The sequence below is a fragment of the Aliivibrio kagoshimensis genome, assembly GCF_050337105.1.
GTDB classification, from domain to species: domain Bacteria; phylum Pseudomonadota; class Gammaproteobacteria; order Enterobacterales; family Vibrionaceae; genus Aliivibrio_A; species Aliivibrio_A kagoshimensis.
In genome coordinates this window covers 1-56460 of the sequence record NZ_JAKJSQ010000021.1, presented here as the reverse complement: position 1 = coordinate 56460, position 56460 = coordinate 1, and the positions used below count along the sequence as shown (strand labels likewise).

Annotated in this window: 56 protein-coding genes; 35 read left to right on the top strand and 21 right to left on the bottom strand. The window is 42.9% G+C overall.

The genetic code is table 11. The features are described 5' to 3' along the window. From L4C32_RS09305 to L4C32_RS09250, 12 genes are all read left to right on the top strand, one after another. Positions 1–538: glycosyltransferase (locus tag L4C32_RS09305; protein ID WP_428196597.1), on the top strand; the 538-nt coding region annotated here is incomplete at its 5' end. 413 nt (positions 539–951) lie between these two features. Continuing rightward, positions 952–2070, top strand: coding sequence for a GDP-mannose 4,6-dehydratase (gene gmd, locus L4C32_RS09300; protein WP_428196596.1), 1119 nt, complete (start codon positions 952–954; stop codon positions 2068–2070). Positions 2071–2139: 69 nt separating this feature from the next. Continuing rightward, positions 2140–3114, top strand: a complete 975-nt coding sequence (gene fcl, locus L4C32_RS09295; protein WP_428196595.1) for a GDP-L-fucose synthase — start codon at positions 2140–2142, stop codon at positions 3112–3114. A 63-nt stretch (positions 3115–3177) separates the two neighbouring features. Continuing rightward, a complete protein-coding gene (locus L4C32_RS09290; RefSeq protein WP_428196594.1) occupies positions 3178–4608 on the top strand; it encodes a mannose-1-phosphate guanylyltransferase/mannose-6-phosphate isomerase in 1431 nt (476 codons plus the stop codon). Further along, complete coding sequence (locus L4C32_RS09285; protein WP_428196593.1) at positions 4608–5351, top strand: glycosyltransferase family 2 protein; 744 nt, start codon at positions 4608–4610, stop codon at positions 5349–5351. The genes L4C32_RS09290 and L4C32_RS09285 overlap by 1 nt, the downstream gene beginning before the upstream one ends. After that, the gene (locus L4C32_RS09280) at positions 5348–6328 is read left to right on the top strand and encodes a UDP-glucose 4-epimerase family protein (RefSeq protein WP_428196592.1); all 981 of its coding nucleotides are present in this window, start codon (positions 5348–5350) and stop codon (positions 6326–6328) included. The genes L4C32_RS09285 and L4C32_RS09280 overlap by 4 nt, the downstream gene beginning before the upstream one ends. Beyond that, complete coding sequence (locus tag L4C32_RS09275; protein ID WP_428196591.1) at positions 6325–6882, top strand: sugar transferase; 558 nt, start codon at positions 6325–6327, stop codon at positions 6880–6882. The genes L4C32_RS09280 and L4C32_RS09275 overlap by 4 nt, the downstream gene beginning before the upstream one ends. A gap of 107 nt (positions 6883–6989) precedes the next feature. Beyond that, positions 6990–8903: a polysaccharide biosynthesis protein gene (locus L4C32_RS09270; RefSeq protein ID WP_428196590.1), complete on the top strand. Its 1914-nt coding sequence runs from the start codon at positions 6990–6992 to the stop codon at positions 8901–8903. 190 nt (positions 8904–9093) lie between these two features. Beyond that, a complete protein-coding gene (locus L4C32_RS09265) occupies positions 9094–10515 on the top strand; it encodes a mannose-1-phosphate guanylyltransferase/mannose-6-phosphate isomerase (RefSeq protein WP_428196589.1) in 1422 nt (473 codons plus the stop codon). Between the two features lie 248 nt (positions 10516–10763). Further along, a complete protein-coding gene (locus L4C32_RS09260; RefSeq protein WP_428196588.1) occupies positions 10764–11180 on the top strand; it encodes an HI0074 family nucleotidyltransferase substrate-binding subunit in 417 nt (138 codons plus the stop codon). Next, positions 11170–11484 (top strand): nucleotidyltransferase domain-containing protein, encoded by a 315-nt coding sequence (locus L4C32_RS09255; RefSeq protein ID WP_428196587.1) that lies wholly within the window; start codon positions 11170–11172, stop codon positions 11482–11484. The genes L4C32_RS09260 and L4C32_RS09255 overlap by 11 nt, the downstream gene beginning before the upstream one ends. Positions 11485–11721: 237 nt before the next feature. Beyond that, positions 11722–11979 carry a hypothetical protein gene (locus L4C32_RS09250; RefSeq protein ID WP_428196586.1) on the top strand — a complete coding sequence of 86 codons (258 nt, stop codon included), beginning with the start codon at positions 11722–11724 and terminating at the stop codon, positions 11977–11979. A gap of 260 nt (positions 11980–12239) precedes the next feature. On the opposite strand, the gene L4C32_RS09245 is transcribed toward L4C32_RS09250, so the two are convergent. Beyond that, positions 12240–13583: an ATP-binding protein gene (locus tag L4C32_RS09245; protein ID WP_428196585.1), complete on the bottom strand. Its 1344-nt coding sequence runs from the start codon at positions 13581–13583 to the stop codon at positions 12240–12242. 563 nt (positions 13584–14146) lie between these two features. Between L4C32_RS09245 and L4C32_RS09240 the strand changes: the two genes are divergently transcribed. The 5 genes from L4C32_RS09240 to tdh all read left to right on the top strand — a co-directional run bounded on the left by L4C32_RS09240 (position 14147) and on the right by tdh (position 18757). Further along, positions 14147–14416, top strand: coding sequence for a type II toxin-antitoxin system Phd/YefM family antitoxin (locus L4C32_RS09240; RefSeq protein ID WP_428196584.1), 270 nt, complete (start codon positions 14147–14149; stop codon positions 14414–14416). After that, positions 14400–14699: a type II toxin-antitoxin system RelE/ParE family toxin gene (locus L4C32_RS09235; protein ID WP_428196583.1), complete on the top strand. Its 300-nt coding sequence runs from the start codon at positions 14400–14402 to the stop codon at positions 14697–14699. Before L4C32_RS09240 ends, L4C32_RS09235 begins: the two co-directional genes overlap by 17 nt. A 143-nt stretch (positions 14700–14842) precedes the next feature. Then, a complete protein-coding gene (locus tag L4C32_RS09230; RefSeq protein ID WP_428196582.1) occupies positions 14843–16009 on the top strand; it encodes a nucleotide sugar dehydrogenase in 1167 nt (388 codons plus the stop codon). Positions 16010–16509: 500 nt separating this feature from the next. Further along, complete coding sequence (locus L4C32_RS09225; protein ID WP_428196581.1) at positions 16510–17706, top strand: glycine C-acetyltransferase; 1197 nt, start codon at positions 16510–16512, stop codon at positions 17704–17706. Between the two features lie 19 nt (positions 17707–17725). Beyond that, positions 17726–18757, top strand: coding sequence for an L-threonine 3-dehydrogenase (gene tdh / locus L4C32_RS09220; RefSeq protein ID WP_428196580.1), 1032 nt, complete (start codon positions 17726–17728; stop codon positions 18755–18757). Between the two features lie 92 nt (positions 18758–18849). On the opposite strand, the gene L4C32_RS09215 is transcribed toward tdh, so the two are convergent. Continuing rightward, on the bottom strand, positions 18850–20025 hold the full coding sequence (locus L4C32_RS09215; RefSeq protein ID WP_428196579.1) for a peptidoglycan DD-metalloendopeptidase family protein: 1176 nt from the start codon (positions 20023–20025) through the stop codon (positions 18850–18852). Between the two features lie 94 nt (positions 20026–20119). Further along, on the bottom strand, positions 20120–21661 hold the full coding sequence (gene gpmM, locus L4C32_RS09210) for a 2,3-bisphosphoglycerate-independent phosphoglycerate mutase (RefSeq protein ID WP_428196578.1): 1542 nt from the start codon (positions 21659–21661) through the stop codon (positions 20120–20122). A 247-nt stretch (positions 21662–21908) separates the two neighbouring features. Between gpmM and L4C32_RS09205 the strand changes: the two genes are divergently transcribed. The 4 genes from L4C32_RS09205 to cysE all read left to right on the top strand — a co-directional run bounded on the left by L4C32_RS09205 (position 21909) and on the right by cysE (position 24881). Beyond that, a complete protein-coding gene (locus L4C32_RS09205) occupies positions 21909–22343 on the top strand; it encodes a rhodanese-like domain-containing protein (RefSeq protein WP_428196577.1) in 435 nt (144 codons plus the stop codon). Positions 22344–22475: 132 nt separating this feature from the next. Continuing rightward, entirely contained in the window at positions 22476–22946 is a 471-nt protein-coding gene (secB, locus tag L4C32_RS09200) for a protein-export chaperone SecB (RefSeq protein ID WP_428196576.1), read from the top strand. A gap of 86 nt (positions 22947–23032) precedes the next feature. Beyond that, positions 23033–24055, top strand: a complete 1023-nt coding sequence (gene gpsA / locus L4C32_RS09195; RefSeq protein WP_428196599.1) for an NAD(P)H-dependent glycerol-3-phosphate dehydrogenase — start codon at positions 23033–23035, stop codon at positions 24053–24055. A 4-nt stretch (positions 24056–24059) separates the two neighbouring features. Beyond that, a complete protein-coding gene (cysE, locus tag L4C32_RS09190) occupies positions 24060–24881 on the top strand; it encodes a serine O-acetyltransferase (RefSeq protein ID WP_428196575.1) in 822 nt (273 codons plus the stop codon). A gap of 70 nt (positions 24882–24951) precedes the next feature. On the opposite strand, the gene L4C32_RS09185 is transcribed toward cysE, so the two are convergent. The 4 genes from L4C32_RS09185 to L4C32_RS09170 form a co-directional block, all read right to left on the bottom strand. Continuing rightward, positions 24952–25446, bottom strand: coding sequence for a tRNA (cytidine(34)-2'-O)-methyltransferase (locus L4C32_RS09185; protein ID WP_428196574.1), 495 nt, complete (start codon positions 25444–25446; stop codon positions 24952–24954). A 68-nt stretch (positions 25447–25514) separates the two neighbouring features. Beyond that, positions 25515–26117 carry a superoxide dismutase gene (locus L4C32_RS09180; protein WP_428196573.1) on the bottom strand — a complete coding sequence of 201 codons (603 nt, stop codon included), beginning with the start codon at positions 26115–26117 and terminating at the stop codon, positions 25515–25517. Between the two features lie 86 nt (positions 26118–26203). Then, on the bottom strand, positions 26204–27586 hold the full coding sequence (gene cpxA / locus L4C32_RS09175) for an envelope stress sensor histidine kinase CpxA (protein WP_428196572.1): 1383 nt from the start codon (positions 27584–27586) through the stop codon (positions 26204–26206). A 12-nt stretch (positions 27587–27598) separates the two neighbouring features. Further along, positions 27599–28279 (bottom strand): response regulator, encoded by a 681-nt coding sequence (locus tag L4C32_RS09170; RefSeq protein WP_428196571.1) that lies wholly within the window; start codon positions 28277–28279, stop codon positions 27599–27601. Between the two features lie 194 nt (positions 28280–28473). Between L4C32_RS09170 and L4C32_RS09165 the strand changes: the two genes are divergently transcribed. The 4 genes from L4C32_RS09165 to L4C32_RS09150 all read left to right on the top strand — a co-directional run bounded on the left by L4C32_RS09165 (position 28474) and on the right by L4C32_RS09150 (position 32563). Beyond that, the gene (locus tag L4C32_RS09165; RefSeq protein ID WP_428196570.1) at positions 28474–28956 is read left to right on the top strand and encodes a Spy/CpxP family protein refolding chaperone; all 483 of its coding nucleotides are present in this window, start codon (positions 28474–28476) and stop codon (positions 28954–28956) included. 56 nt (positions 28957–29012) lie between these two features. Continuing rightward, positions 29013–29924 carry a CDF family cation-efflux transporter FieF gene (gene fieF, locus L4C32_RS09160; protein WP_428196569.1) on the top strand — a complete coding sequence of 304 codons (912 nt, stop codon included), beginning with the start codon at positions 29013–29015 and terminating at the stop codon, positions 29922–29924. Between the two features lie 215 nt (positions 29925–30139). After that, complete coding sequence (gene pfkA, locus L4C32_RS09155) at positions 30140–31102, top strand: 6-phosphofructokinase (RefSeq protein ID WP_428196568.1); 963 nt, start codon at positions 30140–30142, stop codon at positions 31100–31102. Positions 31103–31429: 327 nt separating this feature from the next. Further along, entirely contained in the window at positions 31430–32563 is a 1134-nt protein-coding gene (locus tag L4C32_RS09150; RefSeq protein ID WP_428196567.1) for a flagellin, read from the top strand. Between the two features lie 121 nt (positions 32564–32684). On the opposite strand, the gene tpiA is transcribed toward L4C32_RS09150, so the two are convergent. After that, positions 32685–33455, bottom strand: a complete 771-nt coding sequence (gene tpiA / locus L4C32_RS09145) for a triose-phosphate isomerase (RefSeq protein ID WP_428196566.1) — start codon at positions 33453–33455, stop codon at positions 32685–32687. Positions 33456–33787: 332 nt separating this feature from the next. Here tpiA and L4C32_RS09140 point away from each other — a divergent pair, with 332 nt between their 5' ends. Together L4C32_RS09140 and L4C32_RS09135 are read left to right on the top strand one after the other, a co-directional pair. After that, entirely contained in the window at positions 33788–34135 is a 348-nt protein-coding gene (locus L4C32_RS09140) for a 5-carboxymethyl-2-hydroxymuconate Delta-isomerase (protein ID WP_428196565.1), read from the top strand. A gap of 22 nt (positions 34136–34157) precedes the next feature. After that, complete coding sequence (locus L4C32_RS09135; protein ID WP_428196564.1) at positions 34158–34586, top strand: DUF805 domain-containing protein; 429 nt, start codon at positions 34158–34160, stop codon at positions 34584–34586. On the opposite strand, the gene L4C32_RS09130 is transcribed toward L4C32_RS09135, so the two are convergent. From L4C32_RS09130 to glpX, 3 genes are all read right to left on the bottom strand, one after another. Next, positions 34567–34893, bottom strand: a complete 327-nt coding sequence (locus L4C32_RS09130; RefSeq protein ID WP_428196563.1) for a DUF3135 domain-containing protein — start codon at positions 34891–34893, stop codon at positions 34567–34569. The genes L4C32_RS09135 and L4C32_RS09130 overlap by 20 nt on opposite strands. Positions 34894–35010: 117 nt before the next feature. Further along, positions 35011–35631 (bottom strand): helix-turn-helix transcriptional regulator, encoded by a 621-nt coding sequence (locus L4C32_RS09125; protein WP_428196562.1) that lies wholly within the window; start codon positions 35629–35631, stop codon positions 35011–35013. Positions 35632–35769: 138 nt separating this feature from the next. Then, a complete protein-coding gene (gene glpX / locus L4C32_RS09120; RefSeq protein ID WP_428196561.1) occupies positions 35770–36777 on the bottom strand; it encodes a class II fructose-bisphosphatase in 1008 nt (335 codons plus the stop codon). 372 nt (positions 36778–37149) lie between these two features. On the opposite strand from glpX, the gene zapB reads away from it, so the two are divergent. Further along, a complete protein-coding gene (gene zapB, locus L4C32_RS09115) occupies positions 37150–37392 on the top strand; it encodes a cell division protein ZapB (protein ID WP_428196560.1) in 243 nt (80 codons plus the stop codon). Between the two features lie 57 nt (positions 37393–37449). On the opposite strand, the gene rraA is transcribed toward zapB, so the two are convergent. The 7 genes from rraA to priA all read right to left on the bottom strand — a co-directional run bounded on the left by rraA (position 37450) and on the right by priA (position 45190). Then, the gene (gene rraA, locus L4C32_RS09110; RefSeq protein ID WP_428196559.1) at positions 37450–37947 is read right to left on the bottom strand and encodes a ribonuclease E activity regulator RraA; all 498 of its coding nucleotides are present in this window, start codon (positions 37945–37947) and stop codon (positions 37450–37452) included. 98 nt (positions 37948–38045) lie between these two features. Further along, positions 38046–38951, bottom strand: a complete 906-nt coding sequence (locus L4C32_RS09105) for a 1,4-dihydroxy-2-naphthoate polyprenyltransferase (protein ID WP_428196558.1) — start codon at positions 38949–38951, stop codon at positions 38046–38048. 121 nt (positions 38952–39072) lie between these two features. Continuing rightward, entirely contained in the window at positions 39073–40410 is a 1338-nt protein-coding gene (hslU, locus tag L4C32_RS09100) for an ATP-dependent protease ATPase subunit HslU (protein WP_428196557.1), read from the bottom strand. A 12-nt stretch (positions 40411–40422) separates the two neighbouring features. Then, a complete protein-coding gene (hslV, locus tag L4C32_RS09095; RefSeq protein WP_428196556.1) occupies positions 40423–40956 on the bottom strand; it encodes an ATP-dependent protease subunit HslV in 534 nt (177 codons plus the stop codon). 127 nt (positions 40957–41083) lie between these two features. Further along, positions 41084–41632 (bottom strand): SPOR domain-containing protein, encoded by a 549-nt coding sequence (locus L4C32_RS09090; RefSeq protein WP_428196555.1) that lies wholly within the window; start codon positions 41630–41632, stop codon positions 41084–41086. Between the two features lie 124 nt (positions 41633–41756). Next, positions 41757–42761 carry a DNA-binding transcriptional regulator CytR gene (cytR, locus tag L4C32_RS09085; RefSeq protein WP_428196554.1) on the bottom strand — a complete coding sequence of 335 codons (1005 nt, stop codon included), beginning with the start codon at positions 42759–42761 and terminating at the stop codon, positions 41757–41759. A 203-nt stretch (positions 42762–42964) separates the two neighbouring features. Next, entirely contained in the window at positions 42965–45190 is a 2226-nt protein-coding gene (gene priA / locus L4C32_RS09080; protein WP_428196598.1) for a primosomal protein N', read from the bottom strand. Positions 45191–45427: 237 nt separating this feature from the next. Here priA and rpmE point away from each other — a divergent pair, with 237 nt between their 5' ends. Next, positions 45428–45646 (top strand): 50S ribosomal protein L31, encoded by a 219-nt coding sequence (rpmE, locus tag L4C32_RS09075; RefSeq protein WP_428196553.1) that lies wholly within the window; start codon positions 45428–45430, stop codon positions 45644–45646. A 226-nt stretch (positions 45647–45872) separates the two neighbouring features. Further along, entirely contained in the window at positions 45873–47120 is a 1248-nt protein-coding gene (locus L4C32_RS09070; RefSeq protein WP_428196552.1) for a malic enzyme-like NAD(P)-binding protein, read from the top strand. Positions 47121–47209: 89 nt separating this feature from the next. On the opposite strand, the gene metJ is transcribed toward L4C32_RS09070, so the two are convergent. Continuing rightward, positions 47210–47533 carry a met regulon transcriptional regulator MetJ gene (gene metJ / locus L4C32_RS09065; protein WP_428196551.1) on the bottom strand — a complete coding sequence of 108 codons (324 nt, stop codon included), beginning with the start codon at positions 47531–47533 and terminating at the stop codon, positions 47210–47212. A gap of 206 nt (positions 47534–47739) precedes the next feature. On the opposite strand from metJ, the gene L4C32_RS09060 reads away from it, so the two are divergent. The 3 genes from L4C32_RS09060 (at position 47740) to metF (ending at position 52529) form a co-directional block, all read left to right on the top strand. Next, a complete protein-coding gene (locus L4C32_RS09060) occupies positions 47740–48906 on the top strand; it encodes an O-succinylhomoserine (thiol)-lyase (RefSeq protein ID WP_428196550.1) in 1167 nt (388 codons plus the stop codon). After that, positions 48907–51351 (top strand): bifunctional aspartate kinase/homoserine dehydrogenase II, encoded by a 2445-nt coding sequence (locus tag L4C32_RS09055; protein WP_428196549.1) that lies wholly within the window; start codon positions 48907–48909, stop codon positions 51349–51351. Positions 51352–51638: 287 nt separating this feature from the next. Next, positions 51639–52529, top strand: coding sequence for a methylenetetrahydrofolate reductase (gene metF / locus L4C32_RS09050; protein ID WP_428196548.1), 891 nt, complete (start codon positions 51639–51641; stop codon positions 52527–52529). Positions 52530–52588: 59 nt separating this feature from the next. Here metF and L4C32_RS09045 read toward each other — a convergent pair whose 3' ends face one another. Beyond that, a complete protein-coding gene (locus tag L4C32_RS09045) occupies positions 52589–53050 on the bottom strand; it encodes a chemotaxis protein CheX (protein ID WP_428196547.1) in 462 nt (153 codons plus the stop codon). Positions 53051–53090: 40 nt separating this feature from the next. Then, entirely contained in the window at positions 53091–53525 is a 435-nt protein-coding gene (gene zur, locus L4C32_RS09040) for a zinc uptake transcriptional repressor Zur (RefSeq protein WP_428196546.1), read from the bottom strand. Positions 53526–53835: 310 nt separating this feature from the next. Here zur and L4C32_RS09035 point away from each other — a divergent pair, with 310 nt between their 5' ends. Both L4C32_RS09035 and L4C32_RS09030 read left to right on the top strand, forming a co-directional pair. Continuing rightward, positions 53836–55464, top strand: a complete 1629-nt coding sequence (locus L4C32_RS09035; protein ID WP_428196545.1) for a methyl-accepting chemotaxis protein — start codon at positions 53836–53838, stop codon at positions 55462–55464. Between the two features lie 389 nt (positions 55465–55853). After that, the gene (locus tag L4C32_RS09030; RefSeq protein ID WP_428196544.1) at positions 55854–56420 is read left to right on the top strand and encodes a hypothetical protein; all 567 of its coding nucleotides are present in this window, start codon (positions 55854–55856) and stop codon (positions 56418–56420) included. Positions 56421–56460 lie beyond the last annotated feature (40 nt).

The window sequence follows — 56460 nt, the reverse complement described above, 5'->3', positions numbered from 1 at the left end:
ATCAGAAGAGTATATATTATTACCAAATCAATATTGGCCTCATAAAAACCATGATATAGTTTTTCAGGCTATTAACTGTCTCAAAAAAAATGGTGATAAGTCATTTCAGATTGTATCAACAGGTAATACTGATTCTGAAACATTTAAAAAATGTGAAAACACTATCAAAAATTTTAATATATCATCGGATGAATATAAAGTGCTAGGCTTAATACCAGGGGATGATGTATTAGCTTTGATGTCTGGTAGTTCTTTTGTACTAAACCCATCTTTGTTTGAAGGTTGGAGTACTACTGTAGAAGAAGCTAAGGCTCTTAATAAAAAAATGATTCTTTCTGATATCCCTATCCATAGAGAACAAGAGCCTAGACATGGAGAATTCTTGTTTTTTGAGCCTCAAAATATTGAATCACTTGCCTCTTTAATTTGCTCAAGTAAAAAGATAAAATTGACACCTACACTTCAAGAAAAACATGGCTCCCAGAAACGGTTTTTGGATGAGTTAGAGTATGCAATTAGAACTGTAGCAAAAAAATAAATTTTTGAGTTCTATTAGTATTGACTCCACCAGTTAGTGTTATCGCAAAGCAGTCAATCAGCCAAAGATAGACTTGGAGGTTATTTTGAGTATCTTTAAATATCGCTATAAAACAAATTGAGGCTAAACGTTGAACAGGCGGCACTCACTTATGCATTCGAAGTTAACCCTGACTTCGATAGAATCAAAATCGAACGGAAGCTAACTTTTATCATTTTGTTAACAATTCACGCTGTACTTCTTCTCATGACTATTGAGAGCGGGGAGGAAAGAAGGCTGACATTAATGAAGAGTTCATAATTTTCCATGCTATAGGCCTTAAACCTAATAATAAGTAATTTTTTTAGGTCGCCCCTATCTCTTTTGTTAAATCTAAATTCATTTATAACCAATTTATTGTCGAGATTAAAATTATGAAAACAGCATTAATTACAGGAATAACAGGACAAGATGGCTCGTATCTTGCTGAATTTCTTTTAGAAAAAGGGTATGAGGTTCATGGGATTAAACGTCGTTCTTCCTCTTTTAATACGGAACGTTTAGACCATATCTATCAGGACCGTCATGAAGAGAATGCCAATTTCTTTCTTCACTACGGTGACTTAACGGACAGCTCTAATTTAACTCGAATCTTAAAAGAAGTTCAGCCCGATGAAGTTTATAATCTCGGTGCTCAATCTCATGTCGCGGTCTCTTTTGAGTGCCCAGAGTACACTGCTGATGTTGATGCTATGGGAACATTAAGACTTCTGGAAGCAATTCGTTTCCTAGGCCTAGAAAAAAAGACGCGTTTTTATCAAGCGTCCACTTCAGAGTTATATGGTGAAGTGCAAGAGATCCCTCAAAAAGAGACCACACCATTTCACCCTCGCTCTCCTTACGCCGTTGCAAAAATGTACGCGTATTGGATCACAGTGAACTATCGTGAATCGTATGGGATGTATGCCTGTAATGGCATACTATTTAATCATGAGTCTCCTCGTCGTGGTGAAACCTTTGTTACTCGTAAGATCACTCGTGCCATCGCGAACATTTCACATGGATTAGAGTGTTGTTTATACTTGGGAAATATGGATGCACTGCGTGACTGGGGGCATGCTAAAGATTATGTCCGCATGCAGTGGATGATGCTGCAACAAGATGCACCCGACGACTTCGTTATCGCAACAGGTAAACAGATCTCGGTTAGAGAGTTTGTTCGTATGACAGCTAAAGAGCTGGGTATTGAATTAGAATTCTCTGGTACTGGTCTTGATGAAGTTGGTACTGTTGCCTCTATTTCTGGTGATAAAGCGCAAGGGGTCAAAATTGGCGATGTTATCGTTAAGGTGGATCCTCGCTATTTCCGTCCAGCAGAAGTAGAAACGTTATTAGGTGACCCTTCTAAAGCAAAGCAAAAGCTGGGTTGGGTGCCTGAAATCACAGTTGAAGAGATGTGCGCAGAGATGGTTCAGTACGATTATGAAAAAGCGAAACAGCATGCCCTTTTAAAATTTCATGGTCATGATGTGTCGTTTTCTGTAGAGTCTTGATTAATCGATAACTCTTTCTAATTTTTAATAGGCATTCCAAAGTGAATGTCTTTTTTGTAAGTGCTAATTATGTCTTTATCATTGAATTCTAAAATATATGTGGCTGGTCATCGTGGAATGGTGGGTTCTGCTATCGTACGGCAGTTGAAAGCACAAGGTTACAATAATATTGTTACACGCAGTCGCTCTGATTTAGATCTTGTTAATCAACAAGCGGTATCCACTTTTTTCTTAAACGAGAAGCCCGATGCTGTATTTTTTGCAGCAGCGAAAGTTGGAGGGATTCAAGCTAATAATACGATGCCTGCTGAGTTTATTTACGAAAACCTCCAGATGCAGTCGAATGTAATTCATCAAGCTTATAGTAATGGAGTAACAAAGCTTCTGTTTCTTGGTTCTTCATGTATTTACCCAAAATTAGCAGAGCAACCGATGCGGGAATCCGCGCTGTTAACTGGAATGCTTGAACCAACCAATGAACCTTACGCGATTGCAAAGATTGCTGGGATTAAAATGTGTGAATCATATAATAGGCAGTATGGTGTCGATTACCGCAGTGTCATGCCAACGAATTTATATGGAGAGCATGATAACTTTCATCCAGATAATAGCCATGTAATTCCTGCAATGCTGCGTCGTTTTCACGAAGCAAAATTTGCTGGTTCGGAGAAAGTTGTTGTATGGGGTACAGGAACGCCAATGCGAGAGTTTTTATATGTGGATGATATGGCAGCAGCTTCTATTCATGTTATGAACCTTTCAAATTCGGAATATCAAAAACATACTGAAACTATGCTGTCACACATCAATGTTGGCACTGGGGTTGATTGCACCATCAGAGAACTAGCTGAAACTATTGCCAAAGTAACCCAATTCGAAGGGCAACTAGAGTTTGATAGTTCAAAACCAGATGGCACACCAAGAAAGTTAATGGATGTCTCTCGGTTAAATGATTTAGGTTGGACTGCGACTGTCACGTTAGAGGATGGGTTAACCAAGGCGTATCAATGGTTTTTAGATAATCAAGATACGTTTCGTCGTTAACATCACTCAGTAATTATTGTTTTCGTTATTTACCACTAAAATGGATTTCAAATAGGGTACCTTATGTTATTACCGGTGATTATGGCTGGCGGAACAGGAAGTCGTTTATGGCCACTTTCTCGTGAACTTTATCCAAAGCAATTCCTAACTGTTTCTGGCGAACGGACCATGCTGCAAGAGACACTGTCTCGATTAGATGGAATTGAACATGAAAGTCCACTGCTGATTTGTAATGAAGAGCATCGATTTATCGCTGCTGAGCAACTTCGTATTGGTGGTTTTGAGCATAGTGGTATTATTTTAGAGCCAGTAGGGCGAAACACAGCGCCAGCAATTGCATTAGCGGCGCTGCAAGCTAAGCGAATGGCAAAAGAGGGAGAAGAACCGATATTATTAGTGCTTGCTGCCGACCATTTAATTAATGATCAGAGCGCATTTCAACACTCAATCAACCAAGCTTTGGAGTTTGCTGCAAACGATAAATTAGTGACTTTCGGTATCGTACCGACATCGCCTGAAACTGGTTATGGTTATATCAAAGCGGGTAGTGCTTTGGACCAAGGCTTTGAAGTGTCAAAATTTGTAGAGAAGCCCCAATTAGAAACGGCAGAACAATACTTATCGAGCGGGGAGTACTACTGGAATAGTGGTATGTTCCTGTTCAAGGCCAGTCGATATCTTGAAGCGTTAAGAAAATACCATCCTGACATACTTCTTGCGTGTGAAAAAGCGATGGAGTGTACTGCTGAAGATTTGGACTTTGTCCGTGTAGACAAAAAGGCATTTGAACAGTGTCCTGACGACTCAATCGATTATGCGGTAATGGAACCTCTTTGTAGTTCAAACAGTGCTGAGAGTGCGGTTGTTGTTCCGATGGATGCGGGCTGGAGTGATATTGGTTCATGGTCAGCGTTGTGGGATGTCTCAGCTAAAGATAGCAATAACAACACAATTAAAGGTGATGTGATTGCTGTTGACACTAAAAACTCTTATCTACACTCAGAGAGCAAATTAATAGCCACCGTAGGGCTTGATGACATTGTGGTTGTAGAAACCAAAGACGCGATTCTTGTTGCGGCAAAAGATAAAGTTCAAAATGTGAAATCGATAGTGAATCAATTGAAAGCTATGGATAGAACTGAGCATAAAATTCATCGCGAAGTATACCGGCCATGGGGTAAGTATGATTCGATTGACATCGGAGAGCGCGATCAAGTTAAACGGATTACCGTCAAACCAGGTGAGAAATTATCGATTCAGATGCATCACCATAGATCAGAGCATTGGGTGGTGGTATCTGGAACGGCAAAAGTCACCAATGGCGATAAAACCTTCTTAGTCACTGAAAATGAGTCCACATATATTCCTGTCGGACAAATTCATGCGTTGGAAAACCCAGGTGTGCTACCACTGGAGTTGATAGAGGTGCAAACAGGATCTTATTTAGGTGAAGACGATATTGTACGATTTGAAGATCGTTACGGCCGTAACTAATGAAAGTTAGTATTATTACTGTTTGTTACAACTCAGGAAGAACCATTGCAGACACCATAGCGTCGGTAGCGAGTCAAACTTATGATGATATTGAATATATCGTTATTGATGGTATGTCTTCTGATAATACCAACGCTATTATTGAAATGAATCGAGATGTTATCTCTACCTATGTCAGTGAAAAAGACAGTGGCCTTTATGATGCGATGAATAAAGGGATTAAATTATCCACTGGTGATGTGATTGGCATTTTGAATTCAGACGATGTGTTTTTTGATAAAGATGTTATTAAGAATGTTGTATCAGAACTTCAGAATGTTGACTGTGTCTATGCTGATGTTGGTTTCTATAAAGAGAATGATTTATCTTCAAAAGTACGTCACTTCTCTTCAAAGTCGTTTACAAAAGAGAAGTTTAGTAGAGGTATGATGCCTGCCCACCCCTCGACCTATGTCAGACGGGAGTGCTATGAGAAAGTTCATCCCTACAATGTTAATTATAAGATAGCCTCTGATTTTGACATGCTGCTTCGTCTATTTAATCTGCCTGGTTTCACATATAAATATGTTAACAGAGAAGTTGTTAAAATGAGATTAGGTGGGGTAAGTACAGGAGGGCTTAAATCAAACTATCTATTAAACAAAGAGTTGATAGATTCGTGCCGGAAGAATGGATTGAAAACAGGGTGGCTCAAGGTGTTAAGTAAGTACCCTGAGAAGATTATGGGATTAATCTTTAAATGAAAATAGCAATGACAGGAGCGACGGGCTTTGTTGGGCGAGCGCTCTTAGAGAAACTGTCGAAGTTCAGTCTATTGATCATCGGACGTACAAATCCCATAAGTAGTATTAGTTATGATTTTCACCACTCAACTATTGATTCCAACTCCTCATATGACAATGCATTAAATGGTATTGATGTTGTTATCCACTGCGCTGCTCGTGCCCACATCATGCATGACGAGTCAGATAACCCATTAAAAGAGTACCGCGAAGTAAACACTTTAGGAACATTGAACTTAGCAAAGCAGGCAGCTGAAGCGGGTGTTAAACGCTTCATATTTGTCAGCTCAATTAAGGTAAATGGTGAATCTACCTCTAACTCTGGCCCATTCAAGAGTGATGATAAAAAAAATCCTCAAGATGATTATGGAAAATCAAAGGCTGAAGCTGAAGATCTTCTTTTGGAGTTAGCTCTGAAAACGGGGATGGAAGTGGTGATTATCCGTCCAACGTTAGTGTATGGGCCGGGTGTTAAAGCAAATTTTGCATCGTTGATGAATTTGGTCTCTAAAGGGCTACCATTGCCATTTGGTAGAATTACCAATAATAGGCGTAGTTTAGTATCTGTCCGCAATTTAGTGGACTTAATTATAACTTGCATTGATCATCCTAAAGCGGCAAACCAAGTATTTTTAGTATCAGATGATAACGATGTTTCTACTGCTTCAATGGTAAAAGCCATGTCTACAGCACTAGGTCAGCCTAACCGTATGTTGCCTGTGCCTTTATGGTGCTTTAATTTAATTGGTAAAGTGTTCAGTAAGCAAGATAAAGTTGATCGCCTATTAGGTTCACTGCAGGTTGATATTACGGATACCAAAGAGAGGTTAGGCTGGACCCCACCACAAACACTGGAAGAGGGCTTTAAAGAGACAGCAGAAGCCTTTGTACTAAGTAAAAAGCTAAATAAAGAATTGAATAAAGAGAAAACTAAATGATCCGTATTATCGATTTCCTCGCTGCCTTCTTTGGCTTATTGTTGTTATGGCCACTTCTTTTGGTAGTCGTGCTTATTGGACTGTTTGATACCGGTTCTCCAATCTTTATTCAAACTCGTGTCGGTAAAAATCAAAAGCCTTTCAAGCTGATTAAGCTTCGAACCATGTCAGTTGAGACCAAATCTGTCGCTAGCCACCTCGCTAATAATGCTTCAATTACCAAATTAGGTAGCTTCTTACGTAAAACCAAGATAGATGAACTGCCGCAGCTTATTAATGTGGTTAAAGGGGAAATGAGCTTAGTTGGTCCTCGACCTAATCTCTTTAACCAGCAAGAGCTGATTCAAGAGAGAGAAGCTTTAGGTGTTTATGATGTTTTACCTGGGGTGACGGGCTTAGCACAAGTGAAGAATATCGATATGTCGACACCTCAACTGTTGGCCAAGACTGACAAACAGATGATTGATAGCTTAACCCTTCAAGACTATTTCAAATACATCATTATGACAGCGACGGGTAGTGGCTCTGGCGATGCAGTAAAACCTGAAAAGTAGTTTTAGTAAAAAGCGTGACTAAGCAGGAAATCACCTCTCATTTTTTGATAGACTGCTTATATTCTCTTTAGTTTCTTTTTATTTATATTTTTAGGTGTTTAGCCATCGTGTTTTCTCTTGATTCGATTTGGACCCTTCCTAGGCCAGCAAAGCGTGTAATTAGCTTAGTCATTGACACCTTATTTATCTCCATTGCTTTTTGGGGCGCTTTTGCCACTCGGTTAGGGGATATTAGTCAGTTACTTAATAGCCCACTGCACTGGCAGGTATACTTGGTATTAGTGCTCAGTACTCTTCTACTCTTTGTCCGTTTTGGCTTATACCGTGCAGTTCTTCGTTATTTGAGTCTCTATGCACTCCTGAGTATCACTGTTTCAGCCACCATTTCCGCTGTTATCTTAGTGATGAGCTCATACTTCTCATACGCATTTCTTCCGCGCTCCGTTCCCGTTATTTATGCCACCTACTTAGTGATACTTTGTGGTGGTGCACGTCTCGTCGTTCGAATCTTAGTGAATCAACACCTAACTAAAAGTAAACCAAATATTATCGTTTATGGTGCGGGCTCTGCTGGTCGTCAGTTGGTTAATTTATTGCGCCAAGGTGACGACTACCACCCAATAGCCTTCATTGATGATGATAAGAAGTTATTCAAAAGCTCGATTCAAGGGCTGACCGTCTACCTACCTAAGCACTTAGAAAGTCTGATTGAAAAGAAAAAAGTAAAAAAAGTCCTGCTGGCGCTTCCAAGTGCCAGTCGCTCTCAACGTAAAGCGATTATTGAGTCTTTAGTTCCGCTACCTATAGAAGTTCTCTCTATGCCCAATATGGCGGATATCGTGAATGGTATCGCGACTATTGACCAACTTAGAGATGTTCCGATTGAAGATCTTCTTGGCCGTGATTCAGTGACGCCTAATCCAGAGCTAATGTCTGCCAATATTTCCGATAAGGTGGTGATGGTGACGGGTGCTGGTGGCTCTATTGGCTCTGAGTTGTGTCGCCAGATTGTTAAATTAAAACCCAAATCACTTCTCCTCTTTGAGCTGTCTGAATTTGCACTGTATAGTATTGATAAAGAGTTGAGTGAGCTTGCTCATTCTGAAGGACTAAACGTTGAAATCGTGCCCCTGTTAGGTTCAGTGCAAAGGCTGAATCGATTATCTGCGGTATTGGAGTCGTTTAAGGTTCAAACTCTGTATCACGCAGCCGCATACAAGCATGTCCCTTTGGTTGAGTACAATGTGGTTGAAGGGGTGCGAAACAATGTATTTGGCACTTACTATACAGCTCAAGCAGCCATTGCAGCTAAAGTGGAATCTTTTGTTTTGATCTCAACAGATAAAGCAGTACGGCCTACCAATGTCATGGGTACTACGAAGCGAATGGCGGAGTTGACGCTGCAAGCATTAGCAGCGGAAGAGCTAAAAAAAGAGCAAGGTATCCGTTTTTGTATGGTGCGTTTTGGTAATGTGCTCGGCTCTTCCGGTTCGGTGATTCCACTGTTCAAGCGTCAAATTGAAGCTGGTGGTCCTATAACCATTACCCATCCAGAGATTATTCGTTACTTTATGACCATCCCAGAAGCGGCTCAGCTGGTGATTCAAGCTGGAGCAATGGGTAGAGGCGGTGATGTTTATGTTTTGGACATGGGTGAACCGGTAAAAATTGTCGATCTGGCCCAAAACTTAGTGAGACTCTCTGGTTTAGAGGTGAAAACAGACGATAATCCATTAGGGGATATTGAGCTGAAGTTCACCGGGTTACGCCCAGGAGAGAAGCTGTTTGAAGAGTTGCTGATTGGCGATAATGTGGGTAAAACGACGCATGAGCGAATCATGGCAGCCAATGAGTCATTTTTACCTTTTTCTGAGTATGAACAGATATTAGAGAAGTTGGATATTGCTTGTCATGAATTTGATCATCAAACAATTCGTCAGATACTGTTGGATACGCCGACTGGGTTTAATCCTACTGATGGAATTGGGGATCTGGTTTGGAAAGCTGAAACTAGAGACTAGAGACTAGAGACTATAAGAGCGAGAGCAGGTGCTTTTGACTTTATAGTTTCTAGAGCGCAGCGTTCTAGTCAGCGCAGCGTATAGTGTCCTGCTTTTGACTTTATAGTCTCTAGAGCGTAGCGTTCTAGTTAGCGTAGCGTATAGTTTCCTGAACTCTTACATTTCAAATTAACCTTTAAAGGAATAAAGTATGTTGTTGCCTGTAATTATGGCTGGTGGTTCTGGCAGCCGCTTATGGCCGCTTTCTCGCGAGCAGTATCCTAAACAGTTTTTGTCAGTGTCTAATGAGCAGTCAATGCTGCAACAAACGCTCTCTCGCCTTGATGGGTTGCAGCACAGTGCGCCATTGTTAATCTGTAATGAAGAGCACCGCTTTGTGACTGCTGAACAGTTGCGAATTGCCGATCAGAAACACAGTGGTATTATTCTTGAGCCAGTCGGTCGAAATACTGCCCCAGCGATTGCATTAGCAGCATTACAAGCTCTCTCAAACGATGACGATCCGTTATTACTGGTTCTCGCTGCCGATCATGTAATCCAAGACTCTGATGCTTTTCACGCTTCTGTTCTAAAGGCGCAATCTTTTGCCGAGCAGGGTAAGTTTGTCACTTTCGGTATTGTGCCGACCGAGCCTGAAACTGGTTATGGATATATTAAAGCGGGTGCAGCAACAGGAAGCTGCTTTACTGTGTCTCAATTTGTTGAAAAGCCAGATTTAGCAACGGCGCAACGTTATTTAGACAGCGGTGAATATTACTGGAACAGTGGTATGTTTCTGTTTAAAGCGAGCCGTTATCTTGAAGCGCTTGAAGCTTACTCCCCTGATATGCTTTTAGCGTGTAAAAAAGCGATGGACAATAAATCTGAAGATATGGAGTTCATTCGTATCGATAAAATAGATTTTGAAAACTGTCCGTCAGACTCAATTGATTATGCGGTAATGGAGCCTCTCTCTCAATCTGGTGATGATAGTCAGATTATTGTCGCGCCAATGGATGCTGGCTGGAGTGATGTTGGCTCTTGGTCTGCTTTGTGGGATGTATCAGATAAGGATGACAATCAAAATACCCTCAGTGGTGATGTGATTGCCGTGAATTCTCACGACTGTTTTATTAAAGCGGAGAGTAAATTGGTTGCTACCGTTGGTCTTGATAACGTTGTTGTAGTCGAAACTAAAGATGCCGTTTTAGTGGCCAACAAAGATCAAGTACAAGATGTTAAAAAAATAGTTGAGCAGCTTAAAGCGGACGGCAGAACCGAACATCGAATTCATCGTGAGGTTTATCGACCTTGGGGTAAATATGACTCTATCGATACCGGTCATCGAGATTTGGTGAAACGAATTACTGTTAAACCTTCAGAAAAGCTCTCAATTCAGATGCATCATCACCGCGCAGAGCATTGGATCATTGTGTCTGGAACTGCCAAAGTGACTATTGGCGAGAAAACGTTCTTATTGTCAGAAAATGAGTCGACGTATATCCCTATTGGTACCGTTCATGCGCTTGAGAACCCAGGCAAGATCCCTCTAGAGATGATTGAGGTACAGACGGGGTCTTATTTAGGTGAAGATGATATCGTGCGATTTGAAGATAGGTATGGGAGAGCGTAGATCTTAAAGGCTATGCGCTGAGCTGACTAGATGCTAGAAACTAGAGACTATAAGAGCAGGGTAAAGGTAGAGTTCAGATCGCTTCGCTTGCAGGGTTCAGGGCTCAGGAAGTGCAATGGCTAGAAACTAGATACTATAAGAGCAAGAGCAGGGCTTTTGACTTTATAGTCTCTAGAGCGCAGCGTTCTAGTCAGCGCAGCGTATAGTTTCCTGAATCCGCATTATTAAGTTAAAAATTGAGAGATGATATGAGTGTTAACCCGCATCGCTGGAAACAGCGTTTAGAAAACTTAAAAAGGGCACATTTGCGTTTAACAAAGGCGTGCGCTCAAGAGTCGTATAACGAACTGGAACTTGCTGGACTTATCCAAACGTTTGAATTTACTTTCGAGCTAGTATGGAAAACATTAAAAGATTTAGTGGAGTTTGAAGGGTATGATGCCGCTTCTCCTCGAGGTTCTATCCGAACCGCGCTTGAAGCGAATCATATTACGCCCGAGCAGTGTGAAACCTTATTAGAAGCATTAAGCAAGCGTAATTTACTGACTCATACTTATGACGATAAAAATGCTTTAGAGGCCCAAGCTCTTATTGTGGAAAATTTTGAGCCAGTATTAACGTCGATAGTGAGTTACTTGGATATTAAGAGTCAAGATGAAGAGTGATACTCGCAGTTGTGACGGCTTAAAAGAATCCCATAAAACCTTGGTAATAGAGATCTTGCTTAAGCGGAAAGCAGTGAAAGCGGCTTGGTTATTTGGCTCGCGTGCGATGGGTACGTATAGGTCAAATTCAGATATCGACTTGGTTCTTGGGGGGGATAATATCACACTGTCGGATGTCGCCGCTGTTTTGAGTGAAATTGAACTAACGACGATCCCTTATAAGGTTGATATTGTCATCAAGCATAAAATCACGAGTGAGAAGTTATTGGAACACATTGATCTGTATGGGGTTCGGTGGGTTTAGAGACTAGAGACTAGAGACTAGAGACTATAAGAGCGAGAGCAGAGTTCAGAACGCTTCGCTTGCAGGGTTCAGGAAGTGCAATGACTAGAAACTATAAGAGCAAGAGAAGGGCTTTTGACTTTATAGTCTCTAGAGCGCAGCGTTCTAGTTAGCTTCGCGTATAGTTTCTTGAACCCTCCCATCCAATCAGATTTTTTGATATAGTCTATTTATTAACCGTTACTTTGGAGTCTACCTATGGGTGATACAGTGAATAAAACAGGGCTGTTTGATTCGCACTCTTTTGTCAAAGGGTTAATGGCGAGAGGCATGGATGAGAAACAGGCTGAGTTTCTTGCTGAGCAACAACGAGTTATTCTTGATACTCAAATAGCAACGAGAGCCGATATTTATCAAGTTGAAAAAAATCTGGAAAAAAGAATAGAGTCCAGTTCAAACAAGATTTTAGCGGTAATTGCGATAGGTATTGCTTTTTTGGCTCTGTTTTTGAGTTAGCTGTTTTAAGAGAAAAGTGTCTAGAGACTAGAGACTAGAGACTATAAGAGCGAGAGCAGAGTTCAGATCGCTTCGCTTGCAGGGTTCAGGAAGTGCAATGACTAGAAACTAGAAACTATAAGAGCAAGAGCAGGGCTTTTGACTTTATAGTCTCTAGAGCGCAGCGTTCTAGCTAGCGCAGCGTATAGTGCCCTGCTTTTGACTTTATAGTCTCTAGAGTGCAGCGTTCTAGTCAGCGCAGCGTATAGTCCCGCTGAACTCTACAAATACTCATCCATCACATCCGTTAAATTATCTAATGAAAACCCTCTGTATACAATGTTGTACCCTTTTAGATTTAATTTTTCCAATAGGCGATGTGATTTTGCAATCAACGCTGCTTCGCTATATCGTTTCTGTCTTCGTTTGACTTCTGCAATCAGTACCTCTTTGTCGAGATCATTAATCGCGACAATGTCTATTTCATTATGACCTCTCGCATCCCAATACCCTCCTATACGCCCAAACTGTTTTGACTCGATCAGAATGGCTTTGAAGAGTGATTCCAACTCTATGCCAGAGTGAACCTCAAAATCACGTTCGATGTTTCGTCTAATATAGCCATAATTTTCCATCTCCACCGCGCTTTTATTTGAGTGGATAAATCGAAACCAAAAGTTGAGGAATGGGTCAGAAATTGCGTATCGCACATCCCTTGAGGTCTCTTTTGAGCTTATAGGGCGCATCTTCGTAATCACATCAAAGATTTCATCTAACTTTTCAAGATGAACGCCAACACTGGTATTCAGAAAGTTCTCTATTCGAGTTCGGCTAGTATTACCTTTTGATATCGCACCTAAAATATCAAAATAGACCCTATGTTCAGAGCCAAAGTCTTCGACAAGACGATGTGTCCCCTCTTTAATCAGAGGGGAAAACTCTGAAATGACCGATTCAAAGATATTTTCATTTTCTGATGAGAACCGAGTCAACCACTCTAGGTACTTAGGGATCCCGCCTGACAAGCACCACCAATTGAGCAGGTTTTCTGAACTAAATTGATGGTTATCATGCATTATTTCGGTAATGTAGGATGGCTGAAGGGGCTGAACACTAAAAAACAGATCATCACGATTAAAGAGTGGCTCATCTTTCCCTTTGAATATTTTTGTCATCATACTGTACAGAGAACCACAGCAAACAAGGTGAATCATGCCTTCTCGTTTGTTGGCATCCCATAGGTTCTGTATATCAGAAAATAAGCTGGAATTAACGATGTCAATATCTTGAAACTCATCAATGATGACGGTTAACGGGTTAGTTTTTGAGTAATCCAGAAGGAAGTCGATAATATTTCTAAGAGATTGTGGTTGGAAAAATTTAACGCCTAGCTCACGACTTATGATCTCGGCAAATTCCGCAACGAGTGAACTCTCATTCTTCCGGCTGATAAACAAATAGAGAAATTTAATACCACTTTCGTTAAATGCTTCATTGAGAAGTCGAGTTTTACCAACGCGTCTTCGACCAACCATAACACTCAATTGGCCTTTTGTTTTAGCCACTTGTGTTGAAATGGCTCTCAAAGTAGTGAGCTCTTTTTCTCGGTTGTAGAACTTCTGCATTTGTTTTATCTCTTATTATCTGATCTTTTTTAATTAGTATAAGGCGATGGGATCTACTGTCAAGAAAGTGACTGTAATTTTTATTACAGTAACTTTGGGGTTCAGATCACTTCGCTTGCAGGGTTCAGGAAGTGCAGTGACTAGAAACTAGAAACTATAAGAGCAGGGGCAGAGCTTTTGACTTTATAGTCTCTAGAGCGAAGCGTTCTAGTCAGCGAAGCGTATAGTCTCCTGCTTTTGACTTTATAGTTTCTAGAGCGCAGCGTTCTAGTCAGCGTAGCGTATAGTATCCTGCTTTTGACTTTATAGTCTCTAGAGCGAAGCGTTCTAGTTAGCGCTGCGTATCGTTTCCTGAGCCCTGAACTTTATACCCAAAAATCACAAATTAACCGCAATGTATAGATTGCGGTTCAATTTCGAGAATTGTTACTTCCTGTTGTTTTGTTTTTCCGGCCTACTCCTCATTTTTAATTATCCCTTTGATTTTATTGCACATGGTTTCATATCTGCTTCTAATCTGTAGAAGTCAGTTAAAGGAACTCAATAATAATAAGGATATAAAAATGGAAACAATCCCGGCTTATAAAGCACAAACTCAACTACAAAAAATATTAAAAAAGGCAGAGTGGTTGCCCGTGATCATTACTCGAAAAGGGAGGCCGGCCTCTGTGGTCATCTCTATTGATGAGTTTGATTACAGTGAGAGGGTCAAGTTGAAGGTGATTAAGGATAATGCTGAGAAAGGGACATTGAGTCAGCTTAATAACAGCTATGTGGATGGTGAACAATTTTTTGATGACATCAGCCGAGGTGTGTATGATGCCAAATGCTAGTTATCACTTTACCAATAATGCGCAAAACGATCTCATCGATATCCTGCGTCACAAGCGGAATAAATGGGGGAATCAACGAGCTCTGCGATATTTGTCTGGGCTTCGTAAAACCTGTCAGTACTTAGCAACTGCTCCCAAGTTGGGTACAGTGCACAAGAGTATTAATGATGGAGTGCACAGCTTTTCCCATATCAGTCATGAGATTTACTATTTTATTAAAGGCCCACAGCTGATCATTTTTGGTATTGCCCATAAAAATACTGTCCCTATTGGATTGAGGTAGCGGTTACTTTTTTATTGAAATGCCAGTAATAAGTAGTACTGGCATTGTCGTAATTCATGCTTTATTCAATAGTTCTTTCATAAACTCTTCATCTATTGTTTGCTACAATCTGCGAATACTATTTAAAGGGATAATTGTTGAGTATGAAAATTGCTATTGCGGGAACAGGTTATGTTGGCCTATCAAATGCGGTATTGCTATCACAGCACAACGAAGTGGTTGCCGTTGATCTGATCGAAGAGAAAGTGGCAATGATCAATAACAAGCAGTCGCCTATTTCTGATGTTGAGATAGAAGAGTACCTAGCAAACAAGAGCTTAAATTTAATCGCGACTCTGGATAAAGAGTTGGCGTATAAAGACGCTAAGTTTGTGGTGATTGCCACTCCTACTGATTACGATCCTCAAACCAACTACTTTAATACCGGCTCTGTAGAAGCGGTGATTAAAGATGTGATGACTATCAACCCTGATGCAGTCATGGTGATCAAATCAACGGTTCCGGTAGGATATACAGAAAGAATCAAACAAGATCTTAACTGTGACAACCTGATTTTCTCTCCAGAGTTCTTACGTGAAGGGCGTGCTCTGTTTGATAATTTGCACCCATCTCGCATTATTGTCGGTGAGCAGTCCGAGCGGGCACAAGAGTTTGCAGGCCTGCTTCAGCAAGGGGCGATTAAAGAGAATATCGACGTTCTTTTTACTGATTCGACGGAAGCTGAAGCGGTTAAACTCTTTTCAAATACTTACTTGGCACTGCGCGTCTCCTATTTCAATGAGCTTGACTCTTACGCTGAGGCGCATGGATTGGATGCTCGTCAGATTATTGAAGGGGTAGGGCTCGACCCTCGCATCGGTAATCATTACAACAACCCCTCTTTTGGTTACGGTGGTTATTGTTTGCCGAAAGATACCAAGCAGCTGCTAGCTAACTATCAAGAGGTGCCAAATAACATTATTGGCGCCATTGTTGATGCTAATCGCACCCGAAAAGATTTTGTCGCAGACTCGATTTTAAAGCGCAATCCAAAAGTGGTTGGGATATACCGTTTGATCATGAAAGCGGGATCGGACAACTTTAGAGCGTCATCGATTCAGGGCATTATGAAGCGCCTTAAAGCCAAAGGGGTTGAAGTGGTGGTGTTTGAACCTGTGCTTGAAGAAGATCAGTTCTTCCATTCCACTGTATACAGAGATCTCGATGCGTTCAAACAAGTTGCGGATGTGATTGTTTCGAATCGTATGATGGAAGAGTTAAGTGATGTGGCGGATAAAGTTTACACCAGAGATTTGTTTGGTAGTGACTAGCTAGAGACTAGAGACTAGAGACTAGAGACTAGAGACTAGAGACTAGAGACTAGAGACTATAAGAACAGGGTTCAGAATTCAGAGTTCAGGAAGTGCAATGACTAGAAACTATAAGAGCAATAGCAAGCTTTTGACTTTATAGTCTCTAGAGCGCAGCGTTCTAGTTAGCGCAGCGTATAGTATCTTGACTTCTACTCTCCCTGAAACCTGAAACCTGAATTCTGCAAGCGAAGCGATCTGAGCCCTGCACTCGCTCATATAGTTTCTAGTCTCTAGTTAGGCTTCAAAAGATCCCTTGCGTGACTCGTATCGCGTTCTTTGATCTGTTTACAGATATATCACCTATTCCGCTCGACAAGCCTTGTGGTTACCTCTTAAAATTCCCTAGAAGATAAAATGAATCTCTAACCTTTTGTGATTTTCTAGATAAAAAGGCTGGAGGATTTGCTCATCACGTTATGTCTATACTATTAGGTCATAGCACTTTTTCGGAGACCATTATGTCTACCACTTTTTACGATCAAATAAATCAACAAATTGAAGATGTTAAATCAGAAGGTTTATATAAGTCTGAGCGTATTATCACGTCGGCACAAAAGGCGGCAGTGAGTATCTCAACGGGTGAAGAGGTACTCAATTTTTGTGCAAACAATTATCTTGGGTTAGCAAACCACCCTGAGCTGATTAAAGCAGCTAAATCTGGCATGGATGAGCACGGATTTGGTATGGCGTCAGTACGTTTTATCTGCGGTACGCAAGATTCACATAAAGTGTTAGAAGAGAAACTCTCAACCTTCCTTGGTAAAGAAGATACCATTCTTTATACCTCGTGCTTTGATGCAAATGCCGGGCTGTTTGAAACCATATTAAGCAAAGAAGATGCGATCATTTCAGATGCGTTAAATCACGCATCAATTATTGATGGTGTGCGTCTTTGTAAAGCGATGCGATTCCGTTATGCCAATAACAACATGGCGGAGTTAGAAGAGCAATTGATCGCGGCAAAAGAAGCGGGTGCTCGTCATACGCTTATTGTTACTGATGGCGTGTTCTCTATGGACGGTGTGGTCGCTAACTTACCGGCAATCTGTGATTTAGCGGACAAATATAACGCGCTTGTCATGGTGGATGACTCTCATGCGGTCGGCTTTATGGGAGACAACGGCGCGGGTACTCATGAACACCATGATGTGATTGATCGTATCGATATTATTACCGGCACATTAGGTAAAGCCATGGGTGGCGCGTCAGGCGGTTACACTGCTGGAAAAAAAGAGGTGATCGACTGGTTACGTCAACGTTCACGTCCATACCTATTCTCGAACTCTGTGGCACCTGCAATCGTTTCAGCCTCTATTCGTGTGCTTGATTTGCTTGCGGAATCGGGCGATCTACGCAGCCAATTATGGGAAAACTCTGCGCATTTCCGTACTCGTATGGAAGCAGCTGGTTTCACCATGGGCGGTGCTGACCACGCGATTATCCCAATTATGTTGGGTGATGCTAAATTGGCGGCTGAGTTTGCTGAGCGTGCATTAGCAAAAGGCATTTATGTGGTGGCTTTCTCGTTCCCTGTTGTGCCTAAAGGCCAAGCTCGTATCCGTACTCAAATGTCCGCCGCTCACAGTCGTGAACAACTCGATTGTGCCATAGACGCCTTTATCCAAGTGGGTAAAGAGATGGAGATCATCGCTTAATCAGGCGAGAGGAATAATTATGAAAATTAAAGCACTATCAAAATTGAAGCCTGAAGAAGGTATCTGGATGACTGAGGTTGAGAAACCTGAAATGGGTCATAATGATCTTCTGATCCGAATTAAGAAAACAGCGATCTGTGGTACTGACGTGCATATCTACAACTGGGACGAATGGTCACAAAATACCATCCCTGTGCCAATGGTAGTGGGTCATGAATACGTTGGCGAAGTGGTCGGTATTGGCCAAGAAGTTCGTGGTTTTGAGATTGGTGATCGCGTATCTGGTGAAGGTCATATTACGTGTGGTCACTGCCGTAACTGCCGTGGTGGGCGTACGCACCTTTGTCGTAATACGTCAGGAGTTGGTGTTAACCGTACCGGCTCTTTCTCTGAGTTTCTGGCGATTCCAGCATTTAATGCATTTAAGATCCCAGATGAGATCTCTGATGATATGGCGTCTATCTTTGACCCGTTTGGCAATGCTGTACATACGGCGCTGTCATTTGATCTGGTTGGTGAAGATGTCCTTATTACGGGAGCTGGTCCTATTGGCATAATGGCAGCAGCCGTGGCGAAACACGCAGGTGCCCGTCATGTTGTGATCACTGATGTGAATGAGTACCGCTTAGATCTTGCTAACAAGATGGGCGTGACTCGCGCTGTGAACGTCATGAGCGAGAAACTGGAAGATGTGATGGCTGATTTAGGCATGACAGAAGGTTTTGATGTCGGTATGGAGATGTCAGGTAACCCATCTGCTTTTAATAGCATGCTGACTAACACGAACCATGGTGGCAAGATTGCATTGTTGGGGATTCCACCATCAGACATGGGTATCGATTGGAACCAGGTGATCTTTAAAGGCTTGGTGATCAAAGGTATCTATGGTCGTGAGATGTTTGAAACTTGGTACAAAATGGCCAGTTTGATTCAGTCAGGCTTAGATCTAACGCCAATCATCACCCACCACTTCAAGATTGATGACTTCCAAGCGGGCTTCGACGCCATGCGCAGTGGTTTGTCTGGTAAAGTTATTCTCGACTGGGAATAAGTAAACTATTTAGGCAGAGGCGCACGCTTCTGCCTTTTACTTACTTTCTACTTTCTACTTTCTACTTTCTTACTTTCTTACTTGCTACTTTCTCACTTACGCAACCAGCTTCTTGGGTTTTGAGCTTTGCTGTTTCGGCGGATTTCAAAGTAAAGTGAAGCGACATCTTGCCCACCACTGTTGCCTACGAGTGCAATGGTCTCCCCTTTTTGTACGGTATCGCCGACCTTTTTCATTAGGGTTTGATTGTAACCATACAGCGTCATATCGCCTTTGCCATGATCAACCAAGATCATTAAGCCATATCCTCGAAGCCAGTCCGCAAACACCACTTTTCCAGAGTAGACAGATTTAACGGGGTTGCCGTAACTGCTAGCGATCACCATACCTTTCCAGGTTAACTGGCCCGTTTGCGCTGTGCCAAAATTATGCAGTGTTTTGGCGCCAGTGAGAGAGATAGGCCATGGCAGTCGACCCTTTTGGCTGGCTAATCCGTCCATACGTGCGCTTGATTTCGCAATGGCTTTCGCTCGGGCTTTGGCTTTAATGATCTCAGAGGTCAAGCGTTTCTCGTTCTGATGCAGTTCATCCAGATAGGAGCTGTCACTTGAGATAGCCTTTTTAATGCTAGAGACCGTATGTTTACGTTTGGTTTGCGCCTCTTGAAGCTTAGCTTTCTGCTGTTTGAATTGAGCCAGTAACTTGTTCTGCTCTGAGAGTTCATGTTTTAACTGTTGTTCTTTTTCGGAGAGCTCAATGGCCGTTTGTTCAAGTTGACTGATGGCATCGGCTCTTGAGAGAGAGATAGATTGGGCATAAATATTTAAGCGATCCAAGTTGGTCGAATCTTCCCCACTTAATATTCCTGATAACTGCCGATTTCGGCTGATCATGTAGGACTCTTTCAAGAGAGCTTTTAGCGTCTCTTTTTGACCAATTTGTTGCTGTTTAAGGTGGCTCTGTTGTTGATTGAGCTCTTTAATCAGAGCTTCAACTCGGTTTAGTGCTTGTTGAGCTTGGCGAACTTTTTGCGCCGATGAGGAGATGGCCACTTCGTGAGTTTTTAACGAGGTCTGCAGCTGATTGAGTTGTTTCTTTTGCTTAACCACAATGGACTGTTGACGGTTAATCTCTTGCTTCACACCACTGAGCTCTTCGTTACTCGCGATTGCAGAGTGGCTGAAAGAGAGAAACAGGCATAATAAAACGCCAGTACACAAGGTACTGGCGCGAAGAGTTTTTGCTAGAGCTAATCTAAAATATCGCATTCAGACATAATACCAACTTTATATGGAGTAAAACAATCGATTACTGCACAGAAGGTAAGCTCACCACTACTCACTATTATCTAAGTGTAAACAGTTATTTAAGCGTGAATAGCACGTCACCTGACATCTCTGCTGGGATCTCTGTTTGAGTCAACTCAAGCATAGTCGGTGCAAGATCTGACAGTTTACCGCCAGATTTAAGCTCGAGTTCTTGGTTGCCGACATAAATCAGTGGAACCGGAAGGTTAGTGTGAGCGGTGTGAATGCCCCCAGTTTCCGGATTAATCATCATCTCAGCATTACCGTGATCGGCAGTGATCAGCATTTGACCATCCGCTTCATTGATGGCAGCAACCACTTTACCCAAGCACTCATCCAGTGCTTCACACGCTTTAACCGCCGCATCGTATACGCCAGTATGACCCACCATGTCGCCATTTGGATAGTTACAGATAATGGTGTCGTACTTGCCTGATTTAATCGCCGCAACCAATTTTTCGGTTAACTCAGGTGCACTCATTTCAGGTTGTAGATCGTAGGTCGCGACCTTTGGAGAAGCCACTAAAGAGCGCTCTTCACCTTCAAATTCATCTTCAATGCCGCCATTAAAGAAGAAGGTAACGTGCGCATATTTCTCAGTTTCTGAAATGCGAAGTTGAGTTTTTCCTTTTTTCGATAACCACTCACCGTAGGTATTTTCTAATGACGCTGGTGGAAAGGCGATGCTGGCTTTAATATCTGCAGCATATTGGGTCAACATCACAAAGTCACTAAATGCTGGCGTCTTTTCACGAACAAAACCTTCAAAGCCAGGCATAAAGGCACGAGTGATTTCACGGGCACGGTCAGCACGGTAGTTCATGAAGATAATAGCATCGCCATCTTCAATCGCTGCGGCTTCTTCGCCTTCTGCACGGATCTCAGTGGCAGCAACAAACTCATCGTTCTCTTCACGGGAGTAAGCGGCTTCAAGGCCAGCGACTGCAGAGTCAAAAGTAAATTCACCTTTGGCTTGAGTCAGTAACTCATACGATTTTTGAACGCGTTCCCAGTTATTGTCACGATCCATCGCATAGTAGCGGCCAATCAGTGAGGCAACACGTCCTTTTCCTAACGTGTTGAATAGATCTTGAAAGCGTTGTAATGAACTTTCAGCACTGCGCGGCGGCGTATCTCGGCCATCTAAAAAGGCGTGCAGATAGATCTTGTCAGCACCACGTTTTGCTGCCATTTCAACAGCAGCGGCAATGTGATCTTCATGACTATGAACACCACCTGGAGACATTAAGCCCATTAGGTGAACCGCTTTACCGTTAGCGATCGCTGTGTCCATTGCGCCAGAAATAGCATCATTTTCAAAGAAGTCACCATCAGCGATGGATTTAGTAATGCGTGTTAGATCTTGATAAACCACACGGCCAGCACCAATGTTGGTATGACCTACTTCAGAGTTACCCATTTGACCATCAGGTAGACCCACATCAAAACCTGATGCAGAGATCAGCGTATTAGGTTGATTGGCGAGTAGCGAATCCATCACCGGTGTTTTCGCATTGGCGATCGCGTTGTTTTGTGAATCTTCGCGATATCCCCAACCATCCAGAATAACGAGAGCCATAGGCTTCTTGGCAGACATAGTGTTACCTCTTATCAATTTTAAATCGTAATTAWAAATCTAAACTAGCGTAATTTTACTACAAAAATTAACTAAGGGCATTGGATTTTAGGATCTTGATCGGGTTCTGATCATTTGTGCCGAGGATAGCCCTGAATTACTATTCACCTTATGAAGCGGGGTAAGGTATACTCACTCAACTTAATTTACAGCTATAGCACCACGCTGAGCTTACGCTTAGATGGGCACAACGTTTAGAGTAGAAAATATGCAAGAGTATTTAGATTTTTTGACCGCCAACCCCATTCTTTCTTTAGCTTGGGTGGGGATCTTCGTGATTCTGATTCAGACTACGATTAAACAGAAAACAGCGGGATACGTAGAAGTAAACCCGGCTGAGCTGACAATGCTGATGAATCGTGAAGAAGCGACGGTATTGGATATTCGCTCTAAAGATGAGTTTAAAAGCGGACATATCACGGGCTCACGTCACATTTTGCCAAGTGAAATCAAAGAAGGAAAGTTGGGTGATCTTGAAAACAAAAAATCCACCCCAATTGTAGTGGTATGTAAGACGGGCCAAACCGCTCAAGCAAGTGCTACTCTACTGCATAAAGCGGGCTTTGAGAGTGTTAAGCTGCTTAAGAGTGGTTTAATCTCTTGGAATGAAGCGAATCTGCCATTAGTTCGTGGTAAAAAATAGCTTCAAGGTAAGAAATAACTAATTTTACGGTGTGACATATAGAGCGAAATCAATACGTCATGCTGAGGGTTACGCTAGTTTAAGCTAACCTGTAGCAAACCAAATTTACTTTTGTATAAGGATTTTAATATCATGGCTGAAGCAGCAACCCAAGAAAACCAACAGAACTTTGCAATTCAACGTATCTTCCTAAAAGATGTATCTTTTGAAGCGCCTAACTCACCTGACATGTTCCAGAAAGATTGGAATCCAGATGTGAATTTGGATCTTGATACTCAAAGCCGTCAACTTGGTGAAGACATTTTCGAAGTGGTTCTGCGTTTAACGGTTACGGTTAAGAATGAAGAAGAGACTGCATTCTTATGTGAAGTGCAGCAGGGCGGTATCTTTACTGCTGGTGATATGGAAGCGCCGCAACTTGCGCATTGCCTAGGTGCATTTTGCCCAAATATTCTTTTCCCATACGCACGTGAAACAATCTCTGGTCTTGTGACTAAAGGGACGTTCCCACAGCTTAACCTTGCTCCTGTGAACTTTGATGGTCTGTTCATGAACTACCTTCAGAACCAATCACAAGAGAGTGAAGCGGAAGCAGAAGCGTAAGCTCCTCACAGCGATAGAGATTGAGTAAAACCAGATAAAAGGGGAGTCTAGCGCTCCCTTTTTTTATTTCATTTTTGAGGTCAATGATGACAACAACTACAGATTATTCAGACATCGCGATGACGGTATTAGGGGCGGGTTCTTACGGAACGTCACTGGCCATATCGTTAGCGCGTAATGGTGCAAAGATCATTCTTTGGGGTCATGAGCCAGCGCATATGGCTAAACTGCAATCTGATCGCTCTAATGAAGAGTTCCTACCCGGCGTCGATTTTCCAGAGACCTTGATCATGGAGTCTGACCTGCCAACGGCCATTCAAGCCAGCCGAGATCTCTTAGTGGTAGTACCAAGTCACGTATTTGGCGAAGTGTTAACCAATGTAAAACCGCACCTTCGCAGTGATTCACGTATCTGCTGGGCCACCAAAGGCCTTGAACCTGAAACGGGGCGACTGTTGAAAGATGTCGCTGCGGATATCATAGGTGATGGTCATTCACTGGCCGTGTTATCAGGACCAACGTTCGCTAAAGAGCTAGCAGCGGGAATGCCAACCGCTATTGCAGTGGCCTCTCCAGACAGTGAGTTTGTTCAAGATTTGCAAGAGACGATTCACTGTTCAAAAACCTTAAGAGTGTATGCTAACAGTGATTTCACTGGTATGCAGTTAGGTGGCGCAGTGAAGAATGTTATCGCTATTGGTGCGGGTATTTCTGATGGTATTGGCTTTGGCGCGAATGCTCGTACTGCGCTGATCACCAGAGGGCTCGCTGAGATGTGTCGTCTAGGCGCTGCCATTGGAGCACAAAAAGAGACGTTCATGGGAATGGCCGGATTGGGCGATTTAGTCCTTACTTGTACTGATAATCAATCACGTAACCGCCGTTTTGGTTTGGCCTTAGGGCAGGGCAAAGATGTCGATACGGCGCAGATTGAAATCGGTCAGGTGGTTGAAGGCTATCGCAACACCAAAGAAGTGTGGTTATTGGCGGAACGTATGGGTGTTGAGATGCCAATTGTAGAACAAATTTATCAAGTGCTGTATAAAGATAAGGATGCTCTAGAAGCTGCCAAAGACCTACTCGCAAGAGATAAAAAATCGGAAGGATAATTCAGTGGAAAACTGCCGCAAACATAAAGTATGGGAAACCATCGTTAAAGAGGCTAAGGAACAGTCTGAACAAGAACCTATGTTAGGCAGTTTTTATCATGCCACCATCATTAAACATGATACGTTGGCCGCTGCGCTCAGTTATATTCTTGCTAATAAACTGTCGACGGCTTCAATGCCAGCCATGGCCGTACGAGAAGTGGTTGAAGAGGCCTTCCAATCTGACTGCTCGATTACCGACGCTGCCGCTTGTGATATTTGTGCGATAGTTTCACGAGATCCTGCGGTTCAGATGTACTCGATTCCACTACTTTATCTTAAAGGCTATCATGCACTGCAGGGGTACCGTGTAGCTAACTGGCTTTGGAAACAGGGGCGTGTAGCATTAGCGACTTATCTACAAAATCAGATCTCTGTTGCTTGCCAAGTGGATGTTCATCCTGCGGCGAAAATCGGCAAAGGGATCATGTTTGATCATGCGACAGGTATTGTTATTGGTGAAACTGCCGTTGTTGAGAACGATGTCTCGATACTGCAAGATGTGACCTTAGGCGGTACAGGGAAAGAGTGTGGTGATCGTCATCCTAAAATTCGTGAAGGGGTAATGATAGGCGCAGGCGCTAAAATTCTCGGCAATATTGAAGTGGGTGAAGGAGCCAAGATTGGTTCTTGTTCTGTGGTACTTCAAGCTGTCCCAGCACATACCACGGTGGCAGGGGTACCTGCAAAAATCGTCGGCAAACCATCAACGGATAAACCGTCATTAGACATGGATCAAGGGTTTAATGGCATGACCAAAACCTACAATAATGGCGATGGTATCTAACGATTGATGCCACTTAATGGTGATAACAAGCAGTAACGTATCGATGATGGGTTACTGCTTTTTTATTTGATTACACTGCGCCAGAAAAATCCATCTGTCTCCACGCTTCAAACGCAATGATCGCCACTGCATTAGACAGATTCAAACTGCGGCTGTCTGGCATCATTGGAATGCGAATACGCTGCTCCATCGGCAAACTTTCAATCAACTCTGCCGGTAACCCACGGGTTTCAGGACCAAAAAGAAGCACATCCCCTTGACGAAATGAAGCGTCGGTATGACGTCCAGTCGTCTTAGTGGTACAAGCAAAAATGCGGCGCTGGTTAGGATCATCAAGCTTATCGCCATCTGCCCCAACAAATTCAAGAAAGGCGTTAAGATCTTTATGGATTTTGACTCGCGCAAGATCATGATAATCCAGCCCCGCTCTACGCACTTTTTTCTCATCAAGATCAAAACCGAGAGGCTCAATGAGATGCAAATTGGCACCACAGTTGGCCGATAAGCGGATTATGTTGCCAGTATTTGGGGCAATTTCGGGTTCAAAAAGGGCGATATCAAACATTGTATCAACTTCATGCTCATGAGTAATATCGCCATTATACGCTTCTATGGAGGATAAACTAATATTGTTTATTCGTTGCCATAGTGCTGAGCGATGTTATCCCAATCAACCACGTTCCACCACGCTGATATATATTCAGGTCGACGATTTTGGTAACTAATATAATAGGCATGCTCCCACAGGTCTAAAGCGAGAATGGGTTGTCCTTGTTTTTCAGATGTATTCATTAAGGGATTATCTTGGTTACTGGTAGAGACAATATCTAATCCAGATTCGTTTTTGATTAACCAAGTAAACCCTGAGCCAAATGTATTAATGGCAATATCAGAAAACTGTTTCTGGAATGTTTCAAAATCCCCAAACTGAAGATTAATTTGTTCAGCTAGGTTTCCTGTTGGCGAACCGCCTCCGTTTGGAGACATACAGTTCCAGAATAGCGTATGGTTGAAGTAGCCCCCACCATGATTTCTAATTGCTGTTGAGTGCGAAGCCATTGAAGAAAAAATGGATGTTAAGGTTTGATTTTCTAGTGCGGTATTACGAATGGCATCCGTAAATTTATTGAAATAGGTACGGTGGTGTTTATTATGATGGATTTCCATAGTTTGAGCGTCTATATATGGTTCCAATGCATCGTATTCATATGGTAATTCTTGAAAGGTATGAATCATAGTATCTTCCTAATAAGTATTGTCCCCTTTGACATTAATGATAATAATTATCAATATCATTAATGTCAAAGAATTAGACCAATTCCTTATTGTAATGGCAGATTGAGGGTCATTTTTAATCCACCCATCTTGCTGGAAGAGGCGGTAATAGTACCATTGTGTTGTCGGATCGCATTTTCAGTGATGGCAAGCCCCAATCCGGTCCCCCCACTGACTCGATCTCTGGCGGTAGATACACGATAAAAAGGGCGGAAAATATCGTTAAGCTCATCGTCAGGAACGCCGCTACCATCATCTTCGACGATAAGGGTGAGTCGTCCCGCTTGTTTATTAATGGAGATTCGAATTTGCTTTTCACCATAACGAATGGCATTGCGTACCACATTCTCAAGAGCACTCATGAGTAAGTTAGGGTTGCCAGAAATTGGCCAAGCCTCTATTGCGTCGTAGTGAAGGTTTTTTCCTGACTGCTCGGCTTCAAACTTGGCATCCTCTAAAATATCAAACCACAACGTCTTGGTATCCGTTTCTACACGGTCTTCGTGGCTATTGATCTGCATTCTAGATAATTCTAGCAGTTCGGCAATCATCTTCTCTAACCGTTCTGCCTCCATCTCAATGCGATCCAGTTCAGCACTCTCTCCTTGCTTTCTTGATGCTAAAGCGGTGGCCATTCTTAGTCGCGTGAGTGGTGAGCGAAGCTCATGGGAAATATCAGAAAGCAGGCGCTGTTGCCCAGATACCATGGTATTAATAGCACCCACCATTTGGTTAAAACTGGCACCGGTTTTTCGAAACTCTTTGGTTCCTTTCTCTAAGCTTGGATCGTGAACAAATTGCCCTCGAGCGACTCTTTCAGCAGCGTGCTGCAGTCGTCTTGCTGGCTGACTGAGTGCCCAAGCAAGCCACAGAAGAAAGGGAGTGCTTACTAACATAGCGGCTACTAACAGTTGGGCTGGTCTGTCTAATATCTGCAAAATAAATGGGGGAGGGTTACGGTAAAAACGAGAGACATAAAGCAGTACCTTTTGATTGGCGATAGTGACCTTAAATGGGCCAGCAAGCATTTTTCTGCCATACAGTTTCTGCTTAGGATTGTTTAGATCGTCAGACAAGGTAATAAAGTTACGTAGGGATTTACTCTGCCCTCGATGGTGCTCATTGACTATTTCGCCAGAGTAGTTGGTAAAAAAGAGAGAGAAGGAGCCCGGTTGTTTATTGCTGTATTGGTCGATCATGCTCAAGCTGCGGTTAAAGTCAGCGTTATGTTGGTACTTATGAGTGATGCTCTCCGCCACTTTTTGAATCTTGACTAAGGGAGCTTGCCCAATTTCATGCTGTGAGCGTGGGTCAAAGTGAGGGGCGATCACCACTGCAAGCAACACTAGAAATAGTGTTAGCCAAAAAATGGCAAAAATACGACCATAAAGGCTAGAGAATGGGGAGAATCGCACTCTATTATTCAACACGTTGACCTCAATTTATTGGGTGACAAATAGGTAACCACGACCGCGTAAGGTTTTAATACGTGGTTTATCCTCTTCACTATTGGGCAGTTTCTTACGTAAATTGGACACATGCATATCGATAGAGCGATCAAATGCGGCCAGTCTTTTGCCTAACACTTCTATACTGAGCTCCTCTTTAGAGATGATTTTCCCTGGATGTTGTACAAACTGACTGAGCAGACCCAGTTCGGTACCAGTAAGATCCAACAGCTGCTGATTGCAATACGCTTCTTGTTTACCTAAGAATATCTCAATATCTTGATACTTAATCGATGCCGTCTGTTCGGTAGATTTGGCTTGAGTCCGTCTAAGGATAGCGCGAATTCGGGCAAGCAGCTCCCTATCGCTAAAAGGTTTAGGCAAGTAGTCATCAGCCCCAAGCTCAAGTCCAATCACTCTGTCTATCTCTTCCCCTTTGGCGGTTAACATCAATACTGGGGTCTCATATGACTCACGGAGTTTACGCAGCATCTCCATGCCGTTCATTTTGGGCATCATAATATCCAACAAAACGAGATCTATTTGATCGGAGATCAGCGCTAACCCTTCTTCGCCGTTGTTTGCTTCAATAACATCAAAGCCCTCCAAAGAAAGAATGTCTTTTAACAGAGAGGTTAACTCTATGTCGTCATCAACGAGTAGTATGTTGGCCATATTGGTATCCAAAATTGGTCTCTAGAGGAGTAATCAGTGTAAATTAGCGCGAAGCCTATTGCTATTCTACTGCGATTTTAGTGCAGAGGGACGCTCTTTACGTACCTTTACGATGCCTATACACCCATTTACGCTGGTTGTTTTATTCTACTCTCACTGTAACAAACAACCTTAATCTATTTGGAGTAAAGAGTATGAAAACATTAACAAAGAAAATAATGATTGGCGCCATTGCATTTCCACTGATGCTAGGCTCAACGGCAGCTCTCGCTTTTGGTGGTGGTAATGGCGGTGGACATCATGGTGGAGGCATGAAGGGCGGTAAGTGCGAAATGATGTCAGGAAAGAGAGCGCTAAAACAGGTCGATCTAACGGATGCACAACAGACAGAGTTTAAAACGTTGATGGAGACTCACCGTAGTGCAATGAAAGAACGTCAGCCAAACAGCGAACTGCAGCAGCTAAAACAGCAGATGAATACTTTGTTGCTAGCGGCAGACTTTAATGAAGTCGAAGTACGAGATCTGGCGACACAAATGTCATCACTGCAAGTGGATCGTAAGGTGGAAATGGCACAAAAACGTCACCAAATGCTCAACATCTTAACCGAAGAGCAGAAGGTACAATACCAAGAGGCGCAACAACAGATGATGGACAAATGCCAAGCTAAGAAATAGAACTGTCACACATTTGCCGATATACTAAAGTGAATATACTTTTTTTGTGTTGATAAATGTCAGATAAATATGCCCGTTTAGTTAACATGGCGGCTTGGTTAGCCACTATAGTCGCCACCATTTTAATGCTGGTTAAACTTGCCACCTGGTGGGTTACCGGCTCCGTTAGTCTACTTGCCTCTCTGATTGATTCGATGCTCGATATTGCTGCATCTGTCACTAACCTTTTGGTTATACGTTATGCTCTGCAACCTGCCGATGAAGAACATACCTTTGGTCATGGAAAAGCTGAGTCTTTGGCTGCTTTGGCTCAAGCGATGTTTATTTCTGGCTCCGCCTGCTTTTTATTGCTTAATGGCTTTGAGCGTCTATTTAGGCCTCATGAAGTGAATAGCCCTGAGCTTGGCGTTGCTGTCAGCTTGTTTGCTATCGTGCTCACCTCTGGTTTGATTACGGTACAGAAGTGGGTTGTGAAAAGAACAGGTAGCCAAGCGATTGCCGCAGATTCCCTTCATTATCAATCTGATCTCTTAATGAATGCCGCCATTATGATTGCGTTGCTATTGAGTTGGTTTGGTTGGTCTCATGCAGATGCTGTCTTTGCTCTTCTTATTGGCATCTATATTTTATACAGCGCTTTTCGGATGGCATTTGAAGCGATTCAATCTCTATTGGATAGGCAGCTACCTGAAGAGGAATTGTTACAGATTCGAGAAATCACCTTGAGTATCGAACATGTTCATGGGGTACATCAGCTGAGAACTCGCCTAGCAGGACCTGTGCGTTTTATTCAACTACACTTAGAGCTTGATGATGAATTGAAGCTTATTGATGCGCATCAAATTGCAGATAATGTGGAAGATGCGTTGATGGAGGCCTTTCCATATTCCGATATTATGATTCACCAAGACCCTAAGTCAGTGGTGCTAAAATCTGACCGAGAACAAAGTCAGATGAGATTATCGTAATCCTGTGTGGCACTTATGCAGGAGTGACTATATTATTAGTGCAAAATAAGTACGGGTGTCGACAATGAGCTCCGCTTAGACAACATCGAGTAAAGTGCAGCATGGGCAGTCTGTTTACGTTGTATTTTGGTTTCAGCACTGTGCTGAACGCTAGGAGGGGGAGCCTGGCCTCATTATTGATTTGAAATTTACAGATCTAAAACTAGAGGGTAACCATGATTAAGAAGATTGGTGTTTTAACGAGTGGTGGTGATGCGCCTGGTATGAACGCAGCGATTCGCGGAGTTGTTCGTACTGCATTATCTGAAGGTATTGAAATTTACGGTATTCATGATGGCTATTTAGGCCTAGTGGAAGACAGAATTGAGCCTCTGGACCGTTCAAGCGTGTCAGATATGATTAATCGAGGCGGGACATTTTTGGGTTCAGCTCGTTTTCCTGAGTTTAAAGAGATCGAAGTTCGTCAAAAAGGGATTGAAAACCTTAAAAAGCACGGTATTGAAGCGTTAGTTGTTATTGGTGGTGATGGTTCATACATGGGAGCCAAAAAACTGACTGAAATGGGTTACCCATGTATCGGTCTACCTGGCACCATAGATAATGACGTTGCTGGAACGGATTACACCATTGGTTATCAGACGGCTCTGAATACCGTTATTGATGCGATTGACCGCTTACGTGATACCTCTTCGTCACACCAACGTATCTCTATTGTTGAGGTCATGGGGCGACACTGTGGTGATTTAACCCTAATGTCTGCGATTGCAGGTGGCTGTGAATACATTATTACGCCAGAGAAAGGGCTAAATAAAGAGAAGTTACTTGTGAGTATTCAAGAGGGAATGGATAAAGGTAAGAAACACGCCATTATCGCCATTACCGAATTAATGACAGACACCAGTGAGCTCGCGAAGTTTATTGAAGCGGAAACAGGCAGAGAGACCCGCGCTACCGTACTGGGTCATATTCAACGTGGTGGGCAGCCTAACGCGTTTGATCGAATTCTAGCCTCGCGTATGGGTAACTATGCGGTACAGCTTCTTATAAATGGAGAAGGTGGGCGTTGTGTCGGGATTCAAAATGAGAACATGGTTCACCATGACATCATTGATGCCATAGAGAATATGCGTAGACCGGATCGAGAAGACCTATATAAAATGGCGATTCAACTATTTTAATGCTATTTCAATATTTCGAGCATTATTAAGCGGTATTGCACTCTTTTTTAAGAGCCTAACAGCGATTGTTAGGCTCTTTTTTTGTCTGTTTTATTTGTGTTCAAGAGAGTTATATCGGACTCTTTTTTTAGAACTTTAGCCCTTTATTTAACTATTACTGTTTATTGCTGTTGGGATCATGTTTTTAGCCCGATTTGAAAAAAAAATGAAAAAATAAATAAAGGTTTCCCTCTTCGCGTCGTTACCCTTAGTAACAGAGAGAGTAAGTAGTTTTTATTTTAAAAACGAAAAGTAATCAACAACTAAGAGAGATAAAGAGAGTAAATTATGGCTATTAATGTAAATACTAATGTGTCAGCAATGACAGCACAGCGTTACTTGAATCAAGCATCTGATGGTGTGGGTAAATCAATGGAACGTTTATCTTCAGGTTACAAAATCAACAGCGCAAAAGATGATGCGGCAGGACTTCAAATCTCCAACCGTCTATCTTCTCAGATTCGTGGTCTAGATGTCGCCGTACGAAATGCAAATGACGGTATCTCTATTGCACAAACAGCAGAAGGTGCAATGACTGAAAGTACCAGTATCTTACAACGTATGCGTGATCTGTCTCTACAGTCATCAAACGGTTCAAACTCAGATTCTGACCGTGTCGCTATTCAAGAAGAAGTTACAGCACTTGATGATGAGTTAAATCGTATTGCTGAAACAACCTCTTTTGGTGGTAGCCGACTGCTTAATGGTACGTTTGGTACAAAATCATTCCAAATCGGTTCTGATTCAGGTGAAGCGGTAATGCTTAGCATGAGCAACCTGCGTTCAGACAACGCTGCAATGGGTGGCACTAGCTACACCGCAGCTAACGGTAAAGGTAAAGATTGGGCTGTAACCCCTGAAAATGCACAGCTAACTATCGGTTTTACTGATAAAGCTGGCGTCGAGCAAGCACTAACAATTGATGCTAAGCAAGGCGATGATATTGAGCAGGTAGCAACCTATATCAATGGTCAAACTGACAAAGTTAATGCGTCAGTGAACGAAGACGGTCAACTTCAAGTTGTTGCTTCTTCAGCGGATGTGAAATCACCAGTCTCTTTCGGTGGGTCACTCGGTGGTGAACTAGGCTTCGGTGCTGGTAAAGCTGAGACAGTGAAAGATGTTGATGTTACAACTGTTGGTGGTTCACAGAAAGCGGTCGCGGTTCTTGATGCTGCTCTACAGTTTGTAGATAGCAATCGTGCACAACTAGGTGCATTCCAGAACCGATTCAGCCACGCTATCTCTAACTTAGATAATGTTAGCGAGAACGTTTCTGCTTCAAACAGCCGAATCAGAGATACAGATTTTGCGAAAGAGACGACGTCAATGACCAAGTCACAAATTCTGCAGCAAGCGAGTTCTTCTATCCTTGCTCAAGCTAAACAGACTCCAAATGCAGCACTCGGGCTGCTTGGATAAGTCGACAAGGCACCAACTCTCTCTTAGTTAAACTCAAATCCGGACTTAGGTCCGGATTTTTTTGTTCAAAAAAAGAGCCGTTCATTAACTGAACGGCTCTTTTAGATTGAAGCAGTAGCGCTTATGCTTTTGCGATAGCAGCCGCTTTTGCGATAGCAGCAAAGCTTTTCGCGTCTAGTGCCGCTCCGCCAACAAGCGCACCATCGATGTCTGGTTGCGCAAAGTAAGCAGCGGCGTTTTCTGGTTTAACAGAACCGCCGTATTGAATCACTACATTTTTAGCAACGTCAGCACTTGATTCTGCAATGTGCGCACGAATTTGTGCGTGAATGCGCTGTGCATCTTCAGCCGTTGCTGCTTTACCTGTGCCGATTGCCCAGATTGGTTCATAAGCGATGATCGCGCCTTCAAGTGCTTCTACACCTTGAGTGTTAATTACTGCATCAAGTTGACGAGCACAAACAGCAACCGTTTCGCCTGCTTCGTTTTGAGCTTCTGATTCACCAATACAAAGTACAGGGGTTAAGGCATTCTCTTTTAAGAAGGCAAACTTCTTAGCAACAAACTCATCAGATTCTGCGTGATATTCACGACGCTCAGAGTGACCGATAATGATGTGAGATGCGCCTAGCTCTTTCAGCATAGCGGGAGACATATCACCAGTGAATGCACCACTGTTATTTAGATCAGAGTTTTGAGCTCCAAGAATGATAGGGCTGCCCATTTCGGTCAGGGTGCGCTCTGCGAGATCAACAAACAGCGCTGGTGGAGCAACGGCAACGTCAACACCGCTAACGCCTTCAAGTTCTGCATTTAGACCAGTAAGAAGGTTAACCACCATCTCTTTGCTGCCGTTCAGTTTCCAGTTACCCATAACTACAGGATGACGCATAGGAATATCTCCAAATATAAATTAACGAAAATGATAAAAAAAGCTGTGTAAAAATATAACAGATTTTTTGACTTAATTCGTGTTTGAAATCATCATTGATTCCATCTGGTTAAAAAACACACAGATTTAAAGGGCTGGTTGAATGTTTCAAAATAAATGTGAAATATTCTTTCATATTACGGCTCAATAAATCGAGTGCTGTGGTTTAAAGCCATATTATAGACAAGATTGAAAAGAAAGTAGCCTGTGATCGCAACCAGATAAATGACTCACTACGGTTCAACTTCTTAACGCTCTTAAGTACTGTGTGGGACGAACCTAAAGGAGTAGATATGCCAAATTTAGTTGTAGAGTATTCAAGCTCGGTTGATGAAAGAGTAAACACTCAAGGGTTGTTGGAAGATCTGCATCAAGTGCTGATTGATTCAGGGCTTTTTGAAATAGAGTCGATCAAATCGAGAGCACAACGCTATCACTCATGGTTAATTGGTGAAAAAGAGGACAGTGAGGACTTTATCCACCTGAATTTTGAAATGCTATCCGGTAGGAATGAAGAACAAAAAAGAGAATTAAGCAGAAAATTGATGTCAGTTCTCGCAGAGCAAGCCAATACCGTTTACAGTCTCACCATTAATATTCGAGATATGGATAAAAATTGCTTCATTAAAGTGATCAATTAATCCAAAACGTTAAAGGTGTAGTATGACCGTAACTCAATGGCTCTTTTCATTTAAAGGGCGAATTTCACGTTCACGTTTTTGGACTTGGACAGCCATCTATTACGCCTCCTTTTTAGCTGCAATTGCACTGCTGCCCCAATCTGGCGGGTTTGGAAACCTAATATTACTGGTGGTGGGTTTTGTGCTGCTGATCCCTGATCTGGCGGTACAAGCGAAACGCTGGCATGATCGAGATAAATCCCTATGGTGGCTACTGCTGAATGTGCCCATTATTGCCGATCGATTAATGCGCACCGCTCTTGATAGCAGTGCAGCCCAAGAGAGCTTACAAACTGCGGTATCAATCATTGCGATTGTGAGTGGCTGTTGGCTGTTTATTCAGTGTGGCTTTTTGAAGGGTACCGAAGGCCCTAACCGCTATGGGTTAGCGGTTAACGATGTGGTGAAGTAAAGGGAAGAATCTCTGCACTGTCTGTTTTTTTAATGGGCTCACTCACCGCCGTTGAAAACTTCGAAAACTGTTTATTTAACTCTTTCATCAGCAGCACATTGGTATGATTTGGGTTTTTACCTAAACCAATGACACGCTCTATATGGCTCATTTGAGCCTGCAGCCTAGGTTGCAACTCTCCAGGGGCATTATCAATAATGGTCTGACTCATCTCTCTTCGAAGGGTTTCTAGCGACTCTGGAGACTCTTCAACCATCACCAGTAATGTATCAAAAGAGGGGAGTTCCGAGGTTTGTTGAACACGCATTATCCGATCCTTTCTTATCACCATCTTAATTGAGCTTAGGTGAAAAAAGGGGATGTTGCATAATGGTGAGCGGGATGAGGGGTTTAACCGTCTTAAAATTGAGACGGAAAGAAAGGGTTAACGAGCCTCCGTGATTTGGTATACACAGCGACGTTGACCTTGAATAATATGCTCTTGTCGTTCGATTAGATATTGATGACCAAGCAGTTTATTGAAGATATTAATTTCAGACTGGCAGAGTGAAGGGCAGCGTTTCGCGGCATGACAGATTGGACAGTGATTTTCCAGCAATCGATAGCCTTGTTCCGTTTTCTCAAGTTCAGCCATATAGCCCTCTTGCTCTCGTAATCGAGTGAGCGTAAGGAGTTTCTGCTCTAAAGTTGTACACTCATTAAGGTGGCTCTGGTAGTGATTAAGGGTTTTGTCTTCTCTACGATCAATGACTTTTTGCAGCCCCTCTTCACCGAAAAGATCGTGTACGGAATCGATAAAATTGATGGTCAATTCACCATGACTGTTAGTAAACTTGTTGTGACCGATTGAAGTGAGAGTCCAGTGGCGAGTGGGGCGGCCGACTTTGACTTTAACATCATGGAAAGCAATCAAACCTTCTTCCTCAAGGCTTTGAAGATGTTGACGAACCCCCATCGTGGTCATTTTTAGATCCGTCGAGAGCTTTTTGGCGGTGACCGATCCTTCACGCTTTAACGTATTAAGAATAATATCGACTGATTTCATAGTAGAGACTCCGTTCATCTCTCTTATTATGGGATGAGTTCAGTATATAAAGCAAACTCTTTACATAAAGAGTTTTATTAAATGGCAATAAAAAAACGCAGCTACTGCCACGCTTATTGTCGGTGATGAGCTAAAAAATTAGAGAATACGCTCTCTCACTTCAGCATCTTTACGATCTAAGTAGTGAGTCGATTTAATGCGTCGAATAGTACGACAACGACCACGGATTAGTAGCGTCTCTGTCGTAGCAATGTTTCCGTTACGAGTAATCCCTTCTAACAGATCGCCTTTGGTGATCCCTGTTGCGGCAAAAACCACATCATCACTGCGAGCCATATCAGACATCGTAAGTACTTTACGCGCTTCAACCCCCATCTCTAGGCAACGTTTCAGCTCTAATTCACCGTGTTGGCGGTTCTCTTCCGTATCCCCTTTTACTTCATGACGGGGCAACAGGCGACCCTGCATATCACCATCAAGGGCTCGAATAACAGCAGCGGAGACAACCCCCTCAGGCGCACCGCCGATGCAGTACATGACATCCACTTCACTGTCTGGCATACAGGTTAAAATAGAAGCAGCAACATCGCCATCTGGGAAGGCAAAGACACGAACGCCTAAGGCTTGCATTTTCGCAATAGTTTCATCGTGGCGAGGTTTTGCAAGTGTAGTAACCACTAGGGTGTCTAATGTTTTTCCAAGCGCTTTCGCTATCTTGTTTAAGTTCTCTTCTAACGAGAGGTTCAGATCAATGGCACCTTTTGCATCTGGGCCAACAACGAGTTTTTCCATGTACATATCCGGCGCTTTTAAAAAGCTACCTTTTTCACCTGCGGCCAGAACAGCAAGGGCATTAGACTGACCCATTGCGGTCATACGAGTGCCTTCAATAGGATCAACGGCGATATCAACCGCGTCGCCACCCACACCCACTTTTTCGCCAATATAAAGCATAGGCGCATCATCAATTTCACCTTCACCAATGACTATCTCGCCATCGATTTCAGTCTTATTTAGCAAAATACGCATCACTTCAACGGCATTGCCATCGGCTGCGTTTTTATCACCTCGGCCTAACCATTTGTAACCGGCTAACGCAGCCCCTTCTGTAACTCGAGAAAATGCCATTGCTAAATCGCGTTTCATGCTTGCTCCAAACCAGTTAAAAATCTATACAAATAACGATTTTTTGAAGTGAGTGCCTCAAAATTTGGCGCAAATACTATCACATCATCGAAGCAATCACAGCAGAATAGAAAACGATTGCTATTTTTCAGACGCTATTTAATTGTGTATTGTTGGAACGGTAACCATGAGGTTAACGGCGTGCGACAAGCTTGTTAATCGGCTTCAAAATGAGACCGGAGAAATAAAAAGTGCAGAATCGTATGAAAAACATTCGATTGACTCAAAAATTAACACAAGTAAGTGGCAGTCTACATTTGTAGAGGTAAAATAAGCGGCAGTTAGGTGCATTCGGTGCCCGATATCTCAAACATAACGAATAGGTGGCATAAGATGTCTTTGGAAATTTTAGAACAGCTTGAAGCTAAAGTACAAATGGCCGTAGATACCATTTCTCTTTTACAAATGGAAATTGAAGACTTAAAAGAGCAGAATGAAAACTTAGCAACTGAAGCCAATCAGTTAAAATCAAGTCGTGCGGAACTAGAGCAGAAAAACGAAGAGGTGCTCAAAGAGCAGCAAGCTTGGCAAGAGCGTATTCGCGGTCTGCTAGGAAAAATGGAAGACGTAGAATAAAAAAGAGCCATCAAGCTCTTTTTATTACGTACAGACTATTGAGTGAAGAGGGGGGAGTTACTCCTCTTCATATTCCAGCTCTAAGGCCTCTTGAGAGAGGATGATGCCTGTCGTGTCGGCGTAGATATAATCTTCAGGAATAAACGTTACCCCACCGAAGTTAACCGCAACATCAATTTCGCCCACTTCAGACTGAGTGGCACCAACAGGAATAGAAGCCAGTGCTTGTATACCAATATCAATTTGATCCAGCTCGTCTACTTCACGCACGCTACCGTAAACCACTAAGCCTTCCCAACCGTTATCTGCAGCAAGGGTAGCAATACTCGCATCGATAAGTGCACGACGCAGTGAGCCCCCACCATCAATCAAGAGAACACGACCTTCACCATCTTGTTCTAATACTGAGTTGATGACGCCATTATCTTCAAAACATTTGATGGAACTGACAACCCCTGCAAACGAAGAGCGGCCTCCGAAGCTGGTAAACATCGGTTCAACGACATCAACTTGATCCAAATAGATATCACACAGTTCTGAAGTATTGTATTCCATAGTCTCGCTTCTTTCATTGTCAGCAAATGAGTATAAAAAGTATTATAGCCACCACGTTAATGCAATGACCAAGCACAAAGAATTGATCTTTAAAACCGTTACGAGATCACAATGCCTACAGAGAAGAGTAAGTTAGTGATCAACGCGCATTTAACAATGGTGCCCATCATAGGTTTGATCGATTCGCCGTCAGGGGCTCGGTAGGTATCGATACCGTGTTTAATGAGTAATGGTAGCGCCAGTAAAAAGAGCCAACTGAAGAGAGTTTGTACTTCAAGGGCTGCAAACAGTGAAAATCCAACCACCGCGGTTATTAACAGTACCAAATGATACTGTCGGCCCCACTTAGGCCCCATTTTAACCACGAGAGTTAACTTGCCACACGCGGCATCATTATCAATATCACGTAGATTATTAATATTTAAGACGGCAGCTGCCAGTAACCCGCAAGAGAGGGCGGGGAGGATTATTGTCGGATTTAGGGTTCCAGTGTGCAGATAGTAGCTCCCTGCCACGCCGAGTAAACCGAAAAATATCAATACGGAAACATCCCCCATACCACGGTAACCGTATGGTTTGTTGCCGACCGTGTAGGTGATGGCGGCGACTATCGCTAAAATACCCAGAGCGATGAAACCAAGGATATCTTGCAAGTTATTGAACGCTAACATAACGAGGACGACACCACTCACAAGTGTCAGGATGATATTAACGATTAACGCTTTTTTCATGGTTGCCGCTGAGATCAACCCCGACTGCATGGCACGTTGTGGGCCTAAGCGCTCATCATTATCGGTCCCTTTTACTGCGTCACCGTAATCATTAGCCAGATTAGATAAGATCTGTAACAGGGTTGCAGTCAGTAGTGCTAATAGAGCAATCGAGAGGGAGAAGTGATGCTGCCAATAGGCGAGCGCACTGCCACTGGTGATTGACGCTAAAGCCAGAGGAAGCGTTTTAAGGCGGATTGCCCCGAGCCAGACTGATAGTGAAGTTGCTTTCATGAAGGTAATTAGTTAGCGAAATCGTACGTTATTATTCATGTTTTGTTACAGCAAGGCAAGTGCAGGGAGAGGAGAGCAAGTTGTTATTCACGTTGTAGTTAACAACTTGCTCAATATGGTGTTATAGAATGAAACGACTGAGATCTTCGTTTTCAACTAATTCACCGAGACAATCGGTTACGAAGGTTCTGTCTATCGTCACTTTTTGTCCGGACTTTTCAGAGGCGTTATAAGAGATCTCCTCCATCAAACGCTCCATTACCGTGTGTAAGCGTCGAGCACCAATATTTTCAGTGGTCTCATTCACTTTCCAAGCGGCTTCGGCAATTTGATCAATGCCATCTTCGGTGAAATCGATCTCCACCTGTTCGGTGGCCATTAATGCAATGTGCTGCTCAGTGAGCGAGGCATTAGGTTCCGTTAAAATACGTTTAAAGTCATGACTGCTTAATGCTTCTAACTCTACACGGATCGGTAAGCGCCCTTGTAACTCAGGGATAAGGTCAGACGGTTTCGCCACTTGGAAAGCACCTGAAGTAATAAACAGAATATGGTCCGTTTTTACCATGCCATGCTTAGTGGAGACAGTGCTGCCTTCAATAAGAGGAAGCAGATCTCTCTGCACACCTTCACGTGAGACATCTGGGCCTGATGAGTCACCACGTTTACAGATTTTATCAATCTCATCGATGAAAACGATGCCGTTATTTTCAACATTGAAGATCGCTTGCTCTTTCAGCTCTTCTTGGTTCACCAGTTTCGCCGCTTCCTCTTCAGAAAGGGCCTTTAACGCATCTTTGATTTTCATTTTGCGTTTTTTAGTCGTGTTGTTCCCAGATAGGTTCTGGAACATGCCTTGAAGTTGGTTGGTCATCTCCTCCATACCTGGAGGCGCCATGATCTCAACACCGACTTGCGGGGCTGCGACATCCACTTCGATCTCTTTATCGTCTAATTTCCCTTCACGCAGCTTCTTGCGGAACGTTTGACGAGTGTTCGATGCTGGAGCGGCTTCAGACTCATCTTGTCCCCAAGAGTCACGAGCTGGCGGTAGCAAAACATCCAGTACACGCTCTTCGGCATTCTCTTCAGCCAGACGAGTAAATTGTTTCATCGCTTGCTGATGAGTTAACTTCATTGAAACGTCCATCAGATCGCGGATGATGGTTTCTACCTCTTTACCGACGTAGCCTACTTCGGTAAATTTAGTGGCTTCAACTTTAATAAAGGGAGCATTGGCAAGACGTGCCAGTCTGCGGGCAATTTCGGTTTTACCCACACCCGTCGGACCAATCATTAGAATATTCTTTGGGGTCACTTCTGCACGTAAGTTGTCGTTAAGTTGCATACGGCGCCAGCGGTTACGCAGAGCAATAGCCACCGCACGTTTTGCTTTATCTTGGCCGATGATGTGGCTGTCTAGCTCGTGTACAATCTCACGGGGAGTCATATCAGACATAGTTAAACCCTATTACTTTTCAGAACCGTCGAGCTCTTCGACAGTATGATGATGGTTAGTGAAGACGCAGATATCACCCGCAATGTTGAGTGACTTTTCCGCAATGGTTCTTGCGTCTAAATCGGTATTTTCAAGAAGTGCCGTTGCGGCGGCTTGAGCAAAGTTGCCCCCAGAGCCAATCGCAATAAGATCATTTTCAGGCTGAACCACATCGCCATTACCTGTAATGATCAATGAGGCCGTTTCATCCGCGACTGCTAGCAGTGCTTCTAGTTTTCTTAAAGCGCGATCACTTCGCCAGTCTTTGGCTAATTCAACCGCAGCTTTGGTAAGGTGGCCTTGATGCATTTCGAGTTTACGCTCAAAGCGTTCGAACAGGGTGAAGGCATCAGCAGTACCACCGGCAAAACCCGCCAGTACTTTATTGTTGTAGAGACGGCGAACTTTTTTAGCATTGCCTTTCATTACGGTGTTGCCTAATGATACTTGGCCATCACCTGCGATAACGACTTTGTCGCCACGGCGTACAGATACGATTGTAGTCACGGATAAAACCTCTTAATTGGCTCTGCTCTGTCTAGATAGAGTCATAGACTTGTTATTCTTTATTATTTGGGGATAGAGAGAGGCGATTTCAAGAGCCAGCAGGCGCTGACTCTCGATTTGATGTCGATTATTGATCTTTCCAGATGGCACAAGGCTCAATTTTTGCGCGCTGTAAGGTGTGGCGATCTTTTTCAGCCTGTCGTTTGTACTCATAAGGGCCTAATACCACACGATACCAAGAGCTTCCTTCTTTACGTCGAACATCACTGGTTAAGCCTTGAAAGGCGATACTCACTTTACGGCTCTCTGCTTGCGCTTTGGTTTTGTATGCGCCGCACTGCATGATGTAAGGAACGGCTGATTTCTCAAGTTCGTTCTGCTTCACTTCGACCACTCGTTCAGGAAGATCTTTTTTGTAATCCCACTTCTCTTCAGGAGGAGGCGGAAGATCTTTTTTAGGGGCTACAGGTTTGGGTTTAACGGCTGGAGTGGTCACCATCGGTGCGCTAATATCTGGTTCAGGGTCGTTACTTAATAGATATAAACCATAGCCAAATACACCAATGAGAAGAGCCGCAATAATGGCAGTTTTCAACGGGAAAGCGGGTGCTTTATTACTTTTCTTTTTGGTCGTTTTTTTGCTTCGACCGCGTTTTACATAATCTCTATTGGCCACGACATTTACTTATGTTAGATAAAAGAGGGTGAATCTGTATGGTAATCAGTTGCACTAAGTCTGGCTAGCCTTAGTGCAAAATTGTGGACAATAAATCAAATTACACAACAGAGTTTGCTCAATATTAACACTTAGGAGGCGCAGTGCTCTCTCTGATGGTTAATGTCGCATCTAACAGACGAGAACCAATTTGCACTTCTCTGCCTTTTAGGCGCTCAAGCAGCATCAGCATCGATTGACGACCAATCTCATATCGAGGTTGAGAAACGGTTGTTAGTGGAGGATCGTAATATTGTGAGAATTGAATATCATCAAAACCGATAATAGAGAGATCTTGAGGAATACGAAGTCCCATCTTTTTCGCTTGATGTATTGCACCAATCGCCATTACGTCATTATGACAAAAAATGGCCGTTGGGGTCTCTGGCAGGGCCATTAATCGAGTTAATGCTGTTGAGCCAGATTCAAAACTAAAGTCACCGAAAGCCGTATAGGTTGGGTTCATCGTAACACCACCGCGACGCAGTGCTTGTTGGTACCCTTGATGGCGGAAGTGACAGAGGGTTGCTTGCTCCGGGCCCGATATTTGAGCAATCTGCTTATGGCCAATCTGGGTTAAATAGTTAACCGCTTCAAAGGCGGCGGTTAAGTTATCGATATGAACCGTGGGCAGCTCTAGTTCTGGAGAGTATTCACAAGCCATCACCATAGGAGGTAAGTTTTTCTGTTCCTGTTTACTGACATCAAAAGGTAAATCGGTGCCGAGTAACAGCATACCATCGACTTGCTTTGTGAAGAGTAAGTTAACAAAAGAGTCTTCACGCTTCTTCTGTTGGCGACTGTCCCCTAGTAGAACGATATAGCCGTTCTCCATAGCGGCTTCTTCTATGCCTTTGATGATTTCAGTAAAGTAGGGGTCACAAATATCAGGGACAATAGCCACAACAGTTTTAGACTCATTGCGACGTAAATTACGCGCAAATGAGTTTGGGGAATATCCGGATTCAATGACCGCCTCTTCCACTCGTTTTCTGGTGGTAATGGATACTTTTTCTGGATTCATCAACGCTCTAGAAACCGTCGCGGTTGATACTTCAGCCAGTAAAGCAACATCCTTCATTGTCGCCATGCTATATACTCCCTAATATTTTGGTTTGCATTATGTTCTATCTTCCTGGTAGTCACAAATTCAATGCAAATAATGAGGTCAAAATTACCAATTCAATCTTATTYTCTAATGTAACGATTAAATACAGTGGTCATAACAGAACTCGCACTGTAAATGAGATATATGTCACGTAAATGTGAATTACATGCATGTTGATACATTGTTTAACTTAAATCCTGCGGCTCAATATCGATAGACCAACGCACACTTTTTGCTAATGGTAACAGTTGAATAGCGGGTTTTGCACTTCTTAAGAGTGTCTGCATCACTTTGCGATTAGGGGCTTGTAACAGCAGCTGCCATCGGTATTTTCCGGCGCGTTTGGCCAGTGGTGCTGGGGTTGGCCCTAACACAGGGGTAAATTGGTCATACACAGGGTTACTTTCTAAAATGCCTCTAATTTGACGAAGAAACTCTTCAACCATTTGATTATTATTAGCTTCTGCCCTAAATAACGTTAAAAATGTGTAGGGGGGCAGCATCGCCTGTTGCCGCTCTAGTAGAGCCGTCTTAGCAAATGCGCCGTACCCTTTGTGCAGCAGTGATTGCAGCAGCTGATGCTCTGGATGGTGAGTTTGCAGTAAAACCTCACCGGGTTTACTGGCTCGCCCGGCTCGCCCTGCCACTTGAATAAAGAGCTGGGCTAGGCGCTCTGGTGCTCGAAAGTCACTGCTAAATAGAGAACTGTCCACATCAATCAAGCCCACTAGGGTGACATTCGGGAAGTGATGCCCTTTAGCTAACATTTGTGTACCGATAAGGATCTGGTACTCCCCCCGCTTTATCGACTCTAAGTAGTTTTCTAGGCTCCCTTTCTTTCGAGTGCTATCACGATCAATACGGATGGTTTTGAACTCAGGGAACAGTTGATTGAGTTGAGTTTCTAGTTGCTCAGTCCCGACACCGACAGAGATCAACTGAGTGGAACCACACCCATGACACTGATGCATGATGGGCTGTTGTGATCCGCAGTGATGGCAACGTATTTCACTGCTGTGCTGGTGGAAGGTGTAGAAGGCATCACAACGTTTGCACTCGGCCATCCAGCCACATTCATGACACATCAATGCTGGTGAGTAACCTCGGCGATTAAGAAACAGAATGACTTGATTGCCTTCGGTGAGATGCTTCCTCATTTGAGCGATCATCGGTGCAGATAGGCCACTTTCAAGGTAGAGACCTTTGACATCTAATACACCATGTTTCGCGGGGTTAGCGTGCCCCGCCCTGCGTGTCAGAGTTAAGTGGTGGTACTTTCCGGTCTTGGCATTATGTAGAGTCTCTAATGCCGGGGTCGCTGAACCTAAGACAATGGGAATGTTGTCTAGATTGGCTCGCATTACCGCTAAGTCTCTGGCGTGGTAACGCATGCTATCTTGCTGTTTATAAGAAGCGTCATGCTCTTCATCAACAATAATAATGCCTAGATCGTTAAATGGGGTGAAGAGTGCAGAGCGAGTACCGATAATAATGCCAGCGTGTTTATCTTTTGCACTGAGCCATGCATTCAGCCTCTCGGTATCATTAAGGCCGGAGTGAATGCTCTCTACTGGAACATTAAAACGGCGTTTAAAGCGATTGATGGTTTGAGGGGTTAATCCAATTTCAGGAACCAATACCAAGGCTTGTTTCCCTTTCCGAAGTACCGGTTCAATTAAATTGAGGTAGACTTCCGTTTTGCCTGAACCTGTCACGCCTTCTAATAGGTAGCAACCAAACTCTGGATTGGCATTCACAGAGGCGACAGCAATGGCTTGTTCCTCATTTAGCTGAGGTTTCTCTTCAGTCACACTGAATGATGAGTGCCAGCATTGTTGCTGTTTTTGCACTTGTCGCTCTTCAATCCACTGTTTCTTTTGTAACGCTTTTAACGTAGCGGAACTGATCTCCTGTGACAGAAGCTGCTCATGAGGCTGAGAGCAGAGATGTAACAGTGAGAGGACTTTGGCCTGTTTTGGTGCGCGAGTGAGCGAACTGATATTCTGGTTTTTGCCCAGTTCGGTAAGGTGCCATTCGCGCAGAGTATCGAAACTGGCCGCTTTACCTTTACGGAGCCAAGCAGGCATCGCATTGGCGAGCGTATCACCAAGAGGGTATTGGTAATATTCACTGCTCCAAGTTAACAGGCTATAGAGTGAACTCGGCCATAATGGCGTGTTATCTAAAACTTGGGTGAGCGGTTTTAGCTTCTCAAAACTGAAATCAGAGAAGTTGGATAGGCGCACTACAATACCAACCAGCTGTTGTCGGCCAAAACCTACTTTCACTCTTCCTCCAACCACTGGAAATTGGTCTGGCTTTATTTTGTAGTCAAAACAGCGATCTAATGGCACGGGTAAGGCGACATGAGCAACCGTATTTTTCTCAGAAGTGTTTTTATCAGATGCGATGACCAAGCTTCACCAGATGTTTTTAGCGGTAATAAAGAGAGGGTAGCTTATCATAAATCCTCGACTTGAAAATTTAACTTATCGAAGAGGTTGATCCTTGCGCAATGTTTCATTATGATACGCCGCCTTACTTAGTGTAATTAATCTACACTCGGTGATGACATAACTATTTTATTTATTACGTGTGGTGTTCGGCTTAGAATCGAATGGCGACACGGCCTAATTGAGGTTTTCCCCATGAAAACAGGTATCCACCCAGAATACACTTCAGTAGCAGCAAAATGCTCTTGTGGTAATGAGTTTGAATTCAACTCAACACTAGCTAAAGACACCATCAACCTAGACGTATGTGACAAATGTCACCCGTTCTACACTGGTAAGCAACGTATCGTTGATACTGGCGGCCGTGTTGATCGTTTCAACAAGCGTTTTGGTGCAATCGGTTCTAAAAAATAATTTAGTTCTTATGCCCAATAAAAAAGAGGTGCACAATGTGCGCCTTTTTTGTGCCTGTAAAACAATTTTTGACTCTTTCTGTAAACAATATAAACTAAAATTGTAAACAATGTGTATAAAGTGGTTTAAAAAATAAATACAAATATTAAACCTGTGGCTAGGAACTTAGCCGTATATCAATTACTATTTTATTCAAATCACAATAACTCGACCTATGGGTAACAAAATGTCTGAAGATTTTCGTCAACAAGCTCTTGATTATCATGCTCTTCCTGTACCAGGGAAAATTGCTGTTGGTTTAACAAAACCTGCAGATACTGCTGAAGATTTGGCTCTAGCATACAGTCCAGGTGTCGCGGAACCTGTACGTGAAATTGCTCAAAATGCTGATAATGTTTACAAATACACGGCGAAAGGCAACATGGTCGCAGTTATTTCAAATGGTACCGCTATTCTAGGGTTAGGGAATCTAGGGCCTCTAGCATCTAAACCTGTCATGGAAGGTAAGTCTTTACTGTTTAAGCGTTTCGCAGGTCTAGATTCAATCGATATTGAAGTAAAACACCGCACGATTGATGAGTTTGTTGATACCGTAGCTAATATTGCAGATACGTTTGGTGGCATTAATTTAGAAGATATCAAAGCACCAGATTGTTTTGAAATTGAACGTCGTCTGATTGAACGTTGTGATGTGCCTGTCTTTCACGATGATCAACATGGCACCGCGATTGTTACCGCTGCAGGCATGTTAAATGCGCTGGATCTACAAGGCAAAGAGTTAAGTGAGTCAACGATTGTCTGTTTAGGCGCGGGCGCGGCTGCAACAGCATGTATGGAGATGTTGATCATGTGTGGTGCTCAACGTGAAAAAATCTACATGTTAGATCGTAAAGGGGTGATTCACACTCGCCGTGAAGAGCTGAATGAATATAAGCAAAAATTTGCTAACAATACCGATAAACGTACTCTTGAAGATGTTATCGAAGGCGCAGATATCTTCTTAGGGGTATCTGGTCCAGATCTTCTTCCTGCAGAAGCGCTTAAGTTGATGGCAGAGAAACCGGTAGTCTTTGCATGTTCAAATCCAGATCCTGAGATCAAACCTGAATTGGCTCATGAAGTACGTAACGACATCATCATGGGAACGGGTCGCTCTGATTACCCTAACCAAGTGAATAACGTACTTTGTTTCCCATTCATCTTCCGTGGTGCACTTGATGTACGTGCCAGTGTGATTAATGATGAGATGAAGCTAGCAGCGGTTCACGCGATTCGTGAATTGGCAAAAGAGCCTGTTCCACAGTCGGTACTAATCGCATCGGGTGACAGTTCACTCGAGTTTGGTCCTGAGTATATTATTCCAAAACCTATGGACCCTCGTTTACTGCCAAGAGTCGCAAAAGCGGTCGCACAAGCGGCGGTTGATTCAGGCGTTGCACGTATTGATATGCCTGAGAACTATCTAGAGAGCTAAAACATCTCGTATTAAAAAAGCCCCAACTTCTATAAGAGAAGTTGGGGCTTTTTGTTTGGTATTTAAAACCGTGTGATTATACGGAGATATTACTCTTCGTCGTTGAAGTCTTCGATTTCGATCCCCATCGCGGTCATCATCGCTTTGGCTTCAGTAGGGATGTCATCCGGACGATCTTTTCTTAAGTCGTCATCTGTTGGTAAAGGCTGACCAGTATAAGCGTGCAAGAAAGCTTCGCATAAAAGTTCGCTATTAGTGGCATGACGGATATTGTTCACTTGGCGACGAGTGCGCTCATCAGTCAGTATTTTTAATACCTTCATAGGAATTGAAACTGTAATTTTTTTTACTTGCTCACTTTTTTTACCGTGTTCGGCGTAAGGGCTTAAGTATTCGCCATTCCAATCTGCCATTTTTTACCTTTACCTGGTGTTAATTGTGGAGGATAGATAACCGTTTATTAGCCTAAAGGGTTATGCAACAAAATTAAAGCGATTTTAGCGGGATTTACCGCCACATGCAAAGACATATAGACGTCCAGAAGTGTTGACGTCTTGTTTCGCTGGGTTTAGAATGTCTTTAGGTTTGGTATTTTAGCATTAAAAGGGAAAGGAAAGTTATGCGAAACAAGAAAACCGCAACGATTTCAGTTCGAACTGGTATTGAGTCCGACTCGCAGCATAATGCTGTGGTTCCACCGATATATCTTTCAACCAATTATAGCTTTCCTGAATTTGGTGATGTTCCTGAATATGATTACGCTCGTAGTGGTAATCCGACTCGAACACAACTCGAAACCGCCTTAGCGAAGCTAGAATCTGGCGCAGGCGCTGTAGTCACCAACTGCGGCATGGCGGCACTGAACCTACTGGTTTCGGCAAAGTTGGGCCCAGATGATCTTATTGTCGCACCACATGATTGCTATGGTGGGACGTACCGACTGTTTGATTCACGTGCGCGAAAAGGGGATTTCAACACACTTTTTATCGACCAATCTGACCCTATCGCTTTAGAAAAAACACTCGCATTAAAACCCGCGCTGATCCTTCTTGAAACCCCCTCTAATCCGCTGCTTCGTGTGGTAGACATTACCGATATTTGTCAAAAAGCGAAATTGATAGGGGCGCAAGTCGCTGTAGATAACACGTTTCTCTCTCCCGTTTTACAGCAACCTCTCACATTAGGTGCTGATTTTGTGATCCACTCAACCACTAAGTACATTAATGGTCACTCTGATGTGGTTGGAGGCGTTATCATTGCCAAAGATGAAACCGATGCGACCGATTTGGCGTGGTGGGGAAATTGCATTGGTTCAACAGGGACTGCATTTGATAGTTATTTAACGCTGCGAGGCATTCGCACCTTGAGTGCCAGAATGCGTGTGCATGAAGAGAATTCAATGGAAATTCTTGAGTGCTTAAAAAATCAGTCGTTAGTCGGTACAATCTATCATCCAAGTCTACCTGAGCACCCTGGACATGAGATTGCAAAACGCCAACAGTCTGGTTTTGGAGCGATGTTAAGTTTTGAGCTAAACGGCAGCTTAGAGCGATTAAAAGTGTTTGTATCAGCTCTTCAACTTTTCTCACTAGCAGAGTCATTAGGAGGGGTGGAGAGTTTGATTGCCCACCCTGGCAGTATGACGCATCGCGCAATGTCAGATGAAGCACAAGCAGAAGCTGGGTTAAACCCAACGTTATTACGCCTGTCTGTTGGAATAGAGGATAGTAGAGATTTGATTGAAGATTTAGAACAAGCGTTTATTAAAGCGGCGGAGGTTGCTTAAATGCCAAGCTCCATTTTAGACAGTACTTTGATTGCGTCTGGACAGAAACAACTGCACAAATTTGGTGGAAGCAGCTTAGCGAACCCTGAGTGTTATCGCCGTGTCTGTAATATATTAAAAGAGTACTCCGGTCCAAATGATTTGATTGTGGTATCCGCTGCTGGCAATACGACCAACCGAATTTTAGAGTGGTTAGCCTACTTGGATAAAGATGGGCGTCTTGCTCATGAGAGTTTGCAATCACTGAAGCAGTATCAGAGCTCATTAATTGAAGATCTGTTACCTTCAGACGTAGCAGTGCCTCTTTTGGAGACACTGGCGCAAGAGATGACAGCGCTCAATAGCTACACGTCACCGTTAAGTGAATCTGAAAAGTCAGACGCATTGGGTCATGGTGAGGTGTGGTCTTCTCGTTTGTTAGCTGCTTTATTGAACCACTCAGACATGCAAGCGATCCCAGTGGACTCTCGTCTGTTTTTACGGGCAGAGCGAGCAGCGCAGCCAGAAGTTGAGCACTCCCGTTCGTGGCCCTTGATTCAAGAGGCATTGGCACAACACAGCAATCGACGTATTGTGATTACCGGGTTTATGGCTCGTGATGTTCACGGCGAGACCGTTCTGCTTGGGCGAAATGGATCCGACTATTCAGCCACTGTAATAGGGGCCTTGGCAGAAGTGAGCCGAGTGACCATTTGGAGTGATGTCGCTGGTGTCTATAGTGCTGATCCACGTAAAGTTTCTGATGCCTGCTTGTTGCCTTTGCTTCGTTTAGATGAAGCCAGTGAATTAGCTAGATTGGCCGCCCCAGTGCTGCACAGCCGGACGTTGCAGCCAGTTGCGCAGAGTTCGATTGATCTTAACTTACGCTGCAGTTATCAACCGGAAGCTGGCTCAACACGCGTCGAACGTGTATTGGCGTCAGGTCGCGGAGCTAAAATTGTTACCTCATTGGATGATGTGTTTATCATTCAGCTCAATTTAGGCCACAGCCACGACTTTGAACGGTTACAAGAACAAGTATTGAGAGTATTAGCGCGAGAGCAACTTCAGCCTTTAGCTATGGAGTCGCAGCCAGATCAAGACAGACTGGTCTTAGCCTATACCGCTGAAATTGTGAATGAAGCACTGAGTGTCCTACAAGATGCGGCTATCGAAGCGGAGATCAAACTCAAAGAGGGTTACTCAATGGTTGCTGCTGTTGGGGCTGGGGTTGTGAGTAACCCAATTCACAGTCACGGCTTCTATCACCAACTGAAAAGTAAACCTGTTGAGTTTGTGTGTGAGTCTGAGTCCGGACTGAGTCTGGTAGCAATTTTACGCAAAACCAATACATCCAGTTTGATTACCGCAATACACAGTAGCCTGTTCCAAGCTCAAAAGAGAGTGGGTGTTGTGCTGTGTGGTAAAGGGAATATCGGCAGCAGCTGGTTACACCTTTTTGAAAGAGAGCGAGCGGAACTTGAAAAGCGTCAAGGGATGCAGTTTGCACTCATTGCCGTGGTATCGAGTGATCAATACTGGCTTAATATGGGGGGCATTAACCCAAGCGAAGCGTTAACGAACTTCAAAGATGAAGCGATTGAACACCGTTCTGGCGAGTGGCTTGATAAGCTCTATCATCAACAAGAGTACGATGAAGTTGTGCTGTTGGATGTGACAGCCAGTGCTGAACTGTCGGCACAATATGCTAAATTTGCCGAGTATGGTCTTCATCTTATCTCAGCCAATAAAGTGGCGGGCTCTGCGCCTAGCCATGAATATTACCGAGTGCAAGACGCCTTTGCGAAAACCGGAAGACACTGGTTATATAATGCCACGGTTGGTGCGGGTCTGCCGATCAATCATGCGGTGAGAGATCTGCGTGAAAGTGGTGATACCATTATCGCTATTTCAGGCATCTTCTCTGGTACCTTGTCATGGTTGTTCCAACAGTTTGATGGGCAAGTTCCTTTTACTCACCTTATCGACATGGCGTGGCAGCAAGGACTCACCGAACCGGATCCAAGATCGGATTTAGACGGTTCAGATGTGATGCGAAAGTTGGTGATTCTGGCTCGAGAGTCTGGTTTTAAAATTGAACCTGAGCAGGTGAAAGTGGAATCGTTAGTTCCTGACTCGTTGCTTAGTGTGTCACTCGATGACTTCTTAGAGCAAGGCGATGTTCTGAATGAGATTCTATGCGAACGTTTAGAGCGTGCTAAGCGAGACGATAAAGTGCTGCGTTATGTTGCACGTCTATCTAAAGAGGGGAAAGCTAGCGTGGGAATAGAGGCGCTTCCTACTGAACATCCACTGGCTAACTTACTGCCTTGCGATAATATTTTTGCTATTGAAAGCCGATGGTATCGCGATAACCCGTTGGTTATTCAAGGTCCAGGTGCAGGTAAAGAGGTCACGGCAGGCGCTCTGCAATCAGACCTTAATCGTCTGGCCAGCCTACTATAATCTACGTTCACTTCTGAACCCAACAAAGCAGAGTCTTCTTAGGCTCTGCTTTTTCATTTCGACAAATTCCAGCTATATTTTATAAATAGGATGCCGTGTGTTTTGGCTCTATGAATATCCTTTATTATTAAGTTGAATAAAATTCATGTTTATAAACTTGACAATGATCATTATAAAAGACATTCTGTAGACATGTAGCGGTTTAGACGTCTATACGGTTGTTTGCTCCAGTTACCTTTTTTGATTATATTTTTATTGTGGTGATTTCCACTGGACGGGAGTTAAATATGGCATATTCACACGCGAGTCACCTCGATTCGCTTAACCAAAACATTGCTGAGTTAGGCGATAACATCAATGTGTCATTTGAGTTCTTCCCACCAAGTTCCGAGAAGATGGAAGAGACGCTGTGGAGTTCAATCCACCGACTAAAATCACTCAAGCCTAAATTTGTTTCAGTCACTTACGGTGCAAACTCTGGTGAGCGTGATCGCACACACTCCATTATTAAAGAGATCAAAGACCAAACGGGTTTGATTGCTGCACCTCACTTAACCTGCATCGATGCGTCAAAAGATGAATTAACATCCATTGCGAAAGATTATTGGAATAACGGCATTCGTAATATCGTTGCGTTGCGTGGCGATTTACCCCCTAACAGTGGCAAGCCTGAAATGTATGCAACAGATCTGGTTGAGTTGTTAAAAAAAGAGGCTGATTTTGATATCTCAGTGGCTGCGTATCCAGAAGTGCACCCTGAAGCAAAAAGTGCTCAAGCAGATCTGCTTAACCTTAAACGTAAAGTTGATGCGGGAGCGAACCGCGCTATTACTCAGTTTTTCTTTGATGTAGAGAGCTACCTAAGATTCAGAGACCGCTGTGTTGCCGCAGGCATTGATGTAGAAATCATTCCGGGAATTCTTCCGGTATCAAACTTTCAGCAGGCAAATCGATTTGCCAAAATGACCAACGTGAAAGTACCAGGTTGGATGGCGAATCAGTTTGCTGGATTAGATGACGATCCAGTAACTAGGCAGATGGTTGGAGCGAGTCAAGCTATTGATATGATTAGAGTGCTTAGCCGAGAAGGGGTAAAGGATTTTCACTTCTATACTCTGAACCGTGCTGAAATGACTTACGCAATGTGTCATACCTTAGGTGTGAGACCACAAGGCTAAAAAACAGACATAAAAAAGCCGTGAACATTAAGGTCACGGCTTTTTTCTATCAGATATCGCTATTCGAATGAAATCTCAATGTGGGCATTACCCCACTCGGTTTCAAAAGGCATGATAATAATTGCGCCTTTACATTTATGGCTAATAGTGTGGCCACGACCCGAAACAACAATCGGTGTTGCCATATCAAAATCATAACCTGATTCCGATAAAATTCTCTTCGCCCCGCCAGCCACCATATTGGTGATTTCGCCAACCATGTCAGAAATCTCTTCGTTAATGGCTTTCGGTCTTTCACCTAGCATTTTCTCCATGACCTCTAAAGCTAGCCCCTCTTCAAAACTGATGGACATAGAGCCCGCCACTTTTGGGCCAACCATACCAATCAATCCAGAGACGTCGCCACGAGCAACTTCATCTTTTTTTACTCTTGGCTTTTGTGGAGTGAGATCCATAGTCGCCATGGTTTTCAGTACATTCAATAATGATACTAAAAACGGATTTACAAATTCAGCACGCATAATAGTAGTAATTATTCCCTTTCAAACCGTTAACTATGCTCTATTTTTGGCACTTTCTACACACGCCATGGGTTTCCATCACGTGGCTTTTAACGGTAAATTCAAATTTATCAGCATTGATTTTTAAACGCTGAGTTAACTCTTTATCATGTATCTCTTCCACATTACCACATTTATCACAAATGAGCAGTTGAGAGCAGTGTTCATTCTCGCCAATTACACAGCAAGAAACAAAGCTATTAGTCGACTCCACACGATGGATAAACCCCTGAGCTAACAGGAAATCTAACGCGCGATAAATCGTAGGTGGTTTTGCTTTTGGTTCAGTTTCTCTTAATTTATCAAGGAGATCATAAGCACTGATAGAACCTTGATGAAATAGGATTAACTCTAAAACATGTAAGCGTTGAGGTGTGAGTCTAACGCCACGTTGATGGCAGATTTGCTCAACTTTATTTAATAGTGATTTATCCACGAAATCTGAGTTCTTCAATCAACGAATTAGTGAGCGATTCTACCACAATCAGTATCAATTAATCACTAATAGCGAATTAGAGTTAAGGGTATTAATAAATCGCGAACTGGATCACTCTATTTTATTTTCTCCGCAAGCTCTTTGCTTCTATATAACCCTAGATACATTGTAAAAACGAGCACGAGTATTTTTCGGCTGTTGCATTGCAATTGTTGACATTGTTGTCAATACTCAAATGACTAAGCAGTGAGTGGCAATGCAATTGGATGCATTGAGTCGGTTGGTAAACTATTGTTTTAAGGGGCCATATGTGAAATCAATATCTTCGAAGCTGTTATTAATTCCTGTTCTGTTTAGTTTGGCAATGTTGGTGGTTAATTATAATAATTGGTTAACGTCAAATGAGGTTATGGCTAGTTTTAGCTCTGTTTACGAAGATAGGGTTGTACCATTAGCTAGCTTGAAAGAGATCTCAGACTTATATGCAGTGAATATTATCGATGCAGCGAATAAAAAACATGTTGGTTTAATATCTTATCAAGACTTCAAGGCAGGCGTTCTAGATTCTTTAGAGAAGGCGGAAGGGATATTTGAGGCTTACATGCAAACCAAACTCACAACAAATGAAGAAGAGCTAGCTTTGATACTGAAAGGTAAAATTAATGGATTGAATGCTCAATTACCAATGATTATCGATGAATACGAGTCATCAAAAATTGATGACTTTGCTCTAATCAAACAGATGTATTTGTTGATAGATGATCTAGGTGAAGTGTTGTCCAAGTTGATTTCACTTCAATTAGAAGAAGCCAACGTTGAGCTTAATAGGTCTGAGGCTGCCTTAGATAAAGCAAATACATTAGGAGGTGTTTTTTTATTGATTTCTGCTCTATTTCTCTCTTTTTTGTCTGCGTATTTAGTGCGTAGAGAGCTCCGAAATTTGCCTACCATTCTGAAGTGGCTTGAGGAGTTATCTAAGGGGCAGCTATATCAGCCTCAAACAAAAGTGTCCAATAACGAGTTAGATTTTATTGCCAACTCTTTAGCTGAGTTATCAAATAAACTGTCAATGGTCACTCTTGAAAGTCAGCACAAAATGGAATCACTCTCTTCAAAGCAAAAAGAAATTGATAGCTCAATCGATAAAAACAAAACTAATTCCCTTGAAGAGATGTCTTCAGTAGAGCAAGTTGCAACGGCAGCGACAGAGCTCTCCTCAACCGCTAGCGATGTTGCTATTAATGCTGCGCGTGCTGAAGAAGCCGTCTTAGAGGCGACAAAAATAATTTCTTCTAGCCAAGAAGTGCTGATGAAATCTAATGACACAACAAAACAAGTCAATACATCAATCCGTGATGCGCAGCAGTTGGTCAATACATTAAGAGAGCACTCAGAAACAATCAGCTCTGTGGTTGATGTTATCAATAGTATTTCAGAACAAACCAACCTATTAGCATTGAATGCAGCCATAGAAGCGGCAAGAGCTGGAGAACAAGGGAGAGGCTTTGCCGTTGTTGCTGACGAAGTTAGGGCTTTAGCTGCAAAAACCCAACAGTCTACCGTTGATATTCAAGCTATTGTTACTTTGCTTCAAGAGCAATCCAAACAAGCTGATGATTCAATGACAAGGAATGTGGAATTAACGGGCAAGACACAACTAGCCACCGCTGAACTTACAGAATCTTTTAAATATGTTTCGGAGAAGGTGTCAGCCATTTCGGATGTGAACTCAATTGTCTCTACAGCGGCAGAAGAACAAAGTGCAGTAACGGTAGATATTTCAAAGCAATTAGAGGAGATCAATCAACTTGTTCAAAGTAATCTGAGTGGCATTGAGGATACCAACCAAGCAAACCGCGCGATCAATGAGTTGACTGAACAATTAAGCGCAGAGCTTGCCTTTTTTAAGGTTACCCATCAAGAGAAATCATTGAGATAGATCTGTCGCTACTCATCGTTTCATAATGGTGTGAGTTGCGACTTTTTTCTGAACGTTTTAGATTCACGGTGTATAATTCGCGAATTATTAAATGATGAGAGTCATTTAGAACTGTGCGTTACCGTGTTTGAAATGAGGTCTATTAGTGTCAAAGCTAGAAAATACAAGTAATTACCCTATGCAGCGCTTCAGCGTTGCCCCGATGCTAGATTGGACATACATTCTAGCTGTATAAGGCTTACGGGTAACCTAGGGGGACTAGAGGTAGACCATTTAACTTTTTGTCCTAACTAGATTATAGATTGATAACGTAACGCTTCCTATAACTTCTTATTTTTTGTAAACTTACCAACCCTTTTAATCCATTTAAATTTTGAGAGTTCTAGTTAATGAATGCAACCCTATCATTAGAAGAAGTTCAGCAAGCTTTGTTTTCTTTTAGTGCTAAGCAGAGCAGTGAAAGGCTTCCTATGAACGTTTCTCTTAAGATTGATGATGGTGATGATGAAGTAAAAAAGGATCTTCAAAGGTTAATAGAAGAAGGGAAAATCCTCTGGAACTATAATATGAAGTCACAGATAGGATTTAATCCTGCGTCTAACCCTGACCATTTAATTAGATGTGTTGCATATTACGGTAATAAAGAGATGGAGTATTACTGTGTTGGTTACGTTCTTGGTTGCGTAAACAAAGACGGTGATGCAATGGAAATTGATTTTATCGAAAAAAGAAGCGATGCAAGTGAAGATCTTCGTTCAAAGTTCTTACCAATAATTGTTGACGCGTTCGCGACCTATGGGTTATATCTAAATAGTAGAGAATTAGCTAATATAAATAAATTGGTATTAGTGGGACCTGTTGAAGAGGTTTTAAGCTACTATAAAAGAAAGGGATTTAATTTTTCTGAAGACTACAAAGGGACTACTGCTATGATAATGGATAAATTTACTGGATAAAAAACCAATTGAAAAAAAAAGCAGTGTATATATAATACAC

What these genes read in the sequence shown, in the direction of transcription:
- rraA (WP_428196559.1), bottom strand. Translation starts at nt 37,947, where the DNA reads ATGGAATACAATACTTCAGAACTGTGTGATATCTATTTGGATCAAGTT.
- L4C32_RS09130 (WP_428196563.1), bottom strand. Translation starts at nt 34,893, where the DNA reads ATGCGTGTTCAACAAACCTCGGAACTCCCCTCTTTTGATACATTACTG.
- L4C32_RS09255 (WP_428196587.1), top strand. Translation starts at nt 11,170, where the DNA reads ATGAAGAGTGATACTCGCAGTTGTGACGGCTTAAAAGAATCCCATAAA.
- pfkA (WP_428196568.1), top strand. Translation starts at nt 30,140, where the DNA reads ATGATTAAGAAGATTGGTGTTTTAACGAGTGGTGGTGATGCGCCTGGT.
- L4C32_RS09250 (WP_428196586.1), top strand. Translation starts at nt 11,722, where the DNA reads ATGGGTGATACAGTGAATAAAACAGGGCTGTTTGATTCGCACTCTTTT.
- gpsA (WP_428196599.1), top strand. Translation starts at nt 23,033, where the DNA reads ATGACAACAACTACAGATTATTCAGACATCGCGATGACGGTATTAGGG.
- tpiA (WP_428196566.1), bottom strand. Translation starts at nt 33,455, where the DNA reads ATGCGTCATCCTGTAGTTATGGGTAACTGGAAACTGAACGGCAGCAAA.
- L4C32_RS09060 (WP_428196550.1), top strand. Translation starts at nt 47,740, where the DNA reads ATGCGAAACAAGAAAACCGCAACGATTTCAGTTCGAACTGGTATTGAG.
- L4C32_RS09070 (WP_428196552.1), top strand. Translation starts at nt 45,873, where the DNA reads ATGTCTGAAGATTTTCGTCAACAAGCTCTTGATTATCATGCTCTTCCT.
- L4C32_RS09205 (WP_428196577.1), top strand. Translation starts at nt 21,909, where the DNA reads ATGCAAGAGTATTTAGATTTTTTGACCGCCAACCCCATTCTTTCTTTA.
- L4C32_RS09045 (WP_428196547.1), bottom strand. Translation starts at nt 53,050, where the DNA reads ATGCGTGCTGAATTTGTAAATCCGTTTTTAGTATCATTATTGAATGTA.
- L4C32_RS09150 (WP_428196567.1), top strand. Translation starts at nt 31,430, where the DNA reads ATGGCTATTAATGTAAATACTAATGTGTCAGCAATGACAGCACAGCGT.
- zapB (WP_428196560.1), top strand. Translation starts at nt 37,150, where the DNA reads ATGTCTTTGGAAATTTTAGAACAGCTTGAAGCTAAAGTACAAATGGCC.
- L4C32_RS09135 (WP_428196564.1), top strand. Translation starts at nt 34,158, where the DNA reads ATGACCGTAACTCAATGGCTCTTTTCATTTAAAGGGCGAATTTCACGT.
- L4C32_RS09235 (WP_428196583.1), top strand. Translation starts at nt 14,400, where the DNA reads ATGATGCCAAATGCTAGTTATCACTTTACCAATAATGCGCAAAACGAT.
- L4C32_RS09290 (WP_428196594.1), top strand. Translation starts at nt 3,178, where the DNA reads ATGTTATTACCGGTGATTATGGCTGGCGGAACAGGAAGTCGTTTATGG.
- L4C32_RS09185 (WP_428196574.1), bottom strand. Translation starts at nt 25,446, where the DNA reads ATGTTTGATATCGCCCTTTTTGAACCCGAAATTGCCCCAAATACTGGC.
- tdh (WP_428196580.1), top strand. Translation starts at nt 17,726, where the DNA reads ATGAAAATTAAAGCACTATCAAAATTGAAGCCTGAAGAAGGTATCTGG.
- metF (WP_428196548.1), top strand. Translation starts at nt 51,639, where the DNA reads ATGGCATATTCACACGCGAGTCACCTCGATTCGCTTAACCAAAACATT.
- L4C32_RS09245 (WP_428196585.1), bottom strand. Translation starts at nt 13,583, where the DNA reads ATGCAGAAGTTCTACAACCGAGAAAAAGAGCTCACTACTTTGAGAGCC.
- L4C32_RS09275 (WP_428196591.1), top strand. Translation starts at nt 6,325, where the DNA reads ATGATCCGTATTATCGATTTCCTCGCTGCCTTCTTTGGCTTATTGTTG.
- L4C32_RS09165 (WP_428196570.1), top strand. Translation starts at nt 28,474, where the DNA reads ATGAAAACATTAACAAAGAAAATAATGATTGGCGCCATTGCATTTCCA.
- L4C32_RS09260 (WP_428196588.1), top strand. Translation starts at nt 10,764, where the DNA reads ATGAGTGTTAACCCGCATCGCTGGAAACAGCGTTTAGAAAACTTAAAA.
- gpmM (WP_428196578.1), bottom strand. Translation starts at nt 21,661, where the DNA reads ATGTCTGCCAAGAAGCCTATGGCTCTCGTTATTCTGGATGGTTGGGGA.
- L4C32_RS09240 (WP_428196584.1), top strand. Translation starts at nt 14,147, where the DNA reads ATGGAAACAATCCCGGCTTATAAAGCACAAACTCAACTACAAAAAATA.
- L4C32_RS09265 (WP_428196589.1), top strand. Translation starts at nt 9,094, where the DNA reads ATGTTGTTGCCTGTAATTATGGCTGGTGGTTCTGGCAGCCGCTTATGG.
- L4C32_RS09225 (WP_428196581.1), top strand. Translation starts at nt 16,510, where the DNA reads ATGTCTACCACTTTTTACGATCAAATAAATCAACAAATTGAAGATGTT.
- rpmE (WP_428196553.1), top strand. Translation starts at nt 45,428, where the DNA reads ATGAAAACAGGTATCCACCCAGAATACACTTCAGTAGCAGCAAAATGC.
- hslU (WP_428196557.1), bottom strand. Translation starts at nt 40,410, where the DNA reads ATGTCTGATATGACTCCCCGTGAGATTGTACACGAGCTAGACAGCCAC.
- L4C32_RS09285 (WP_428196593.1), top strand. Translation starts at nt 4,608, where the DNA reads ATGAAAGTTAGTATTATTACTGTTTGTTACAACTCAGGAAGAACCATT.
- L4C32_RS09280 (WP_428196592.1), top strand. Translation starts at nt 5,348, where the DNA reads ATGAAAATAGCAATGACAGGAGCGACGGGCTTTGTTGGGCGAGCGCTC.
- cytR (WP_428196554.1), bottom strand. Translation starts at nt 42,761, where the DNA reads ATGGCGACAATGAAGGATGTTGCTTTACTGGCTGAAGTATCAACCGCG.
- metJ (WP_428196551.1), bottom strand. Translation starts at nt 47,533, where the DNA reads ATGGCAGATTGGAATGGCGAATACTTAAGCCCTTACGCCGAACACGGT.
- L4C32_RS09170 (WP_428196571.1), bottom strand. Translation starts at nt 28,279, where the DNA reads ATGGCCAACATACTACTCGTTGATGACGACATAGAGTTAACCTCTCTG.
- glpX (WP_428196561.1), bottom strand. Translation starts at nt 36,777, where the DNA reads ATGAAACGCGATTTAGCAATGGCATTTTCTCGAGTTACAGAAGGGGCT.
- fieF (WP_428196569.1), top strand. Translation starts at nt 29,013, where the DNA reads ATGTCAGATAAATATGCCCGTTTAGTTAACATGGCGGCTTGGTTAGCC.
- secB (WP_428196576.1), top strand. Translation starts at nt 22,476, where the DNA reads ATGGCTGAAGCAGCAACCCAAGAAAACCAACAGAACTTTGCAATTCAA.
- L4C32_RS09055 (WP_428196549.1), top strand. Translation starts at nt 48,907, where the DNA reads ATGCCAAGCTCCATTTTAGACAGTACTTTGATTGCGTCTGGACAGAAA.
- gmd (WP_428196596.1), top strand. Translation starts at nt 952, where the DNA reads ATGAAAACAGCATTAATTACAGGAATAACAGGACAAGATGGCTCGTAT.
- L4C32_RS09125 (WP_428196562.1), bottom strand. Translation starts at nt 35,631, where the DNA reads ATGAAATCAGTCGATATTATTCTTAATACGTTAAAGCGTGAAGGATCG.
- fcl (WP_428196595.1), top strand. Translation starts at nt 2,140, where the DNA reads ATGTCTTTATCATTGAATTCTAAAATATATGTGGCTGGTCATCGTGGA.
- L4C32_RS09215 (WP_428196579.1), bottom strand. Translation starts at nt 20,025, where the DNA reads ATGCGATATTTTAGATTAGCTCTAGCAAAAACTCTTCGCGCCAGTACC.
- L4C32_RS09230 (WP_428196582.1), top strand. Translation starts at nt 14,843, where the DNA reads ATGAAAATTGCTATTGCGGGAACAGGTTATGTTGGCCTATCAAATGCG.
- L4C32_RS09180 (WP_428196573.1), bottom strand. Translation starts at nt 26,117, where the DNA reads ATGATTCATACCTTTCAAGAATTACCATATGAATACGATGCATTGGAA.
- L4C32_RS09140 (WP_428196565.1), top strand. Translation starts at nt 33,788, where the DNA reads ATGCCAAATTTAGTTGTAGAGTATTCAAGCTCGGTTGATGAAAGAGTA.
- L4C32_RS09105 (WP_428196558.1), bottom strand. Translation starts at nt 38,951, where the DNA reads ATGAAAGCAACTTCACTATCAGTCTGGCTCGGGGCAATCCGCCTTAAA.
- L4C32_RS09030 (WP_428196544.1), top strand. Translation starts at nt 55,854, where the DNA reads ATGAATGCAACCCTATCATTAGAAGAAGTTCAGCAAGCTTTGTTTTCT.